Origin of the sequence: Pseudomonas sp. ATCC PTA-122608 (assembly GCF_001952855.1) — a bacterium.
Taxonomy (GTDB): Bacteria; Pseudomonadota; Gammaproteobacteria; order Pseudomonadales; family Pseudomonadaceae; genus Aquipseudomonas.
Window position 1 is genome coordinate 225,599 of sequence record NZ_LPNO01000001.1, and the last position, 57,671, is coordinate 283,269.

Sequence of the window (57,671 nt, forward strand, 5' to 3'; positions counted from 1 at the left end):
GCTGGTGGACAGCCCCGAGCTGGCGGAGCACGTGCGCAACCTGGCACTGGAGGGCATGGCGCCCCCGTTGAGCTATCAGGCGAAACTGCAGGACGGCCAGGTGGTGTGGGTGACCGAAGACAACGGCCAACTGCACACCCTGACCCGTGAACCCGGCAGTTGGTGGCGCCGGTTCAATGCCTGGTTTGCTACCAGCGTCGGCCTGGAGCGCATGTTGTAGGAGCAAGCTTGCTCGCGAAAAACCCGAGAGCACCGCGTTCTTTCAGGCAGCAAACGTTATCGTTGACGACCATCGCGGGCAAGCTTGCTCCTACACGGGCTGTGTCGCGCCGAATGCACCTTGGCGAAGCAGCAGAATCACCAATCCCAGCGCTCCCGCCGCCATCAACAGCGGCAACGCATGCCCGCTGATCCACTGGCTGCCGGCACCGGCCACCAGTGGGCCGATCAAGCAGCCAATGCCCCACAGCTGCGCGATATGCGCATTGGCGCGCACCAGCGCGTCGTCGCGGTAGCGCTCGCCAATCAGGATCAGTGACAGGGTGAACAACCCACCGGCACTGGCCCCGAACAGCACCCACACCGGCCAGATCATCAGCGTATCGAGCAACAGCGGAATCGCCAGGCTCGTCACCAGCAGCATCAGCGCGCAGCCGAGAAACAGCGTGCGCCGAGGCAGGTAGTCCGCCAGCGCACCAATCGGCAGTTGCAGCAACGCATCACCGACCACCACGGTGCTGACCATTGCCAAGGCAATCTCGGCGGTGAAGCCCTGTTGCAGGCAGTACACCGGCAACAGCGTAAGAATCATCGCCTCGAACGCGGCGAATAACGCCACCGCCCAGGCAATCGCCGGCAAGCCCTGGCAAAAGCGCAGCAAGTCGCCGAAGGTCACGCTGAAGGACTCGGCAGTCGGCGCACCGGAACGGCCCAGCAGGAGGATCGGCGAGAACGTCAGCAGACCAACGCCCACCCAGAAGCCAATGTCGTTATCCGTACCCAGCGCGCCCAGCAGCAACGGGCCTGACAGTTGGCTCAACGCATAGCTGCAGCCATACAGCGCCACCAGACGGCCGCGCCAGCGCTCGATTACCAGTTGGTTGATCCAGCTTTCGCCGAGGATAAACACGATGGTCAGGATCACCCCGATCATCAGCCGCAGCACCAGCCACACCGGGTAGCTGGGCAATACCGCCAGCAAACCGATGGAAATCGCCCCGGCCCACAGGCACAGGCGCATCAGGTTCGCCGTGCCCAGGCGCGAAGCCAGGCCGCTGGAGACCTTGGCACCAAGCAGCACACCGAAGGCCGGCATCGCCGCCATGACGCCGATGGCGAAGCTGCCGTAGCCCCAGCTTTCCAGGCGCAGGGACACCAGCGGCATGCTCACGCCCAAGGCTAGGCCCACGCTCAAGACCGACGCCAACACGGCGAAATAGGTCGCCCAACGCATTTCCACGCTCCTGTGGATCATTATTTTTCAGGGCCGCAAACGAACTGTAGGAGCGAGCTAGCTCGCGAAAAACTTGAGAGCACCGCGTGCATTCAGAATGCCCGCGTCATCGTTCAAGTCCTTCGCGAGCAAGCTCGCTCCTACAGGGAGTCGCCGGGATTACTTACAACTTGATCCAGGTCGCCTTCAGCTCGGTGTACTTGTCGAACGCGTGCAGCGACTTGTCGCGGCCGTTACCCGATTGCTTGAAACCACCGAACGGTGCAGTCATGTCGCCGCCATCGTACTGGTTGACCCAAACGCTACCGGCACGCAGTGCCTTGGCGGTCAGGTGCGCCTTGGAGATGTTCGACGTCCACACCGCAGCGGCCAGGCCGTATTGGGTGTCGTTGGCGATCGCAATGGCTTCTTCCACGCTGTCGAAGGCAATCACCGACAGCACGGGGCCGAAGATTTCTTCCTGGGCGATCTTCATGGCGTTGGTCACGCCGTCGAAGATCGTTGGCTCGACATAGGTGCCACCGCTTTCCTGCAGCGTGCGCTTGCCGCCGGCCACCAGCTTGGCGCCATCGGCATGCCCGGCTTCGATGTACGACAGCACAGTGTTCATCTGCTGGGTATCCACCAGCGCGCCGACCGTGGTGGCCGGGTCCAGCGGGTTGCCCGGCTTCCAGGCCTTGAGGGCCTCGATCACCAGCGGCAGGAATTTATCCTTGATCGAACGCTCCACCAGCAGGCGCGAACCGGCGGTGCACACTTCGCCCTGGTTGAAGGCGATGGCGCCGGCGGCGGATTCGGCAGCGGCTTGCAGATCCGGAGCATCGGCGAACACGATGTTCGGGCTCTTGCCGCCAGCTTCCAGCCAGACGCGCTTCATGTTCGACTCACCGGAACGAATCAGCAGTTGCTTGGCGATCTTGGTGGAACCGGTGAACACCAGGGTGTCGACGTCCATGTGCAGCGCCAGGGCGTTACCCACGGTGTGTCCATAGCCCGGCAGCACGTTGAACACGCCTTTCGGGATACCGGCTTCAACCGCCAGCTCGGCGATGCGGATGGCGGTCAGCGGCGACTTTTCAGACGGCTTGAGGATCACCGAGTTACCGGTGGACAGCGCCGGCCCGAGTTTCCAGCAGGCCATCATCAGCGGGAAGTTCCACGGCACGATAGCCGCGACAACGCCCACTGGCTCGCGGGTCACCAGGCCCAGTTGGTCGTGGGGCGTGGCAGCGACTTCATCGTAGATCTTGTCGATGGCCTCACCGCTCCAGCTCAGGGCTTGCGCCGCGCCTGGAACGTCGATGTTCAGGGAGTCACTGATCGGTTTGCCCATGTCCAGGGTTTCAAGCAGTGCCAACTCTTCGGCGTTGGCCTTGAGCAAGCCGGCGAAACGGATCATGGTGGCTTTGCGCTTGGCCGGCGCCAGGCGTGACCAGGCACCGGAATTGAAGGTGGCGCGGGCGTTTTCAACAGCGCGCTGGGCGTCGGCGACGTCACAGCTGGCAACGGTGGCCAGCAGACGGCCATCGACCGGGCTGAGGCATTCGAACGTGTCGCCGGAAACCGCGGCGGTGTATTCGCCATTGATGTAGGCGCGGCCTTCGATCTTCAGATCCTTGGCGCGTTGTTCCCAGTCGGCACGGGTCAGGGTGGTCATGCGAGTGTCCTCCTCTTATTGAATACAAGGGCCGGGCGATGTACCCAGGCACCTTCGAAGAATGCTTGCCCGGCCAGCCAGCTGTTCGGCTCAAGGCAGCTGCCACCCTAAACCAGCGGCGATGGATGTTTCAATATATTTGACATAACGGCAGCAAACGCCCTTGCGATGTTCATTTTAATAAACATAGACTTTGAGCTCTCCAACCGCAGGCCAGACGGGACACGCCCATGAACATCCAGAATATCGTCGACTTCAGCCAGGCCAGGACCGAGCCTGACCGCTACCGTCCGGCTGCGGAGAAAATCCTCAAGGGTGACCCTGAGCAAACCGTCTACAACCATTACAACAGTCCATGCGGCCAGATGAGCGCCGGGGTCTGGGAAGGTGAAGTCGGGCAGTGGAAGGTCAACTACACCGAGCATGAATACTGCGAGATCGTGCAGGGCGTCTCTGTATTGCGCGACGCCGATGGCAACGCCAAGACCTTGCGCGCCGGTGACCGCTTCGTCATTCCGGCCGGTTTCAGCGGCACCTGGGAAGTGCTGGAACCCTGCCGCAAGATCTACGTGGTGTTCGAAGAAAAGGCCTGATCAATTTTTCAGGCACAAAAAAAAGCCCGCATCGTGAGATACGGGCTTTTTTTCACAAGGAAGAAAACCAATTACTTGATTTTGCCTTCTTTGTAGATCACGTGCTTGCGAACGCGCGGGTCGAACATTTTCTTTTCGAGCTTGTCCGGGGTAGTACGCTTGTTCTTGTCGGTAGTGTAGAAGTGACCAGTACCGGCGCTAGAGATCATTCGAATCAATTCACGCATGATTTAGCTCCTTAGATTTTGCCGTCGCGGCGCAGTTCGGCCAGCACGACAGTGATGCCACGCTTGTCGATAACACGCATGCCTTTGGCAGATACGCGCAGACGGACAAAACGTTTCTCTTCTTCAACCCAAAAGCGATGATGCTGCAGGTTTGGCAGGAAACGACGACGGGTTTTGTTGTTTGCGTGGGAAATGTTATTCCCAGTCACCGGACCCTTACCGGTAACTTGACAGACTCTCGACATGCCTCAGCCCTCTAAAACCACATGCCCAACCCGGCATGGGTTGGCCGCTTAATCTCTCAGTCATTTGGCGCCAGGCGCCGCGTTTCTTTAGGGTCTTACCGGCTACACCTACTAGCGAAGGAACCGGGCCCCTAGAAAAGAGCGCTGCTTTATACCAGAAAGACCCCAGTGCAACAACAGGCCGTGTGTTTTTACACGCGTAAATCCAGGCTATGGACGCCTGAACCGTTGCCAGGGTGGGCCGCTATAGAAGCTAACCGCTCGTCGCACAGAATGATTTACAGCGCCCGCGCGCACTGCAAAGTGCCCGGCAAAACGACCTGAGGCGCCATCAAAACAGTATTTGAGGCAAAAGCACAGGCAAAAATGGGCTAGTCATTTGTCAATCAGCCCACTACGGTAGGACTTTTCCAGACTGCACTCGCAGATGGGCCTTCGATCTGCAAAGGAAACTGAATATGCGCCTCGCTGCCCTACCGCTATTGCTAGCCCCTCTTTTTATTGCTGCACACGCCCAGGCGGCCACCACCTTGAGCGTCTGCACCGAAGCCAGCCCCGAAGGCTTCGACGTGGTCCAATACAACTCGCTGACCACCACCAATGCCTCGGCAGACGTATTGATGAACCGCCTGGTGGACTTCGACGCCACCAGCGGCAAGCTGGTCCCGAGCCTGGCAGACAGCTGGGACGTATCGCCGGACGGCCTGACCTACACCTTCAAGCTGCACCCGGACGTTAAATTCCATCGCACCGAATACTTCACTCCAAGCCGTACCCTGACCGCCGAAGACGTGCGCTTCAGCTTCGAGCGCATGCTCGACCCGGCCAACCCGTGGCACAAGATTGCCCAGAGTGGCTTCCCCCACGCCCAATCGCTGCAGCTGCCAACGCTGATCAAGAAGATCGACGCCCTCGATCCGCTGACCGTGCGCTTTACCCTGGACCACGCCGATTCGACCTTCCTCGCCGCATTGAGCATGGGCTTCGCCTCGATCTACCCGGCGGAATACGCCGACAAACTGCTCAAGGCCGGCACACCCGAAAAACTCAACAGCCAGCCTATCGGTACCGGGCCGTTCATTTTCGGGCGCTTCCAGAAGGATGCAACGATTCGCTACAAGGCCAACCCGGACTACTTCGCCGGCAAGCCTGCGGTGGATAACCTGATCTTTGCGATCACCCCGGACGCCAACGTGCGCCTGCAAAGGTTGCGTCGCGATGAGTGCCAGATCGCCCTGTCGCCCAAGCCCCTGGATATCGATGCTGCGCAGAAAGACGCCGACTTGAAGATCGAGAAAACAGCGGCCTTCATGACCGCGTTTGTCGCCATCAACAGCCAGCATCCGCCGCTGGACAAGCCGGAAGTTCGCCAGGCAATCAACCTGGCCTTCGACAAGGCCAGCTACCTCAAGGCGGTATTCGAAGGCACCGCCGAAGCCGCCAATGGCCCATACCCGCCCAATACCTGGAGCTACGCCAAGGACTTGCCGGGCTACCCGCAGGACATTGCCAAGGCCAAGCAGCTACTGGATCGTGCCGGGCTCAAGGATGGCTTCAAGACCACCATCTGGACCCGACCGTCGGGCAGCCTGCTGAACCCCAACCCAAGCCTCGGCGCACAACTGCTGCAAGCGGACCTGGCCAAGGTCGGCATCCAGGCTGAAATCCGCGTGATCGAATGGGGCGAACTGATCCGTCGCGCCAAGGCCGGCGAGCACGACCTGCTGTTCATGGGCTGGGCCGGCGATAACGGTGACCCGGATAACTTCCTGACGCCGCAGTTCTCCTGCGCGGCCGTAAAGTCCGGGACCAACTTCGCCCGCTATTGCGACCCTGCGCTGGACAAGCTGATCAGCGCCGGCAAGACCACCAGCGAACAAGGCGTGCGCAGCAAGCTGTACCAGCAGGCCCAGGCGCAGATCCAGCAACAGGCGTTGTGGCTGCCACTGGCGCACCCGACGGCGTTTGCGCTGACGCGCAAAAATGTCGAGGGGTATCAGGTGAGCCCGTTCGGGCGCCAGGATTACTCCAAGGTCAGCGTCAAGCCATAAGCCAGGCCCCCCTGTAGGAGCGAGCTTGCTCGCGAAGGTCGTCAACGATAACGCGGGAAACCTGACACCCAACGGTGCCCTCAGGTTTTTCGCGAGCAAGCTCACTCCTACAGAGCCTACATCCACCCAAATTCCGCCATCGACAGCGGATCACCCTCCCCCACAATGATGTGGTCCAGCACACGCACGTCCACCATCTCCAACGCCTTTTGCAGCACTCTGGTCAGTTTTCGATCAGCGATGCTGGGCTCGGCGCTGCCGGAAGGATGGTTGTGGCACAGGATCAGCGCCGCGGCGTTGTAGTCCAGGGCGCGCTTGACCACTTGCCGGGGATAAACCGTGGCGTTGTCGATGGTGCCTTGAAACAGCTTCTCGAAGCCCAGCACCCGATGCTTGGAGTCGAGAAACAGGCAGCCGAATATCTCGTGAGGCTCATGGCGCAGCAGCGCCTTGAGGTAGTCGCGCACGGCCTCCGGACTTTCCAGCACCGAATCGCTGCGCAAGCGCTCGGCCAAATGACGGCGGGCCATTTCCAGTACGGCTTGAAGCTGGGCGAACTTCGCCGGCCCCAGGCCCAGGTGCTGGCTGAACACCGTCTGCCGGGCCTCCATCAGCGCGCGCAGGCTGCCAAATTGCGCCAGCAGATGCCGCGCCAGGTCCACGGCACTCTTACCGGACACCCCGGTGCGCAGGAAAATCGCCAGCAATTCAGCGTCGGAAAGGTTCTCCGCGCCCAGTTCCAACAGCTTCTCCCGCGGACGCTCTGCCGCAGGCCAATCGCGAATACTCATGGCACCTCCGTGTGCATGTGCGCCGCTGTTGCATGGCGGACGCTGTGGTATCTTAGGCCATCTTTTTGCGTGCGATTTCACCTGGGGAGGGGGCATCGCAACGCCATCACTGAACTGGAAAGGCAAGCCAATGCAGCGTCTGTATCGGAAACGCATCGTTCTCGGCGTCGGCGGCGGCATTGCCGCCTACAAGAGCGCAGAGCTGGTTCGCAGGCTCCTCGACCAAGGCGCCGAAGTGCGCGTGGTGATGACCCGTGGCGGCAGTGAATTCATTACCCCACTGACCATGCAGGCACTGTCCGGTCACCCGGTTCACCTCGACCTGCTGGACCCCGCGGCCGAAGCCGCCATGGGCCACATCGAGCTGGCCAAGTGGGCCGACCTGGTGCTGATCGCCCCGGCCACCGCCGACCTGATCGCCCGCCTCGCCCAAGGCATTGCCGACGACCTGCTGACTACCCTGGTGCTGGCCACCGACGCCACCGTCGCGATCGCCCCGGCCATGAACCAGGCCATGTGGCGCGACCCCGCCACCCAGGCCAACACCCAACTCTTGCAAAGCCGCGGCCTCAAGGTCTTCGGGCCGGCCTCCGGCAGCCAGGCCTGCGGCGACGTGGGCATGGGCCGCATGCTCGAAGCCACCGACCTCGCCCAATGCGCCGCCGACTGCTTCCAGCACCTGGCCCTGACCGGCAAGCACGTGCTGATTACCGCCGGCCCGACCCAGGAAAACATCGACCCGGTGCGCTACATCACCAACCATAGCTCAGGAAAAATGGGCTTTGCCCTGGCTGAAGCGGCGGTCGAGGCAGGCGCCCGTGTGACGTTGATCACCGGCCCGGTGCATTTGCCGACCCCGGATCGTGTCACCCGAATCGACGTAGTCAGCGCCCGCGACATGCTGGCGGCCTGTGAAGCGGCGATTCCCTGCGACCTGTTTATCGCCTCGGCAGCGGTCGCGGACTACCGCCCCGAAGTAGTTGCACCGCAGAAACTCAAGAAAGACCCTACAAGCGGCGACGGCCTGCTCCTGCAAATGGTCCGTAACCCGGACATTCTGGCGACCATAGCCACCCGCGAGGACCGCCCGTTCAGCGTCGGCTTCGCTGCCGAAACCGAGCATTTGCTGGACTACGCCGCACGCAAATTGAAAGACAAGAACCTCGACCTGATTGTCGCCAACGATGTCGCCAACCCGAGCATCGGCTTCAACAGCGAGGAAAATGCCATCAGCGTGATCGACCGCGAGTTGCACGCTACCGTTTTCGCCCAGACCAGCAAGGGCAAGATTGCCCGCCAACTGATCTCTTTTATCGCCCTACGGCTGAACCAGGTTTAATTTCCATGCACGCTTTGCAAGCCAAGATCCTCGACCCCCGCATCGGCAACGAATTCCCGCTGCCGGCCTACGCCACTCCAGGCTCCGCCGGCCTCGACCTGCGCGCCATGCTCAAGCAGGACACCGTGCTTGAGCCGGGCCAGACCATTCTGATTCCGACCGGCCTGTCGATCTACGTGGGCGACCCTGGCCTCGCGGCGCTGATCCTGCCGCGCTCCGGCCTGGGTCACAAACACGGGATCGTCCTCGGTAACTTGGTAGGCCTGATCGATTCGGACTACCAGGGCGAATTGATGGTGTCCTGCTGGAACCGTGGCCAGACCGCGTTCAACATCGCCGTCGGCGAGCGCATTGCCCAACTTGTGCTTGTGCCGGTGGTGCAGGCGCACTTCGAACTGGTCGAAGAGTTCGACGAAACCCAGCGTGGTGCAGGCGGCTTCGGACATTCCGGCAGCCACTGACTAAGCTGAACTGACTTAGCCGGACAAGCCGGGTGCCTCACCCGGCCTGACGCCAACGCATGGCCTTTCAGGATGAAGAATGCGCGGAACTTATCAGCAAGATTTCCCCAGTGAAATCAGGACATTAGGCGGGCGAAAGAGCGGTGCTCCGGCGCCGATGGCACTTTTGCACCACGAACTCTATGCCAAAAACGCCGTCTTACCCTTCAGTTTGAGCCTGCCGGTCAGCACCCCTGAGGCCAGCCCCGCCCCTTTCAGATGGAGTTCCCCCCCGCAATGAGCAACGCAGCCCGAGTCGCCCCGACGTTTCCCGACAGCATTTTCCGCGCCTATGACATCCGTGGCGTGGTCCCCAAGACCCTGACCGCCGAAACCGCCTACTGGATCGGCCGTGCCATTGGCTCCCAGAGCCTGGCCCAGGGCGAGCCCAATGTTTCCGTTGGCCGTGATGGCCGCCTCTCCGGCCCCGAGCTGGTGGAGCAACTGATCCAGGGCCTGGCCGACAGCGGCTGCCATGTCAGCGACGTCGGCCTGGTGCCAACGCCTGCGCTGTACTACGCGGCCAACGTACTGGCCGGCAAGTCGGGCGTGATGCTCACCGGCAGCCACAACCCGTCGGACTACAACGGCTTCAAGATCGTCATCGCCGGCGATACCCTGGCCAACGAACAGATCCAGGCCCTGCACACCCGCCTGAAGACCAACGACCTGACCAGCGGCACCGGCAGCATTACCAAGGTTGAGATTCTCGATCGCTACTCGGACGAAATCACCCGCGACGTCAAACTCGCCCGCCGCCTGAAAGTGGTGGTGGACTGCGGCAACGGCGCGGCTGGCGTGATCGCCCCGCAACTGATCGAAGCCCTGAATTGCGAAGTGATCCCGCTGTTCTGCGAGGTCGACGGCAACTTCCCTAACCACCACCCGGACCCGGGCAAGCCTGAGAACCTGGTGGACCTGATCGCCAAGGTCAAGGAAACCGGCGCCGACCTCGGCCTGGCTTTCGACGGCGACGGCGACCGCGTCGGCGTAGTGACCAACACCGGCAATATCGTGTTCCCGGACCGCCTGCTGATGCTGTTTGCCCGCGACGTCGTGGCGCGCAACCCGGGCGCCGAGATCATCTTCGACGTCAAATGCACCCGCCGCCTGACGCCGCTGATCAAGGAATACGGTGGTCGTCCGCTAATGTGGAAGACCGGTCACTCGTTGATCAAAAAGAAAATGAAGGAAACCGGTGCGCTGTTGGCCGGTGAAATGAGCGGCCACGTGTTCTTCAAGGAGCGCTGGTTCGGTTTTGACGACGGCATTTACAGCGCCGCCCGTCTGCTGGAGATCCTCAGCAAGGAAAAATCCACCGCGGAAGACCTGTTTGAGACCTTCCCGAATGATATTTCTACGCCAGAGATCAATATCCATGTGACCGAAGAGAGCAAATTCAGCATCATTGACGCACTGCACGATGCGCAATGGGGCGAAGGCGCCAACCTGACCACCATTGACGGCGTGCGGGTCGATTACGCCAAAGGCTGGGGCCTGGTTCGCGCATCCAACACCACACCGGTGCTGGTGCTGCGTTTCGAGGCGGATTCCGAGGCTGAGTTGCAGCGCATCAAGGACGTGTTCCACGCCCAGTTGAAACGTGTTGCCCCTGATCTCCAATTACCGTTCTGATTTTTTGTACCGGAGCCCTGAATGACCCTCGAACGCGAAGCCGCCGCCAATACCGCCAAGGTCCTTTCCGAAGCGTTGCCTTACATTCGACGCTACGTCGGCAAGACGCTGGTGATCAAGTACGGCGGCAATGCCATGGAAAGCGACGAGCTGAAAACCGGCTTTGCCCGCGACATCGTGTTGATGAAAGCCGTCGGGATCAACCCGGTGGTGGTACACGGTGGCGGCCCGCAAATCGGTGACCTGCTCAAACGCCTGTCCATCGAGAGTCACTTCATCGACGGCATGCGTGTCACCGACGCCCAGACCATGGACGTGGTGGAGATGGTCCTGGGCGGCCAGGTGAACAAAGACATCGTCAACCTGATCAACCGCCATGGCGGCAGCGCCATCGGCCTGACCGGCAAGGACGCCGAGCTGATCCGGGCGAAGAAGCTTACCGTGACCCGCAAGACCCCGGAGATGACTCAGCCGGAAATCATCGACATCGGCCAGGTGGGCGAAGTGATCGGCATCAACACCGATCTGCTGAACCTGCTGGTGAAGGGCGATTTCATTCCGGTGATCGCGCCAATCGGCGTCGGTGCCAACGGTGAGTCCTACAACATCAATGCCGACCTGGTGGCCGGCAAGGTGGCCGAGGCGCTGAAGGCCGAGAAGCTGATGCTGCTCACCAACATCGCCGGCTTGATGGACAAGGAAGGCAAGGTCTTGACCGGCCTGACGACCCAGCAAGTGGACGACCTGATCGCCGACGGCACCATCTACGGCGGCATGCTGCCGAAGATCCGCTGCGCACTGGAAGCGGTGCAAGGTGGTGTCGGCAGCTCGTTGATCCTGGATGGCCGGGTTCCGAATGCGATCCTGCTGGAAATCTTCACCGACACCGGTGTGGGTACGCTGATCAGCAATCGCAAGCGCCCCTAAGCGCTGGCAAACAAAAAGGCCCCGTTCAATTCGATTGAACGGGGCCTTTTTATTGGTCGGCGATTATTGAACGCCGAACTGCTCGCGGTAGGCCTTGACCGCTGGCAAGTGCTGCTTGAGCTGCGGGTCATCTTCCAGGAACTGCAACACCTGGTTCAGCGACACGATGCTCACCACCGGAATCGCGAAATCACGTTCCACTTCCTGGATCGCCGACAATTCACCGTTGCCGCGCTCCTGGCGGTTCAGCGCGATCAGCACACCGGCTGCCTTGGCGCCGTCCTGGGAAGCGATGATCTGCATCACTTCGCGAATCGCCGTACCGGCAGTGATCACGTCGTCGATGATCAGCACGTCGCCCTTGAGCGGCGCGCCCACCAGGCTACCGCCTTCGCCATGGGCTTTGGCTTCCTTGCGGTTGAAGCACCAAGGCAAATCCAGCCCGTGATGTTCAGCCAACGCCACGGCGGTCGCGGCGGCCAGGGGAATGCCCTTGTAGGCCGGGCCGAACAGCACGTCGAAGGAAATACCGCTTTCAACGATGGCGGCCGCATAGAAACGACCCAACTGCGCCAGGGCAGAACCCGAGTTGAAAAGGCCGGCATTGAAGAAGTAAGGGCTGGTGCGCCCGGACTTCAGGGTGAACTCACCGAAGCGCAATACGCCGCGATCGATGGCAAAACGAATGAAATCGCGTTGATACGCCTGCATGAAAAAAGCCTCAGATACCACGGATTTAGCTAATTAGGTAGACGGCGTGTATCATACACGCACGCGATTTTTGGGGCCATTTATGCGGATCATCAGTGTGAACGTCAATGGTATTCAGGCTGCAGTCGAGCGTGGTTTGCTCAGTTGGCTGCAAGCCCAGAATGCCGACGTCATCTGCCTGCAGGACACCCGCGCCTCCGCCTTTGAACTGGACGACCCAGCCTTCCAACTGGATGGCTACTTCCTTTATGCCTGTGATGCCGAAGTTCCCGCCCAAGGCGGCGTGGCTTTGTATTCGCGGTTGCAACCCAAGGCGGTCATCAGCGGCCTCGGCTTCGAGACAGCCGACCGCTACGGGCGCTACCTGCAAGCCGATTTCGATAAGGTCAGCATCGCGACCTTGCTGCTTCCATCAGGGCAGAATGGCGATGAAGACTTGAACCAGAAGTTCAAGCTAATGGACGACTTCGCCCGTTATCTGGATAAACAGCGGCGCAAACGTCGCGAGTACATTTACTGTGGCTCGCTGTACGTCGCGCAACAGAAGCTGGATATCAAGAACTGGCGCGACAGCCAGCAATCACCGGGCTTCCTGGCGCCGGAACGGGCCTGGATGGACGAGATTGTCGGCAATATGGGCTATGTCGATGCCCTGCGTGAAGTCAGCCGCGAAGGCGACCAGTACAGCTGGTGGCCGGATAACGAACAGGCCGAGATGCTCAACCTCGGCTGGCGTTTTGACTACCAGCTGCTGACGCCAGGCCTGCGCCGTTTCGTGCGCAGCGCACGCCTGCCACGCCAGCCGCGCTTCTCGCAGCACGCGCCGCTGATCGTGGACTACGACTGGACCTTGACCATCTAAGGTCTTTCTCCAGGCACAAAAAAACCGACATCGCTGTCGGTTTTTTTGTGGGCGGTGGTTATTTGATCAACCGCAACGTCCACGGATAACGATAAGCCACACCCTTGTTGGCCTTGATGCCCCCAATGATCGTCATCACCACCGCGCCGATCACCAGGACGGTCATCAACACGAAGCCGATCACGATAAAACCCAGCAGGAAGCAGACCGCCCAGGCTATGCCCACGGTGATCTGGAAATTCAGCGCTTCCTTGCCCTGATCATCAATGAACGGGTCCGTGTCCTTCTTCACCTGCCAGAGAATCAAAGGCCCCAGCAGGCTGCCGAACGGGAACATCAAGCCGAAAAACGCCGCGAAGTGACAGAGCATCGCCCACTGGCGAACTTCCTTGGACGGTGTCGGCAGCGGAAGTTGACTGTCACTCATGGCGTAGCTCCTTGGGGATGAATCAGTCGGCCAGTGCGGCGTTCTGCAGTTCGAAGATCTCGGTCATGCCTTTCTGGGCCAATGCCAGCATTGCATTCAGGTCCGCCGGCTGGAATGGCGCGCCTTCGGCGGTACCCTGCACTTCGATGAAACCACCAGTGCTGGTCATCACCACGTTCAGGTCGGTCTCGGCAGCCGAATCTTCAAGATAGTCCAGATCCAGCACTGGCTCGCCTTGATACATGCCTACCGATACAGCCGCGATCATCTGCTTGAGCGGATCGCCGCCTTTCAGGCCGCCACGCTTCTTGATGACTTTGAGCGCATCGACCAGGGCAACCATGGCGCCGGTGATGGATGCAGTGCGGGTGCCGCCGTCGGCCTGGATCACGTCGCAGTCGACGTACAGGGTCACGTCGCCCAGCTTGGACATGTCCAGCGCAGCGCGCAGGGAACGACCGATCAGGCGCTGGATTTCCAGGGTGCGGCCGCCTTGCTTGCCACGGCTGGCTTCACGCTGGTTACGCTCGCCGGTGGCGCGCGGCAGCATGCCGTATTCGGCGGTCAACCAACCCTGGCCCTGGCCCTTGAGGAAACGCGGCACGCCGTTTTCGACGCTAACGGTGCAGATAACCTTGGTATCGCCAAACTCGACCAGTACAGATCCCTCGGCGTGTTTGGTGTAGTTGCGGGTGATGCGGATCGAGCGGAGCTGATCGGCAGCGCGACCACTTGGACGTTTCATAGGGGATACCTGTACGGAGGACGAAAAACTGCCGAGCATTATAGAGCCGCCAGCCCTGATCGGCACTTCTAAAAAATCCTGTTACAAACCCGGGGCCCGAAGCCACTGTTTGGGGCCACCCGTCCCGTTGAGCTACAATCCTGCGCCTTCGCAGCCTGTCGGCTCCAATCTACCCATCAGCCCGCCTGTTTGCGGGACTGCATCGCGAGGTACCTCCATGGTGCACAGCATGACCGCCTTCGCCCGCGTCGAAAAAGCCGGCGTCCAAGGCACCCTGAGCTGGGAATTGCGCTCGGTCAACAGCCGCTACCTGGAGCCGCACCTGCGCCTGCCGGAATCGTTTCGCGACCTCGAAGGCGCGGTCCGTGAAGCACTGCGCCAGGGCATCTCCCGCGGCAAGCTGGAATGCACCCTGCGCTTCACCGAGGAAACCACCGGCAAGCCATTGCAGGTGGATCGCGAGCGCGCCGCCCAATTGGTCGCCGCCGCCGAAACCATCGCCAGCCTTATCAAACACCCTGCCGCCATCAATCCGCTGGAAGTCCTGGCCTGGCCTGGCGTGCTGGTGGCCGACGCCACTGACCCGCAGGCGCTGAACGCCGAGGCCCTGGCACTGTTCAACCAAGGCTTGAAAGAACTCAAGGCCGGCCGCGAGCGCGAAGGCGCCGAACTGGCCCGCCTGATCAGCGACCGCCTGACCTCCATCGAAGAAGACGTGGTCACCCTGCGCGAACTGGTGCCGCAGATGCTTGCTACCCAGCGCCAGAAGGTCCTGGATCGCTTCGCCGACATGCAGGCCGAGCTGGACCCGGTGCGCCTGGAGCAAGAGATGGTGCTGCTGGCACAAAAGAGCGACGTCGCCGAAGAGCTCGACCGCCTGAGCACCCACATCCTGGAAGTGCGCCGCGTGCTCAAGTCTGCCGGTGCCGCCGGTCGGCGCCTGGACTTCTTGATGCAGGAACTCAACCGCGAAGCCAATACACTGGGCTCCAAAGCCTTTGATCCGCGCAGCACCCAGGCTGCGGTCAACCTCAAAGTGTTGATCGAGCAAATGCGCGAACAAGTACAGAATATCGAGTAAGGCACCCTGACATGACCCACAGCACCGGCACCCTTTACATCATTTCTGCCCCATCGGGCGCGGGCAAAAGCAGCCTGGTCAAAGCCCTGACCGACGCTGACGAGCAGATCCGCATCTCGGTGTCCCACACCACCCGCGCCATGCGCCCGGGTGAAGTGAACGGCGTGCACTACCACTTCGTCGAGCGCACCGAGTTCGTCAAGATGATCGAGCACGGTGATTTCCTCGAGCGCGCCGAAGTCTTCGGCAACCTCTACGGCACCTCCCAAAGCCACCTGCAGCAGACCCTGGACGAAGGCCACGACCTGATCCTGGAAATCGACTGGCAGGGCGCCGAGCAAGTGCGCCAACTGATGCCCAAAGCCCGCTCGATCTTCATCCTGCCGCCGTCTTTGGAAGCGTTGCACCAGCGCCTGACCAATCGCGGCCAGGACAGCGACGAGATCATCGAAGGCCGCATGCGCGAAGCCGTCAGTGAAATGAGCCACTACGTCGATTACGACTACCTGATCATCAACGACGATTTCGCTCACGCACTGGACGATCTGAAGGCGATTTTCCGCGCCAATCAGCTCCAGCAAAAGCGTCAGCAGCAGCGTTTCGGCAAATTGTTGGCCGAACTGCTCGGCTGATTGGCTCTTCCCAAAACCGCTGCAAGGGCTTTACATTGGCACTTGTAGCGCGTTTGCGATGGCCTGCGAAAAATCAGCGCTTCCCTAAACGCTGGTGATTTTTTAAACTGTTCAGTCCGCTCGCCCAACCGGGCAGCGCGCATATTGCATTCGCTCCGAGGAATACCATGGCCCGCGTAACCGTTGAAGACTGCCTAGAACACGTGGATAACCGCTTTGAGCTGGTCATGCTCTCTACCAAGCGTGCCCGTCAACTGGCTACTGGCGGCAAAGAGCCTCTGGTCCAGTGGGAAAACGACAAGCCTACCGTTGTAGCCCTGCGTGAAATCGCTGAAGGCCTGATGAGCTACGAGTTCATCGCCAACGCCGAAATCGTTGAAGACGAACCGCTGTTTGCAGCGTTCGAGGACGAGTCCAACGAGGCCGTCTAAGCCTATGCCTGGTCGACGTAGCACGGCGCGGGGTCACAGCCAACGGCAGGAGTTAATACTTTGCCGAGCATAGACGCCCTCGCCGATCGCTTATCGACCTACCTCGGCCCAGACCAGGTCAACCTGGTCCGCCGAGCGTATTTCTACGCCGAACAAGCCCACGACGGCCAACGCCGCCGCAGTGGCGAGGCGTATGTCACGCATCCTCTTGCCGTGGCAAACATTCTTGCCGACATGCACATGGACCATCAGAGTTTGATGGCCGCGATGCTGCATGACGTGATCGAAGACACCGGCATTGCCAAGGAAGCGCTCAGCGCGCAATTTGGCGAAACCGTGGCCGAACTGGTCGACGGGGTCAGCAAACTGACCCAGATGAACTTCGAAACCAAGGCTGAAGCCCAGGCGGAAAACTTCCAGAAGATGGCCATGGCCATGGCCCGGGACATCCGCGTGATCCTGGTAAAGCTGGCCGACCGGCTGCACAACATGCGCACGCTGGAAGTGCTCTCCGGCGAAAAACGCCGGCGCATCGCCAAGGAAACCCTGGAAATCTACGCGCCCATCGCCAACCGGCTGGGCATGCACGCCATTCGTATCGAATTCGAAGACCTCGGCTTCAAAGCCATGCACCCGATGCGTTCCGCGCGCATTTATCAGGCGGTGAAACGCGCCCGGGGCAATCGCAAGGAAATCGTCAACAAGATCGAAGAATCCCTGAGCCATTGCCTGGCGATCGATGAGATCGAGGGCGAAGTCAGCGGCCGGCAGAAACACATCTACGGCATCTACAAGAAGATGCGCGGCAAGCGTCGGGCCTTCAACGAGATCATGGACGTGTACGCGTTCCGGATCATCGTCGACAAGGTCGATACCTGCTACCGCGTGCTGGGCGCTGTGCATAATTTGTACAAACCCCTGCCGGGGCGCTTCAAGGACTACATCGCGATTCCCAAGGCCAACGGCTATCAGTCGCTGCATACCACGCTGTTCGGTATGCACGGGGTGCCGATCGAGATCCAGATCCGCACCCGCGAAATGGAAGAGATGGCCAACAACGGCATCGCCGCCCATTGGCTGTACAAATCCAGCGGCGACGAGCAGCCGAAAGGTACGCATGCCCGCGCCCGCCAGTGGGTCAAGGGCGTGCTGGAAATGCAGCAACGTGCCGGCAACTCCCTGGAATTTATCGAAAGCGTGAAGATCGACCTGTTCCCGGACGAGGTCTACGTGTTCACGCCCAAAGGCCGGATCATGGAGCTGCCCAAAGGCTCCACCGCGGTCGACTTTGCCTACGCGGTGCACACCGACGTGGGTAACAGCTGCATAGCCTGTCGGATCAATCGTCGACTGGCCCCGCTGTCGGAACCGCTGCAAAGCGGCTCCACGGTGGAGATCGTCAGCGCACCGGGCGCACGCCCGAACCCGGCCTGGCTCAACTTTGTGGTCACCGGCAAGGCCCGCACCCACATCCGTCACGCCCTGAAACTGCAGCGCCGCTCCGAGTCCATCAGCCTGGGCGAACGCCTGCTGAACAAGGTACTCAACGGCTTCGACAGCTCCCTGGACAAGATCCCGACCGAGCGCGTGCAGGCGATGCTCCACGAGTACCGCCAGGAACTGATCGAAGACTTGCTGGAAGACATCGGCCTGGGCAACCGCATGGCCTATGTGGTCGCCCGCCGCCTGCTGGGCGAAGGCGAACAGTTGCCAAGCCCCGAAGGCCCGCTGGCGATTCGCGGCACCGAAGGCCTGGTGCTCAGCTACGCCAAGTGCTGCACGCCGATCCCGGGTGACCCGATTGTCGGCCATTTGTCCGCCGGCAAAGGCATGGTGGTGCACCTGGACAACTGCCGCAATATCAGTGAAATCCGCCATAACCCCGAGAAATGCATCCAGCTTTCGTGGGCCAAGGATGTCACCGGCGAATTCAACGTCGAGCTGCGGGTCGAGCTGGAACACCAGCGCGGCCTGATCGCCCTGCTGGCCAGCAGCGTCAATGCGGCCGACGGCAATATCGAGAAAATCAGCATGGACGAACGCGATGGTCGCATCAGCGTGGTCCAACTGGTGGTCAGCGTGCACGACCGCGTGCACCTGGCCCGCGTGATCAAGAAACTGCGCGCCCTGACCGGGGTCATCCGCATCACCCGCATGCGCGCCTAGCCCATTCATTACAAGGAGTCATTCATGACCAAGACTGTTATCACCAGCGACAAGGCACCAGCAGCAATCGGTACTTACTCCCAGGCGATCAAGGCGGGCAATACCGTCTACATGTCCGGCCAGATTCCACTGGACCCAAAAACCATGGAGCTGGTTGAAGGCTTTGAAGCCCAGACCATCCAGGTCTTCGAAAACCTGAAGTCGGTTGCCGAAGCTGCAGGCGGTTCGTTCAAGGACATCGTCAAACTGAACATCTTCCTCACCGACCTGAGCCACTTCGCCAAGGTCAACGAGATCATGGGCAAGTACTTCGAACAGCCGTACCCAGCACGCGCCGCCATCGGCGTTGCCGCCCTGCCAAAGGGCGCGCAGGTTGAGATGGACGCCATTCTGGTCATCGAATAAAACATCCGGCGCAGCGCTTCCACGGGAAGGCTGCGCCGAATTGGTTTTTGGAAGGATTTCGTAATGCGCAAAGCGCTCGTTGCCTCTTCGTTGCTCGCCCTGTTGCTCGGCGGCTGCGCCAGCAATCCCGCCGACCTGGATGTGAGCGGCACCTGGATCAACCAGGCCGCCATCGACGCAGCAGCCAAGGGCGGCCCTTTGCGTGAAGCCCTGCAGAGCTACGGTCCGAACCTCGAATGGGAGGTGAACACCAAAGCGTCTCAGGCACGCTACTACAACGGTTTTGAAGTAGCTGAAGGCAAGTTGCTGGGTGAAAAATCCGGCGCCTGGAGCGTCGATTTCTACGGCAGCTCCGCCACTGAACTCAAGCGTAAAGGCAAACAACTGCTGCAAGGGGCCAATGACAACGAGCCCGAGCAGCTATTTGCCCGTGCCAAGGACCCAGCTCCCGAAGGCGCGCCGCTCGGTGCTAACTTCGAGCGCACCCTGTACGCAGCCTATATGGGCGGCACCTGGAAAATCAGCAGCGGTAATGGCGAAGGCGCGACCGTGCAGTTCCAGGCCAATGGCCAGGTAACCGGCTTGCCCGGCGCTGATCAGTACTCGCTGTGCCTGGCGGGCGATTGCGCCTCCATGAGTGGCGGCTACGACAGCATCTGGCTGCAACTGAACGGCCAGGGCAACCCGTGGATCTTTGCGCGCAAGGGCAAGCAACTGGAGATCTTCCAGGCGATCAACACCGCCCAGGCCGACGAAGTACCCTCGTTTACCCCCGGGCCGCGACAGTGGTTGCTGGAAAAACAGTGATACAGAAACAGGCTCCTGCTTTCTGTAGGCGCTGGCTTGCTCGCGAAGGACGTCCACGGTAACGGTGGCATCCTGAATTAACGCGGTGTCTTTGCGTTTTTCGCGAGCAAGCTCGCTCCTACATTGGGCCCCATTGTTTTTACCGTCCAGGGATTGCCCCATGCGCACATTACTTGTCCTTAGCCTGATTCTGCTGGGCGGCTGCACCCATGCGCCGCAGCCAACCGACATCAGCGGACTATGGATCAATCAGGCAGCCATCGATTCGGCTGCCCAAGGCAGGCCCTTGCTGCGAGCCATTGATGCGCATGGCTTAAATCTGGAATGGAACATCGACACCCGCAGCAACAAGGCGCAAGTCAGCAATGCGTTCGAACTGGGCGAAGGGCAATTGCAGCAAACGGCGCCGGGTGTATGGACCGTCGACTACAACGGTCATGGCACCGATGAACTGCAATTGGATGGCAACCAACTGATTCAGCAGACCACAAAAAATTACGCAGCCCAACGCTTCACCCGCCCCGCCCAACCCGCCGCAGTGGACGCCCAGTGGGGTACGACGTTCAGACGTGCGTTGAACTCGGCCTATGTGGGTGGCCAGTGGAAAATCATTGAAGGCCAGGGCACCGGGAACATCGTAGTGTTCAACGCTGACGGCAGCGTATCCGGCCTGGCGCAAAACAACCGGTACGAGTTATGCCTGGGAGGCGATTGTGCTACTCAAGGGGCTGGCAATGACACCCTCTACCTGGGCAAGGGCGATGTGGGACACAGCTGGATTTTTGTCCGCTACGGCAAACAACTGGAGATTCTCCAGGCGATCAATCAGTCGCAACCGGATGAAATCCCACAGCTCACTCCAGGCCCACGCCAATGGCTGCTGGAAAAACAGTGACGCAAAAAAAGGAGCCCTTGGGCTCCTTTTTCTTTAGGTCGCGATCAACCTTCAAGAATCGCTGCGTACCCTTCGCGATAACTCGGATACTTCGGCCCCCAGCCCAACGCCTTCGCCCGGGCGTTACTGCACCGCTTGCTGCCGGCCCGTCGCACGCTGGCGTCTGCGGCCCATTCGGTTACGCCGAGGTACTCACGCAGCCAGTCCACCACCTCGGCCAATGGTGCGGGAGCATCGTCGACGCCGATGTAGCAGTTGTCCAGTGCGCCACCCTGCTCCACATGAAGCAACAAAAACGCCAGCAGGCCTGCTGCATCGTCAACGTGAATCCGGTTGCCATATAAAGGTGGGTCAATCGTCACGCGATAGCCTTCACGCACCTGGGTCGACAACCGTTCACGGCCCGGCCCATAGATACCGGTAAGGCGCACGACACTGGCGGGAATCCCGCTATCCAACGCCACTTGCTCGGCTTCCAGCATCACTTGTCCGGAATAACCGCCCGCCTGGGTCGCGGAGCTTTCGTCGACCCACTCACCGTTCTGCTGCCCATACACACTGCTACTGGACACAAACAGCAAGTGCTTAGGTTCTTGGCCGTAGTCGTTCAACCATTCCAGCACATGCTGCAACCCTTGCACGTACGCGGCGCGATAGCCTGCTTCGTCGTGATCGGTGGCCGCCGCGCAATACACCAGGTAATCCACCCCGCCCACCGGCCAGGTGTCGGGGCAATCTTCTTTGAACAGGTCGCCGGCAATCCCGATCACGCCCCCGGGAAGGCGCGAGACATCCCGCCGCAGGCCATGAACCTCCCAGCCCTTGGCCAGCAATTGGGTGGCCAGACGGCTACCGACATCGCCGCAACCGGCAATCACCACAGAAGGCGCAGACATCACAAAACTCCATTCTTAAAGGTCAAGATTAGCCCCCACAGATGACCAGCGGCCAGCAAAACGACAAATAAAGTATCCGTATTGCTTCTGTTAACAAGAATTACTTGCAATAATAACCGCCCTTTTGTCCTCGACCCGATACGGTCTGGAAGGACACCCACTCATTCTTTCTCTCAGGTCCGGCCAGCATGACACGCAATAAATTCCCCGCTTCGCCAACCAAGCCTCACAGCCCATCCCGCGCCTGGCGTGCGATAGCTGCAGTGCTGTTCAGCGTTCTGCTGGCTCCGACCGCCGCGTTCGCCGATAACACCGCACCAGCCACCCCGCCTGCTGCCACTGCGCCAGCCCCCGAGCAAAATGCTCCTGCGCCAGCCGCCGCACCCGCTGCCACCGACCCGGCCCTGGCCGCCGAAGGCGCACCGGCTGACGATTCCGGCGTCGTGCTGGAAGAAGACAACAGCCTGGGCATGGCCCACGACCTGTCGCCCTGGGGCATGTACCAGAACGCTGACATCATCGTGAAGATCGTGATGATCGGCCTGGCCATCGCCTCGATCATCACCTGGACCATCTGGATCGCCAAGGGCTTCGAGCTGCTGGGCGCCAAGCGTCGCCTGCGCACTGAAATCGTCCACCTGAAAAAAGCCACCACCCTTAAAGAAGCCAGCGAAAGCGCGGCGAAGAAGGGTACCCTGGCACACCTGCTGGTTCACGACGCACTCGAAGAGATGCGCCTGTCCGCCAACACACGTGAAAAAGAAGGCATCAAGGAACGCGTCAGCTTCCGTCTTGAGCGCCTGGTTGCCGCCTGCGGTCGCAACATGAGCAACGGCACCGGCGTGCTGGCCACCATCGGTTCCACCGCGCCCTTCGTCGGCCTGTTCGGTACCGTGTGGGGCATCATGAACAGCTTCATCGGCATCGCCAAAACCCAGACCACCAACCTCGCCGTCGTGGCTCCCGGCATCGCCGAAGCCCTGCTGGCAACGGCACTGGGCCTGGTTGCCGCGATTCCTGCGGTAGTCATCTACAACGTCTTCGCCCGTTCGATCGCCGGCTACAAGGCCCAGGTATCAGACGCTTCGGCAGAAGTCCTGTTGCTGGTCAGCCGTGACCTCGATCACCTGCCTACCGAGCGCAGCTCGCAACCGCATATGGTGAAAGTGGGGTAATCGGCCATGGGCCTGCATTTGAATCAAGGCGACGACGAGCTCGTCGAGAACCACGAAATCAACGTCACGCCGTTTATCGACGTGATGCTGGTGCTGCTGATCATCTTCATGGTGGCCGCACCACTGGCCACTGTGGACATCAAGGTCGACCTGCCCGCCTCCAGCGCGAAACCTGCGCCGCGGCCGGAGAAACCGATATTCCTCAGCGTCAAGGCGGACCAACGTCTGTTCCTGGGCGAAGAAGAAGTCAAATCCGAAACCCTGGGCGCGGTGCTCGACGCCAAGACCCAGGGCAAGAAAGACACGACGATCTTCTTCCAGGCCGACAAGGGCGTGGACTACGGCGACCTGATGAGCGTGATGGATGCCCTGCGGGCAGCCGGCTACCTCAAGGTAGGCCTGGTCGGACTTGAGACGGCAGCCAAGAAATGATCACGACGCGCCACAAACTGACGCGTTATGGCACCAGCCTCGCCGTCGTGCTGGGCGTCCACGCCGTCGCGATCATCATCGCGCTCCAGTGGTCGGCGCCACATATGGTCCAGCTGCCTCCGGCGGCCATGGTTATCGACCTGGCACCGATGCCGGCGCCTCCACCTCCGGCCCCGCCGAAGGTGGTAACGCCGCCGCAACCGCCCGCGCCGGTGGAAGAGCTGCCATTGCCGAAACTGGCCGAGGCACCGAAGCCGACGATCCAGGTGCCAAAGCCGGTCAAACCCAAGCCAAAACCACAGCCGCCCAAGCCTGTGGAGAAGAAGCCCGATCCGCCCAAGGAGAAACCTTCCGAGGAGCCACCGAGCGAAACTCCGCAGAACAACGCGCCTACGGAGAAGTCCGCTCAGCCACAACCGGGCCCTTCACCGCAGCAGATCGCGGCCAAGGCCACCTGGGAAAGTACCCTGCTGGGCCACCTGCAGAAGTACAAGAAGTACCCGCCGGGCGCCCAGGCGCGTGGCAAGGAAGGTCTGAACCGCCTGCGTTTCGTGGTAGATGCCGACGGTAACGTACTGTCCTATGAACTGGTGGGCCGCTCTGGCAACGCCGATCTGGACCGCGCCACCCTCGACATGATTCGTCGCGCCCAGCCGCTGCCCAAGCCGCCGGCCGACATGTTGAAAGGCGGCAGCATCGAGATCGTTGCGCCGTTCGTTTACAACATCGAAAAACGTCGCCGGTAATCCTCTCCGTGGGCACTCTCGGGTGCCCACGGCTGCTACGTCTCCCTGCCTATCGCCGCAAGCTGAACCCCAGTTGAACAGGCCTCAACCTAACTTTATCTTCACTTGTAACATTTAAAGACAAAGCCAATCATCCGCGAATCGTTCTCATTAGCGGACATTCGGCATGCCCAACCTTGCCCGGCTGGCTCTTCTCCTACTGGCTTTTCCCGTCGCAGCGCAAGCGGATCAGTTGGTCACCCTAGTCATTCAAAACCACACCTTCAGCCCCTCGACGTTCGAGGTGCCGGCCGGGGAACGCTTTCGTATTCAACTCACCAGCCATGACGAAAGCGTCGATGAGTTCGAAAGCTATGACATGAAATTCGAAAAAATCATCGTCCCCGGCAACACCGTTACGGTGTTCGCCGGCCCGCTGCATCCCGGCACCTACACCTTCTTCGATGACTACCACCCGGACCAGGCCAAAGGCACGGTCACTGCGGTCGCGGCCAAGGAGTAAGCCATGCTGGCCTGTCTGTTGATCGTGTTTCGAGAAGTACTGGAAGCCGGGATCGTGGTGGGGATTGTGATGGCCGCCACCCAAGGCCTGGCCAGACGCGGGCTGTTCATTGGTGGAGGAATCGCGGCCGGCGTACTCGGTGCCGGCGTCCTCGCGCTCTTTACCGGCGCAATCACCCAGGCGCTGCAAGGCTTCGGCCAAGAAATTTTCAACGCGGCCATTCTGGTGGTCGCCGTGGTGATGCTGGGCTGGCACAACCTGTGGATGGCCAGCCACGGTCGCGAGCTGGCGACCCAACTGCGCAGCGCCGGCAATGCCGTACTCAACGGCGAAAAATCACTCTGGGCCCTGGCCGTAGTGATTACCGTCGCCGTACTGCGCGAAGGCTCGGAAATCGTGCTGTTCCTTTACGGCATCGCCGCGTCGAGCCAGGCAGACCCGCTCTCGATGCTGACCGGCGGCGTGCTCGGCATCGCTGCCGGGGCCGCGTTGTCCTGGCTGATGTACCGCGGCCTGGTCGCCATCAGCCTCAAGCGCCTGTTCTCGATTACCGGCTGGATGATCGCCTTGCTCGCCGCCGGCATGGCCGGCCGGGCCGCCGCGATCCTTGCCGGTATCGACCTGATTCCCGCCTGGGGCTACCAGCTCTGGGACACCTCCTGGCTGGTCTCCGATGGCAGCCTCACAGGCCGGGCACTGACCGCGCTGGTGGGCTACACCGACCGGCCACTGGGCGTCCAGTTGGTTGCCTGGTCCGTCACCCTCGCGCTCCTGGTGCTGGGTAACCGCTTACTGCATTCACGCGCGACACAATCACCTTAACCGCCCCAGGAGCCCCACCATGAAACCTCTGCGCAATCCCTTGGCCGCCGCACTGCTGCTTGTCAGCGCCGTGGCCGCTTCCTCCCTCGCCCAGGCCCGCGAATACCCGATCGGCGGGCCAGTCCAGATCAACGATATGGAAATCGCCTCCTCCTATCTGGTGGGCATCGAAATGGCGCCGATGCCGCCGGGCATGGTGATGAGCAAGGACTCGGTGCACCTTGAAACGGACGTGCACGCCACCGCCGACAACAAGTACGGCCTGTCCAACGGCGAGTGGGTGCCCTACCTGACCATCAGCTACTCGCTGGTCAAGCAAGGTTCGCCCGACTACAAGGAAATCGGTACGTTGCTGCCGATGGTGGCCAAAGACGGCGCCCACTACGCGAACAACGTGAAGATGGACGGCCCCGGCACCTACACCGTGGTATTGCGCTATGAAAGCCCGCAAATCAAAGGTTTCTTCCACCATGTGGACAAGGAAACCGGCGTGCCTGACTGGTGGGCTCCCTTCACCGAAACCTTCACCTTCAAGTACCCGCAGAAGTGAAATACCGGGCCGTGATACTCGATTAACCAGTGTCGTGGCCCCTACGCTGTCTGATAACGTGCGTCTATCGATTGCAGCCGGTATGCTTGGCCCGCAACCTCATGGACGCCCGCTATGACTCTTACAGAATTACGCTACATCGTTACCCTCGCCCAAGAGCAGCACTTCGGCCACGCGGCCGAGCGTTGCCACGTCAGCCAGCCGACGCTGTCGGTGGGTGTGAAGAAGCTTGAAGACGAACTCGGTGTGCTGATTTTCGAGCGCAGCAAAAGCGCCGTGCGCCTCACGCCCGTCGGCGAAGGCATCGTCGCCCAGGCCCAGAAGGTTCTGGAACAGGCCCAAAGCATTCGCGAGCTGGCCCAGGCTGGCAAGAACCAGCTGACCGCCCCGCTGAAAGTCGGCGCCATCTACACCGTCGGCCCGTACCTGTTCCCCCACTTGATTCCGCAACTGCACCGCGTCGCGCCGCAGATGCCGCTGTATATCGAAGAAAACTTCACCCACGTGCTGCGCGACAAACTGCGTAACGGCGAACTGGACGCGATCATCATCGCCCTGCCGTTCAACGAGGCAGACGTGCTGACCCTGCCGCTCTACGATGAGCCGTTCTACGTGCTGATGCCGGCGTCCCACCCGTGGACGCAAAAAGAAACCATCGACGCCGCCCTGCTCAATGACAAGAGCCTGCTGTTGCTGGGCGAAGGCCACTGCTTCCGCGACCAGGTGCTGGAAGCCTGCCCGACCCTGACCAAGGGCAATGACGGCGCCAAGCACACCACCGTGGAATCCAGCTCCCTGGAAACCATTCGCCACATGGTCGCCTCCGGCCTGGGCATTTCGATCCTGCCGCTGTCGGCGGTGGACAGCCATCACTACGCCCCCGGCGTGATCGCCGTGCGCCCACTGACGCCGCCGGTGCCGTTCCGTACCGTGGCGATCGCCTGGCGCGCCAGCTTCCCGCGGCCGAAAGCGATTGAAATCCTCGCCGACTCGATCCGCCTGTGTTCGGTGGCCAAACCGCCTGCTGCGAGCTAAGTAACGGTATGACTGAGCTGTCGCAGGTGTCGGTGACGGCACTCAAGGGTGTCGGGGAAGCCATGGCCGAGAAATTGGCCAAGGTCGGCCTGGAAAATCTCCAGGACGTGTTGTTCCACCTGCCCCTGCGTTACCAGGACCGCACCCGCGTAGTGCCCATCGGCCAACTGCGCCCGGGGCAGGACGCGGTGGTTGAAGGCACCGTCAGCGGCGCCGATGTGGTGATGGGCAAGCGCCGCAGCTTGGTCGTGCGCCTGCAAGACGGCACCGGCGGCCTGAGCCTGCGCTTCTACCATTTCAGCAACGCCCAGAAGGAAGGCCTCAAGCGTGGCACCCGCGTGCGTTGCTACGGCGAAGCCCGGCCCGGCGCTTCGGGGCTGGAAATCTACCACCCGGAATACCGCGCCATTACCGGCGACGAACCGCCGCCAGTGGACACTACCCTCACACCGATCTACCCGCTCACCGAAGGCCTGACCCAACAGCGCCTGCGCCAGTTGTGCATGCAAACCCTGACGATGCTCGGGCCAAAAAGCCTGCCCGACTGGCTGCCTCAGGAACTGGCGCGCGACTATCAACTCGCACCGCTGGATGATGCGATTCGCTACCTGCATCACCCACCTGCCGACGCCGATGTCGACGAGCTGGCCCTCGGTCATCACTGGGCCCAGCATCGCCTGGCATTCGAAGAACTGCTGACCCACCAACTGTCCCAGCAACGCCTGCGCGAGAGCATGCGTTCCCTGCGCGCGCCGGCGATGCCCAAGGCCACACGTCTTCCGGCTCAATATCTGGCCAACCTGGGGTTTGCACCGACGGGCGCCCAGCAAAGGGTCGGCAATGAAATCGCCTACGACCTGAGCCAGAAAGAACCCATGCTGCGGCTGATCCAGGGCGACGTAGGCGCGGGTAAAACCGTGGTCGCCGCACTCGCCGCGTTGCAGGCCCTCGAAGCGGGTTATCAGGTTGCACTGATGGCGCCTACCGAGATTCTTGCCGAACAGCACTTCATCACCTTCAAGCGCTGGCTCGAACCACTGGGCCTGGAAGTCGCGTGGCTGGCCGGCAAGCTCAAGGGCAAGAACCGCGTATCGGCCCTGGAACAAATCGCCGCCGGCGCCCCGATGGTGGTGGGCACCCACGCGCTGTTCCAGGACGAAGTGAAGTTCAAGAACCTCGCGCTGGTGATCATCGACGAACAGCACCGCTTCGGCGTGCAGCAGCGCCTGGCCCTGCGCCAGAAAGGCGTGGGCGGCCGCATGAGCCCGCACCAGTTGATCATGACCGCCACACCGATCCCGCGCACCCTGGCCATGAGCGCCTACGCTGACCTCGACACTTCGATCCTCGACGAACTGCCGCCGGGCCGAACGCCGGTCAACACGGTGCTGGTCACCGACACTCGCCGGGTCGAAGTGATCGAACGGGTGCGCGGTGCCTGTGCCGAAGGCCGTCAGGCGTATTGGGTGTGCACGCTGATCGAAGAGTCCGAAGAACTGACCTGCCAGGCTGCCGAAACCACCTATGAAGACCTCACCAGCGCCTTGGGCGAACTCAAGGTCGGGCTGATCCACGGCCGCATGAAGCCGGTGGAAAAGGCCGCGGTGATGGCCGAGTTCAAGGCCGGCAATTTGCAATTGCTGGTGGCGACCACCGTCATCGAAGTCGGCGTCGACGTGCCCAACGCCAGCCTGATGATCATCGAGAACCCCGAGCGCCTTGGCCTGGCCCAACTGCACCAATTACGTGGCCGCGTCGGCCGGGGCAGCGCTGCCAGCCATTGTGTGCTGCTGTACCACCCGCCACTGTCGCAGGTGGGCCGCCAGCGCCTGGGCATCATGCGTGAGACCAACGACGGTTTCGTGATCGCCGAAAAAGACCTCGAACTGCGCGGCCCCGGCGAAATGCTCGGCACCCGCCAGACCGGCCTGCTGCAATTCAAGGTCGCCGACCTGATGCGCGACGCCGACCTGTTGCCCGCCGTGCGCGATGCCGCCCAGGCGTTGATCGAGCGCTGGCCGGAGCATGTCAGCCCGTTACTGGATCGCTGGCTCAGGCATGGGCAGCAATACGGCCAAGTGTGACGCTGACCCACCGTAGGAGCGAGCTTGCTCGCGAAAAACCTGAGGGCGCCGCGTTGAATCAGGATGCCCGCATCATCGTTAACGACCTTCGCGAGCAAGCTCGCGCCTACACAGGCCTGCAATAGCCGACAGTGTCACAAACCGCACTTAGACGACCCTCACTTGTATCAAGCTGGTTATACTCCAATGACTGTAGGAAATTGGATTCAGGCCATGTCAGAAGTTGCCCTCGCCACAGCCCCGCCGACCGCACCCTCGGTGATTCGGACGCTGCTTGCAAAGCTCGCTATCAGCTACACGGAAGTTGCCGAACGCCCTGGCCTGAACCCGGCACAAAAGGTTCAGGCAGTGTTGCTCGATGATGCCGTGGGTGCACTCATGGTGCTGTTTCCACAGAGTCAGCTGCTGGACCTCAATCGCCTGGCCGAACTTACCGGCCGCCGCCTCACGGCCGTGTCGCCGGAGCGCCTCGAGCGCATGCTCGGCAAACACAGCCTGAGCCTGCTGCCTGGCCTGCCGCCGCTCACCAGCTCGCCGTGCCTGTACGAAGAAAGCCTGTTGCGTGAGCCAACCGTGCTGGTGCACTCGGGCGAGGCCGGGCTGCTGCTGGAGATTTCCAGCGACGCCTTCAAGAGCATGCTGACCAAGGCCAGTGCCGCGCATTTCGGCGAGCCGCTGAGCAGCATCCGGCCGAACCTGGATCGCCCCAACGACGACCGCGAGGAAATCACCCAGGCAATGCAGGCGTTCACCGCCCGCCGTATCCAGCAGCGCCTGGAAGCGACCATCGAGATTCCACCGCTGGCCGACACGGCGCAGAAGATCATCAAGCTGCGGGTCGACCCCAACGCCACCATCGACGACATCACCGGCGTGGTGGAAACCGACCCGGCCCTGGCCGCCCAAGTGGTGAGCTGGGCTGCATCGCCCTACTACGCCTCGCCGGGCAAGATCCGCTCGGTGGAAGACGCCATCGTGCGCGTGCTGGGCTTTGACCTGGTGATCAACCTTGCGCTGGGCCTGGCCCTGGGCAAGACCTTGAGCCTGCCCAAGGACCACCCGCAACAGGCCACGCCGTACTGGCACCAGTCGATCTACACCGCCGCGGTGATCGAAGGCCTGACCCGCGCCATGCCCCGCGCCCAGCGCCCGGAAGCCGGCCTGACCTACCTGGCCGGCCTGCTGCACAACTTCGGCTACCTGTTGCTGGCCCACGTCTTCCCGCCGCATTTCTCGCTGATCTGCCGGCACCTGGAGGTCAACCCGCACCTGTGCCACAGCTACATCGAACAGCACCTGCTGGGTATCAGCCGCGAGCAGATTGGTGCGTGGTTGATGCGTTACTGGGACATGCCGGACGAACTGTCCACGGCCCTGCGCTTCCAGCACGACCCGACCTACGACGGGCAATATGCGGAATACCCGAACCTGGTGTGCCTGGCCGTACGTTTGTTGCGCAGCCGGGGGATCGGCTCCGGGCCGGATGAAGACATCCCGGACGAACTGCTTGAGCGCCTGGGGCTGACCCGGGACAAGGCAGAGGATGTGGTGGCCAAAGTGCTGGATGCGGAAACGTTGCTGCGCGAACTGGCGTCGCAGTTCAGCCAAGGCTAAAACCTCAGCAGATCAATGTGGCGAGGGAGCTTGCTCCCSCTGGRGTGCGCAGCGCTCCCAAAAAARCCGGGGGCCGCTTCGCAGCCCAGCGGGAGCAAGCTCCCTCGCCACAACAAGCATTTTCACCGCATAAGTTGTGGTGCAGCCATCAAGCCTTCGGCTTTTTCTTCGGCTTCAAATACTTGGTCAACCCCTGGAACCAGATCACCAGCGCCGGGTTGCCCTTGATCTGGATCGACTTGTCCTGAATCCCCGTCATGAACGCCAGTTGTTTGTTCTTCGCCTGCATCGTGGCGAAGCCGTAGGCGGCGTCCTTGAAGGCAATAGCAAACGCAGGCGCGGGATGAACACCCGAACGGCTGGTGATGCGCTGGTCTTTGACGATGAAGTGACGAGCAACCTTGCCGTCGAGGGTCTGCAGCTGGAACGCCAGGTCCTTGTCACCCAACTGCTGCTGGAACGCAGGGTTGGTGCGGCTGGCTTTGCCCATCAACAGGCCAAGCATCCAGAGAAGAAAACGAAATTTCATGCACACGGCCTCAGTGTAATTATTGGGTGGCCGCAGCAGTTTAACGATTTGCGCAAATAACGCTACCGATCTCCCGTTTTAGCAGGAGATCGGCTGGCGTTTACCGCTTATAGCAACAACTTTGCTTAGACGTTAGGGCAAGGAACCGGTGCCCAATCCGCCAGGTTTGGATCGCGGCAAGTGCCTTCGATCTGCGCTTTACCGGCGCTGGCAACCTGCTTGCTTTCAGCTTGCTTGGTCTGGGCGGTCTGGATGGTTTTCTCGGTCGCTACGGCTTCTTTCGGCACGGTTGGCAGCACCGGCTTCTTCGCGACTTTTACCGGCTTCTTGCCTTTGGCTGGCGTCACCACCGGCGTGGTATCGGCAGTCGCAACAGTAACGACGTCGGCACGTTGTACGCCCACTTGTTGCAGATCCTGCTCGTACGCCTGGGTGTAGTTGTTCAGGTCTTCGCTGGCCTTGCCGTTTACCGCGACGATCAGGTCGTTGGACTCTTTCAGGCCCGAGACGATTTCTGCCAGGCGCTTGCGGCCTTCGGTGTCGTTAACGGTCTTGGCCTTGCGGTCAGCCACCAGCTTGGTGAATGCGCTCTGATAGCACTGCTGGGACGCCTTGGCATACGCGGTGCTGCGATCAATGTCGGAAGCGCGCTTGTTGACGTCAGTGGCGTAGGAGGCGATGCGCTGGTTGTCATCGGTGATCTGCTTCTGGCGCTCGGTGTAGTAACCCGCTGCACCACCGGCCAGGGCGCCGCCCGCTGCGCCGATCGCGGCGTTGCGGCCACGCTTGTCGGAGTCGCCGGTCAGGGCGCCCAGCAAAGCACCACCGGCCGCACCGATTGCAGCGCCGGTGACTACCGACTTGGTCAGGTCCGAATCGGTAGCGCGCAGGTGCTGCACCGGCTCGTAGCAGTTCGGGTAGTACTCGACCTTGGTGGTCGAGGAGACCTTGTTGGTCGGCGACGTTGCGCAACCAGTCAGCACGGTGCTGAAACCAGCTGCGATCAACAGCAGATGACGCTTGGAAACCGCCTTACGGGAAAAAATCATCGTTGTGTTCTCTTTTAAGTTTGACTTGCCCAGCACGGCCCACCGCCGCCTGAGTCCTTTCCAAGCTCGCCATACAACCAACGGTCAAGACCGCTGACCGCTCGCTGCGAGCAATTCCTTCAAAATCGTCGCCGGGTCGGCCCGCTGTTGCTTGCGGTAGTTGCCTACATGGCGAACGAATAACGTCGCGCGCGTCACCAGGCTCTTGCCCAGTACCGGCTTGCGATCCAACTCTTCCTTGATCCGTTGAAACTGCGCCTGGATCACGGCATCGGTGTAGCGCGTGCCGGTGGCCAGGTTGTCGATATAGATCGCGACCGCGCCATCCAGCGCGCTGCGCCCATTGGTGATGGCCGTGGCGAACAGCTGCGCGCTGGCTTCATCCTTGGCGTCGATGGCCTGCTGGCGGCTCTTCTGCAAATTGATCAGGCGGATGTTGTAGTTGTTGATGGTCTCGGCCACCAGGGCTGCAGACTGAATCAGGTTACCGGCCGCTTCTTCGCGCTGCTGGGCGATCAGCGAGACGTTGCGCTTGAGCTCTTCGTTGACCAACCCAAGTTCGGCTTGCAGGCGCGGGTCGACGCTCGCGGCGATGATGCTGTCCAGGCGCTTGGTCGGGTCCTGGGCGTCGTCGATGGCGTCGGTCAGCGAGGCCAGGCGGCCTTCTTTCTGCCACTGGGCGAACAGTTCCTTGTAGCGCGAGCGCGGTGCCGACAAGGCGCCAATCGCTACGCGAAAGCCGGTGGTCTCGTTGCTTTGTTCGGTGCCGTCAGCGGCGAACAACGGGTACTCGCGGCGCATGCCGGTGAACAGCGTGCCCTCGCCTTCCAGGTAGTTGCCGCCCTTGACCACGAACCCGCCATAGGTGCCCTGACGACGCCCGGCGTGCACCAGTTGAAAGGATTCCTGGACCATTTCCGCCGCGTTGCCGATCACATCGAACATGCCGATCGGGTTGGGCAACTTGGTGCCGATGGGCATCAAGCGTGCGGCCTGGCCGGTGCCACCGGCGACCTGATTGAACACCGCATAATCGGCGAGGGGGCCGTCGCTTTCGCTGCCCTCGGTGCGCCGTGGGAACAGCCGGCCTTCCAGGTCCTGACGGCTGACCGCCTGGCCGCCGCGTGCGGCAAACTCCCACTCCACCTCGGTAGGCAGGCGCACAAAACCCAGGCCGCCGTCATCCGCCGAAGCACCGCGACCACTCACCGGCAATAGCTCGCGGTGGTACTTCATCAGCCACGCGCTGTACACCGCCGAGAAGCGTTCCGCTTCAAAGCGCGACAGCTTGACCTTGGGCAGGCGCGCCGCCATGCCGGTGGGTACGTCGCACGCCGGGGCCGGCTCGCCACTGGCCAGGGACTGCGCCTGGGACATGACCTGCGCGTATTGCCGTGCGGTGACTTCGTACTTGCCGATGAAGTACAGCATCGGCTTGAGCGGGGTCTTGGCGTCGGTCTTGGGCATCAGCGGCGCGATGACGTTGTTCCAGTCCTTGGGCAGGTCCTTGAGGGTGAACTGGCCGTTGATGAAGTCCCGGCGATAACCGGAAATGAACGACTGCTGGTAGCCCGCCTCGCCCTCGCTGAACGGGTAGCCGAGGCTGATCTCGCGGTCATCCAGGGTGCCCTGGGCCAGCACATAGGCGTAGCGGAACACCATGTTGCCTTCGCAGGGCAGCGGCAGGCTGACGTCGTCCGGCAACGGCTTGGGGTTGTCCAGCTTGTCGCTCGCCTCATCGGCCCAGGCCACGCAGGACAGGGTCAGCGCCACGGCGGCGCCCAGTAACTTATACATCTCTGATTCCTTCAGAAGCCTGGATCCGCGCCACACGCCAACCGCCACAGGCCGCCGCCACGGCGCTGACGCCAAGGACAGCGGCCAAGGCCAGGCCGTAGTGACGCGCCAGCAGGTGACTGGCGTACTCGCCCGGCACCTGCACGAATAATTGGTTCAGGCCGGACTGCGCCAGGCCATACAACACGCCACTCAATACAGCGGAAAACCCGGCGCTGTAGAGCGCCTGCAACACCACGAACAGCAACAGCCCTGCGGTGGAAAACCCCAACAGCCGCAACACCGACAACTCCCGACGCTTGCGTTCTACCGCTGCCAGCGCTCCGGCAAAGATCGCGGCAAACGCGCCCGCCAACGCCAGCCCGGCGATGATCCAGAACACGATCGACAGGTTGCGGCTCAACGACTGCACCTGGGCGATGGTCTGGGCCTGGGTCGACACCAGCAGATTCTGCCCGACGAAATACACCCGCAGCGGTTCCACATCCACCAGGCGCCGCGCATACAAGCGGAACGCCGGGTATACCCGCTGCTCGCTGACGCCCACCGCATCGCCGTCCCAGCCAAACGCCGGCACCGCGCGGCCATCGCGATAATCTTCCGCCGCTTCCAGCAAGCCCAAGGGCGCAAACAGTCCATCCCGGGCGAAGGCTTCCAGCGGCAATACGTGCAGCACTTGAACCCGAGTGCGCTGCGACTCGACCCGCCCCGCCACTTGGCGACCAAAACTGGCCTCCAGCCAATCACCGGCCTTCGCCCCGAGCTTCTCGGCGGCGGTCTGGCTCAGCACGATCTGATCCAGGCCCTTGGGCATCGGCATGCCGGCCAGCAATGGATCGTTGTCGGCGGTCGGCAGCATCTCCACCGTCACGGCGCCCAACTGCGCCGTCGCTGCAATCTGCCGGGTGCGCGGCAAGGCAAACGCCACGTCATTGCGCTGGCGCAGTTGCTCGACAAATTCACTGCTGAATCGACCACCACCCAACGGAATAATTTCCCGGGTGGCCGGGTCGTTTTCCAAACGTTCGGTCAAACTGCTAACTAGTCCATATTTCAGGCCGAATAACACCAACAGCGGTGCGATCACCGCCACCAGCGCGAGCACCGAACACACCGACAGCCACGCGTCGTTGCGGTAATCCTGCCAGGCCAGGGAAGCCACCAGTGCGATACGCATCAGCAGGCCTCCCCGAGGGTCGCGGTGACGCCGCCGTCGGTGTCGCGACGGCAACTGATGCGCCGCACCTGCAAGCCACTGGCCCGGGCCAGGGGTTCATCATGGGTAGCGATCACGCAGCACGCGCCGTTATTCCGGGCCTGGGCCAACAGTGCCTGCATCACCCGCTCGGCGTTCAACGGGTCAAGCGCAGCGGTGGGCTCATCCGCTAGCAACAGCTGCGGACCGTGAGCCAGTGCCCTCGCACAGCTGACCCGCTGACGCTGGCCGACGGACAACGCCGCCGGTTTCTTATCCAGTTGATCAGTGATCTCCAACTGCTCGGCCAGCCGCGCCACACTGCCGTCATCCTTTAACCCCAGCAGTTGCCGCGACAACGCAATGTTGCCGCGCACATCGAGAAAACCCAGCAGGCCGCCGGTTTGCAGTACATAACCCAGGTGCCGACTGCGCAGGTCCGCCAGCGTGCTTTGCTGGTCGCCGCGCCAGAGCCCGGCGATGTCGACGCGGTTGAAATCGAACTGCCCGACCTGATCCGGTGCCAGCACCAACGCCAGCAAATCCAGCAAGGTGCTCTTGCCACAGCCGCTCGGCCCAACCACCGCCAACTGTTCACCCGCACGCAGTTGCAGGCCCGGAATCACCAGGCTGTAGCGCTGGGCACCAACGCCCCGGCTCTTGTGCACTGCGCTCAAGTTCAGCATTACGGCAGCGTCGACAGCGGCACGCGGTACAACGCATCACCCGGCTCGGCATCGCCGAAACGGACCCAGTTCGCCACGTCGTTGTGGAAGGTTTCGTAGAGGCGGATCTTCGAGTCCAGCTCGTCGATAAAGTCTTCCTGCTCGGCCACGCTCAACGACAGCCACAAATCCTGGGTCATGTTCAGCGACTTGCTGCGGTACGGCAGGCCTTCGAGGTATTCACCAAGGATGCCGCCGTCCGCCAGGTTGCCGCCTTTTTTCAAGGCCTGTGGATCGCGGCTCATGTAGGCCGAGGCGCTGGCGATTTCCTGGAAGAAATCCTTCGGTGAGGTCTGGGTTTTACGCGCCGCGTCGACGATCAGTTTCAGCGACTGCTGCAAGTCGTTGAGCTGCAATTTGGTCAACATCACGCACACCTGGAAGGCCGGCAGTGCGGTGTTGGTCAGGTCGCGGTCGGCGGTCCAGGCACTCACCAGTTGCGGCGCCTGGCTCGCGGTTTTGCGGCCGAGAAAATCCATGTGCATCGCATAACCGACGGCGGCGGATTTGTCCGCCAGGGTCGGCGCGGTGCTGAGCAGCGGCACCGGCTGCGGCGTGTTGCTGCGCACCTGATGCACCAGATTGGCGAACACCGTACCGATTTCGTCGACCCGCTCGCCGAACTTGCGCACATCGCCACCGGGCACCGGCGTGTACAGGTCGCCGATCTGCGGGTTGGCGTCGGCGGTGAGTGTGCGGTACTGGGTTTCGGCGCCGCTGTGGGTTTTCTTGCCGGCGTCGGTGCGCAGGTGCAAAGCGTAGATCTTGATCTGCTTGCCCAATGCAGCCTGGCGTACTTCGGCTTCGTTCATCTGGGTGGTGGCGAACCGGTCGTTCTTGCGCAGCGCACCGGCGTCGGTCACCAGCAGGATCAGGCGCCCGCCGTAGCCGGACCAGTCCATGCCTTCCACCGCCTGCATCACACCGGCGAACGCATCTTCGTTGAACGAGTGGCTGGACACAGTGGACGCCTTCACCTGCCGCGCCATGTCGAGGAAGCGTTGCGGGTCGCGGCCCTGGTCGAGGGTGATCAGGGTCTTGGCCACGTATTCCAGGCCCGGGGTTTTCTTGATGCTGTTGCGAAAACCCACCAGGCCGAAGCTCACGCTGTCCAACTCACCACGTTCGGCAATACGGGTTTGCAGTTCGTGGACCACGTCGCGAACCTGGTCGATATACGGCTGCATGGACACGGTGGTGTCGACCACCAGCACCACGGCCGTACGGAAGGCATCGGCGTGGGCGTCGGTCACCGGGGTTCGGCCGACGGCCTTGGCAATGGTGTTCGGTGTGCTGCCGGGGTCGATGGAGGCGACGTTGAGCAACTGCACCGGCTGGCCGTTTTCGTCGAAGCTCTCTTTGGAGTCGAAGATCGGCAGCAAGTAGAACTGGTTCTGCGGGACGGCGCTGGCGGTGGGTTCCAGGGCCAGCACTTGCTGGTTGTCCTCGCTGTTTTTCTGCACCTTGAGCAGCAGGTTTTTCGCCGCCGCCGGATCAGCCAGCAGTTTTTCCACTTCTGCGGATTGGCGCAGGAACATCACCGGCGCCCGGCCCGATCGCTCGGTGAACTTGAGCACCAGGCTCTGCTTCCAGTCGCTGACTTGCGCCGCCGGCAACCAGCCGTCGCTGCGCCCGTCGGTGGCAGCGCCAACCCGCAGCCACGGGCTGCCGTCGACGTCCTTGCGCTGGTAGACGTAGAGCACCGAAAACGCCGGCAAACCTTCGCCTGCCGTGCCGCCCGCGTTACTCGACAATTTTGCACCGGGCTTGCTCAGTACCCGCTGAAACAGGTTTTTTTTGCCAGCCATCAGCAACGGCCGTTGGCCGCCGTCGGCCTGCGCTGCCACCGGTTGCGCGGCAGGCGGCGTGGCAGGCGGCGTGACGGCCTTGACCGCGTCGGCAACCGGCGGCGCGGCGGGTGCGTCATCTTTCAACCACCAGTAACTCGCGCCACCCATCGCCAGCGCGACCGCTACGGCAACCGCTGCCAACGCCATCATCGGCCCACGGTTCTGTTCGGACACGGCGGAGTGTTGCGTCGGTGTTACCACCGGCTGGCGCACGGGTTGTGGCTGCGGCTTTTCAGTCGGAATTTCGATTGATACCGGCGTCAGTCCGGCCAGGTCATTCGTGACCGAAAGCGGAATCGGCAAAGGCCGAATCAACGTCGCCTCGACCTGCTCTTCCTTCGGCAACTGATCCAACGCCCGCAACAACGCCGCCGCATCCGGAAAACGTTCCGCCGGGTCTTTGGCCAGCAGCTTGCGCAGCACCTCCTGATAACGCCCGTGATGCACCGGTAATTCCGGCAGGGGTTCAGTCAAGTGTGCCAGCGCAGTGGAAAGCGCATCGGTACCGTTATAAGGCAGCTTGCCCACCAGAATTTCGTAGAGCACCACGCCCAGCGCATACAGGTCGGCGCGGCCATCAATCTCCTGGCCCCGCGCCTGCTCCGGGCTCATGTAGCTCGGCGTGCCAACGGCAAATCCGGCCTGGGTGAACTGCGTGCGGTCATCCAGGGATTTGGCGATACCAAAGTCCGACAACACGGCCGTGCCATCCGCGCGGAACAGAATGTTCGCCGGCTTCACGTCACGGTGGACCAACCCCTGGGCGTGGGCATAGCCCAGCGCCGACGCGATCTGGCGGATATACGTCAGCCCCTGCTCCGGCGTCAGGCCAGCGGCGATGCGCTCCTTGAGCGTGCCATTGGGCAGGTATTCCATGGCCATGTAATACAGCTCACCGACATTGCCGATGTCATGGATGGTCACGGTATGCGGGTGGGACAGGCGCGCCAGGGTCTTGCCTTCGCGCAGGAAGCGTTCGCAGAAGCTCGGGTCGGCCGCCAGCGCCGCCGCCATGATCTTCAGCGCCACCTTGCGCTCCAGGGACCGCTGGGTCGCCAGGTACACGCTGGCCATGGCGCCAACGCCAATTTCGCCTTCGATGTCGTAGCCGGGAATGACGATGTTCATGTCGACACCTTCACAACGATGGCGGTGATGTTGTCCGGCGCGCCGCGATTGAGCCCCAGGTGCACCAGGCTGCGGACGATTTCGTCGGGCTCGGCATGGCTCAACACTTCGCGAATCTCGTGGTCTTCGACGGTCTTGTTCAGGCCGTCGCTGCACAGCAGGTAACTGTCGCCGGGGGCGATCAACAGATCGACCGACGACAACGCCAACTGCGCTTCCACGCCAATCGCACGGGTGACGATATTCGCCCGTGGATGCACCCGGGCGTCGGCTTCGCTGAGCAGGCCGCTGTCCTGCAAGTCCTGCACGTAGCTGTGGTCGCGGGAAATGCCTTCCAGCACGCCATCCCGCAGGCGGTACAGGCGGCTGTCGCCGGCCCACAGACACACGCCGCGCAAGCCTCGGGTGGCGAGCAACACCACGGTGCTGCCCATCATGCTCACGCCACGGTGGGCGGTTTCTTCGCGCACCGCGCCGTTGACCCGCAACAGGTCGCTGCGCAACGCCGCCGTGTATTCCTCAAGGGAACGGCCGACGGGAATGCTGCGCAGGCTATCGACGATCAAGCTGCTGACGTAGTCCCCTGCCGCATGCCCGCCCATGCCGTCGGCCACCACCCACAGGCCGTTTTCCGGCAGGTCGAGGCAGGCGTCTTCATTGACTTGGCGAACCATGCCGACATGGCTTTTGCTGGCGGATTTGAACGTGGACCGCATCTACACAACACCTTCTTGGCCAAGCAAAAATTGCGCAAAATCGTCGGCGGCAGGCAGGCCCTGACACCGCAATAAACCGGGGGAAATCTGTTGCGAACCACGGCCCCACCACAGGCTCGCGCCTTCGCAGGCCTGTTCGGCAAGCGCAGTCATCCGCGCTTGCGGGTCTGTGGCAGCGACGCGTTGCAGGCCGGCAAAGCGGCTACCCAAGGTGCGTGGTTGGCAGGCTGGAGCGCCGAGGGATTCGATCCCGTCGCTGAAACCTTCGAAGGTGGCGCCGGCATCCAGCGTGCTCAGCAGCAGTTCTTCCACCTGTTCAAACCAAGCGTCCGGGCCGCTGACGACGGAGGCTGGGTCGCTGTCGTGATCCAACAGCGCTGCCACGGTCAGCGGGAAATAGCGCCCCACCCGGTCGATGCTCGGCATCACCACGCCCACCGCCGCGTCCGGCCCGCACACACCGGGTGCCAACACGAAACGCCACAGCGGGCTGACCAGGTAAGCGTTCAACCAGTCAGCCCCAAGGCGGGTCTGGCTGGCGAGCAGCCCGGACGCCAGCCAACTGTCCCAAGGACCGATAAAGCTCTGCGGCAGCGCGCGACTGACAAAGTCGCCGCGGCTGGCCAACTTGCCGTAGAAACCCAGCGTGGTCATAGCCGCTCCGGTAGGCTGAAGCCGTTAAGCACGCGGCTCTTGAACGGGTTGAAGGCGCTGTTGGCCCGCAACTCGTAGGAGATGCTCGCACCGTCGACCCGCAGGCGGAGGTTGAAACGGTCCGGCGAATTGCCGGCGGTCAGGTCTGACTGTTCCAGCAACCGGAACCACGCCCACGGGCCATCCAGCGTCACACCGGAGCGCCCACTGGCCGACGGCGGCATGATGGAGATGCGCACCACGCCAATGCTGCCGGGGTTCGGCCACTGCATCGCGACCGGGCGGCTCGGGCCGTGGTCGTAGCTCAGTTGCTGGCCGTCCAGGTCCAACAGGAACTGGGTGATGGTCGCGTCCATCGCCACCGGCTTGAGTTCAAAGCGCACGATCGGCTGAGTGCCACCGGCGCGGAAAAACGCGTCACGAATGGTTGCCGCGCGCTGGAAGGTTTGCAGCACGCCCGGCGCGATGCCGAGCTTCTGCGCCGCGCCCGGCTGCCAGCGCCAGGTTTGCGTGGAGGTGTCGACGTAAGGTTGCAGGTACTTGCGGAAGTAGTTGTCCATCACCCCGCCCACCCCAAAGAACTGCCCGAAGTCATCCAGGGTCGCGTCCCGCGCACTGCCAGGCGACATCGGATAACGCCCGGCCAGGGACTGGCGATACACGTTCACCACTTCACTGACCCACGCCGCATTCAACTGGTTACGCACTCCGCCCATCATGCTGTTGGTGGTGGAGTTGACCACTGACTTGACCATGCCCTGCACCAGCGGCGGCTGGCGTTCGGCATTCAGGCTGACCCGCGTGGCCGCAGCCGCTGCCTGGTTTTTCGCTTCGCCGAGCAACGCATCGCCGCTGGCCCCGACCATGGCGCTGACCTGCACATACAACGCATTCATGTCCGACAGCAGGCCATCAATGGCCGCCGGTTCGCCTTCGTTCTTGCTGACGATGCTGTTGAGTTCGGCGAAGTGCGCGGTCACCGGATCTTCACTGGCCGCTGGTGCATTCGCAGTTGGTTGGTCCTGGCCGAGCAGGCTGCCGAGGCGCTCCTTGAGCTTGTCCACGCCACCCTCCACCGGCGCACCCTTGGCGGCCAGCAGGCGTTCTTCCGCCTGCAAGTCGGTCTCCTTGGACACCGCCACCAGCAGCTTCTTCAGCGGCGAGGTCGGCCCGGAAATCACCCGCAAAACGTCGGCCGCCTGGGCCACGCTGGTGATCGGCACAAAGTCGATGTCAGCCAGCAAGGCGTCCCACTGGCGTTGATAGTCCTGGAAGTACAGGCGACGCACGTCGGCCGCGAGGCTGACCACGTTCTGTTGATCCGCCGGCTCGCGGCCCAGCACCCATTGCTCTTCAGCGAGGGTGCCGGTTTGGTTCAGGCTGGTCAGCAGGAAGCCCTGGCGATAACCCTTGGCGGTGAAGAAGCCGCTCAACGGCTCGCCCAACGGCTTGCCACTTTTGCGACTGAACACCAGCGCGGCGTCGCGGCCCGCCGCTTCGTTGATGCGAAAGTCCGGCACGCCTTCCGGCAGTTTCTGGCGCTTGATGCGGTCGTAGACGCGCTGGGCCACCGGCAGTTGCTGCAGTTGCCGACGCAGGTCGTCGATCAAGCGCGGGTCAAGCCGGGCGCTGGGCGGATGCCGCTCGAACAAGGCCTGCAAGTGCCCGATCAGTGCCTGGCGTTGGTCCGCCGGCAGGTCGCGCGGCAGGTTGCGGTCCCAGTCCAGGGCGATCCAGGCCTTGATGAAGTCCGGGTCGTAATGCTCACTGTCAGCGAGCATCAGGTAGGCCTTCAAGCCTTCATAGAGGAAGTCGGAATTGCCGCCGCCGTGCAGTTGCTCTTCGATGCGCGTCACCAAACGGGGCGCGAACACGGCGATCAACAGCTTGCGGTAGACGCTGGCGGATTCGGCTTCGAGCATGTCGCCCTGATACAGGCCCAAGCCTTCGGACCAGCTCGGCGAGTCACCCGCCAGATTCTTCACGGCGTTAAGCAGGGGTAGCACCGCGAGTACTTCGCGTTGCGCCGGGCTCAGGTTCTGCACGGTCTGGCCCAGCGGTGCGACCTTCTGGTCAACCTGGGCGATGTAGGCCTGGTTGGCGCGATAACTCACCCACCACAGGGTACTGACGACCAGCACCAACGCCACGGTTGCGGCCAGCACGCCACGGGCAATCCACTTGCGGCGGCGCTCGACCTTCGGGTTGACGCCCACCAGGCCACGCTCGGCAAACGCCACGGCGGTGAACAGTTTTTCGATGAAATAGCTGCGCCCGGTGCCGGTCTGGCGCGCCAGGTGCTGGCGGTCCAGGTTCATGCTCTGGGCCATGGCGCCGATCAAGCGGTCAATCGGGCTGCCTTCCTGGGTGCCGCTGGTGAAGTACACGCCGCGCAGCAAGACGCGCTCTTCAAAGGCGTTGGGCTTGAACACGCCTTCGAGGAAGCCTTGCAGGCAATCCTTCAACGCGCCGAACTGCTGCGGGAAGCCGTAGATCAGGTCGCGCCGCGCCGGGTCGCGTTCCTGTTGCAGGCGTTCCACCAGGCGCTCGTTGAGCCGCTGTTCCAGGCCGGCGAATTCGCTTTGCAAATGAGCCAACGGGCTGTCGCTGTTCTTGCCGTCGTCCAGGGCGAAGGTCATGCCCCACACCTGGGCGCGTTCTTCCTTGCTCAGGTTGTCGAAGAACTCCATGAAGCCCGGCACCAGGTCGAGCTTGGTCAGCATCAGGTAGATCGGGAAGCGCACGCCCAGTTGGGTGTACAGCTCCTGGATGCGCAGGCGGATCGCGGCAGCATGGGCGGCGCGCTCGGCGTCGCTGCCCAGCAGCAGGTCCGAGAGGCTGATGGCGATAAATGCGCCGTCAATCGGGCGCCGGGAACGCTGCTTTTTCAACAGATCGAGAAAGCCCAGCCAGGCGGCTTTATCTACAGTGGAGTTGCTGTCCTGGGTGGTGTAGCGGCCAGCGGTGTCGAGCAATACGGCTTGGTCGGTAAACCACCAATCGCAATTGCGCGTACCGCCCACGCCCCGTACCGCACCGGCACCCAACTGCGCAGCCAAGGGAAAGTGCAGGCCGGAATTGACCAGCGCGGTGGTCTTGCCCGAACCCGGCGGGCCGATGATCACGTACCACGGCAGCTCATACAGGTTGCGGCGCTCGTCACCGCCCAGCTTGGCCTTTTTCAACAGGGCCAGAGCTTCGTCCATGCGCTGGCGCAGGGTCGCCAGCTCTTCGGCGGTGGCAACGCTGGCCGGGTCTGGCGGGGTTTCTGCGGCAAGGCTGCGCATCACTTCGGCGGCCTGGCGGCGGGCCTGGATAATCCGGAACACGCGGTAGGCAATCCACACCGCGAACACCAGGATGATCAGCGCCCAGCGGCGCCCTTCCGGCACCAGCACATCGAGCAATGGCCCCACAAACCAGATGATCAGGCTTAAGGCGATCAGACCCAACAACGGGATCACCCAGCGAATCAAAAAACTGAAAAACGCCTTCACTCGACCCCCTCCGCCAATACGGTGATTTCTACCCGGCGATTGCGCGCACGGCCTTCAGCAGTGGCGTTGGTCGCCACCGGCTCGGTGTCGCTACGGCCCTCGGCGCTGAAGCGTTCCGCCTGGCCGGTCTTGGCCGCGAGAATTTCCAGCACCGACTTGGCCCGCGCCTCGGACAGCGCCCAGTTGGACGGGAAACGCAGGGTCGCAATCGGACGGTTATCGCTGTGGCCGGTGACGCGCACCTGGCCCTTGACCTTGCGGATGGCGTCGGCAATACGCAGCATCAGTGGCTGGAAGTCATCGACGATGCTGGAGCTGGCCGAGGCGAACAGTTCATCGCCACGGATGGTTACCACGGAGCGGTCGACGGCATCTTCCACAGCCACGCGACCGGCCTTGATGTCTTCCACCAGGAAGCCCGCCAGGCGTGGTCGCTCAATGATTTTCGGCTGGGCGACCGGACGGTCGATGGCCTGCACCGGGATCTCGCCCAGGGCATGAATATTCTTGAACACCGGCTCGGCATCCGACGCCAGTTTCATCCGCAACCCGAACAGTAACGCCAGCAACAGCGCCACGCCGATCGCCACGGCGATCCACGGCGGCATGAATTGCGCCAGGCGATCACGGGCCACGGTGACGCCGCGCCAATGGGGCGACAGCTCGCGCTCATGCTCGCCACGGGCACTGCGAATCGCCGCCGCGGTACGCTCGCGCAAGGCTTCCAGCTGGCTGCGGCCGTCGTTCATCACGCGGTAGCGACCTTCGAAACCCAGGCACAGGCACAAGTACAGCAGTTCCAGCAGGTACAGGCGTTCCCGCGGGCTTTGCAGGCAGTGATCCAGCAACTGGAAGACCTTTTCGCCGCCCCAGGCTTCGTTGTGCACGGTGATCAGCAGGCTCTGCTTGCCCCAGTCACTGGCACTGCCCCACGGCGTACTCAGCACGGCTTCATCGAGGGCGGTGCACAGCGCGTAACGCGCCAGCAGCACGTCATTGCGGGCGACGCCGGCGGCCTCGGCACGTTCTTCAAACTGGCGCAGGTAGGCCAGCAATTGCGCGCGCAGGCTCGACGGCGCCGGGTGGGAAATGGTGTTGCGCAGGCGTGTCAGCAGCGACAGCAGCGGGCCGGCGGCGCTTTCCAGTGGGTTCAGGCCTTGGGCCTTGCCGGTCAGGATCGGCGCGGCAGGCATCGACAGCGGCGCCGTCTCTGCGCGAACCGGCTCCGGTGCGCGGCCACCCGGGCGCGGCATGAACTGGGTGCGGTCATCGTCATTGGGATGCATCGCGGATTATCCTCGGATGGCCCAGAAAGCCAGGTTCAACCCCGGGAACTGGCCGGCGATGTGGAACGCAAAACCGCCGGAATTACTCAGTTGCTGCCAGTGCTCGCTGCCCCGGTCCAGCTCGTAATAGGTGCTGCCTGCGTGGTACGGAATCTGCCGTGGCGCCACCGGCAGCGGCAGCAGGCCGATGCCCGGCAGTTGCAGGTTGACCAGGTCGCGGATGTGTTCCACCGAGCCGACCTTGCTTTGCTGGCCGAAACGCGCGCGCAGGGTTTCGCCCGGCACATCGGCACGCACCACCAGGATGAAACTGGCGCTGTCGATCAAAGTTTTGTCGGCCAGCATCGCCACGTGCACGCCGTAGGCTTTCTCGACAATCGGGATCGGCGTGGCCTTGCTGTCGATCAGCATCGACAGTGCTTCGCGCAGCGCCTGCATCACCGGGGTGAAGCTCAGGGCCAGGTCGTCATGCTGGTATTGCGGGTATTCCTGGGGGCGGCGGCCAGTGGTGGAGAAGGTCGAGAACTCGCCGGCCAGGCTCACCAGCTCACTGAAGAAACGCTCTGGGTGCAGCGGGCTCAACTGGCTCAGGTGCTGGATCAGCGGCTGGGCACGGTTGACCAGTTGCAACAGCATGAAGTCGGCGATTTCCGAAGCGCCACCGGCGCCCGAAGCCACTACGCGCCCGGCCAACGCTTCGCCGCGCTGGTGCAGCAGGCCCAGCAGTTCGCTGCGAAACGCGGTCAGCGGTTTGCTGGCAGCCACGTCGAGTACCGGCGGGATGTAGCTGTCGTCCAGCACCAGGGCGCGGTCGGCGCGTTTTTCCTTGATGCGCACCAGGCCGATGGCTGCGTAATCGCTGATGCCATCCTGGGCAGTCAACAGCCGCAGGGCACGGGAACCGACCGCCACCGGCGCACGGTTTTCAAAGGGGGCGTTGTCGTCGCGCACTTCGCGCACCTGGCTGACGTAGCGCGCCGCTTCCAGGGCTTCGCCTTCGTCGACGGTGTCGCGGGCGCCGGCACGCTTGAGGGGCAGCGCCAGGTAGACCAGGCCATCGCGCAGGTGGTCGTCGATGTTCAACGGGCTCGGCGCCAGGTCGTCCTGGGGGATATTGAACGGCGTACCGTCGGGCAACAAACCGCGTGCCGAGACAATCGCCAGCTTGCCCTGGGCCAACAGGCCCTGGTCGATCAACAATTCGGAGAAGCCCCAGGCCCCTGCCGACAACGGACGGCTGCGCGCATCGATCAGGTTTTCCAGGTAACGGTCATGCTGCTGGAAGTGCTGCGTTCCGATGAACATGCCTTCCGACCAGACCACGCGATTGTTCCAGGACATGGGGGCTCCGATTCTTATTGGGCAGGGCTGGATGGGGGAACCACGACGTCGGCACGCACCGCATGCACATCGAGGCTGATCTGGTATTCGGTGTATTGGCGCGCCGGCACGTTAAGCACGGTGCGCCACACGGCGCGGTCCAGTTCGCGATAGCCCACCAGCAGGCCGATCTGGCGGGTGGACGGGTCGAGGTCGCGCTGAATGCTCAATTGCTGGCCGGGCTGGATCACCACTTCGTCCTGGTCGAGCAGGTCGAGGCCGAGGGTCGACTGGGCGCGATCGGCCAAGGCGAAGTAGTCGGAACGGCTGAAGGTGGCGGCGTTTTTCAGTTCGAAAATCCGCACCCGTACCGGGGCTGCCTGGCCATTGGCGCCGGGGTTGAGCCCGGTGATGGCGTGGAAATGCAGCTCGACGGCGGCGGTGTCTGCCTCAGCCTCGGGGGCTTCGGGCTTGGCCGCATCCTTGGCACACGCCGTCAGCAGAAGCGCGGTGGCGGCTGCGAGTAAAAACCTGGGAATCATCCTGCGTCCTCAATGACGTACTTAGCTATCCGTTGTTCCATGTACTGCGTTGTTAGTGACGCTGTCGGCTGCTGTGCTCTTCGTAGGCACGGCTGAATTCACGCCCGAACAAGTCCTGGAAATCTTCCTGGGCCTCGCGGGAAATATTGCTGTAGAGCTCGGTGAACTGCTGCCAGTACTGGGCCTGGCGCGAACCGTTGAAAATGCTCGACAGCCCGCCGGGCTTGCCCATGCGCTCTTCGAGCTGCGCCGGTTCAAAGCGCGTCAGCAGGTGCTTGATGGCGGCTTCGACCCCGGCCATTACCGCCAATTGGTGTGCACGCAGATCGTCGAAACTGTCGCGAACCGCCACGTCCGGCGCCATAAACGCCTGGTTGCTGTGACGTAGGAGCAGCAGTAACGCTTCATCGGCGTTGGGGGCGAATTTCAACGGGTTGTTTTCCACCGGCTGAATCACCGTCTGCTGCATGCGGAACTCACCCTTGAGGCTGCTGCGGGCACGCAATACGTCGATCAGGCCTTCGACCATCAGCCGGTAACTGCGACCGATACTTTCCATCTGGGCTTCGGCTTGGGCCTTGTCCAGCCGCAACTGATCGAGGCCGGCACCGCGCAGGAAGGCTTGCAGCAAATCGGGTGGGTTGGCGTCGACCACCGGGAGCGGTTGCTCAACCTTGGGTGGCTCGATAATCGGTGTTGGAGGAGGTAGTGGCGGCGGCGCAACAGGCTTGGGTGCCGGGGCATCGCCAAACAAATCCCAGTCGTCGGGAATGATTGAGCCCGAGACCACCGGCGCAGGCGGCTCAGCCACGGGCAGCGGTGTTGGCGGGCGGAAATCGTGTTGCTCGGCCGGTACGTGGTCGTGCACGGTGGCCGGCGGCACGCTGTTGGGCGCCAGGAAGTCGAACAGGTCCGGCAGGGTGTCCATCGACGAGGCGCCCTGGAACTGCGGCGCGATGACCGGGTGCGGCGTCGGGGTGCTCACGGCGGCGCCCATCAGGGCTTCGAAGCTGTTGGAGGCGTCACCGGTGAAAGACGGGGTATCTGTCACTTTCAGGTTGAAATCGATACGCGCCTGGATTTCGTAATCACCGATGCGGATCAGCTCACCGTCTTGCAATGGCTCGCTGTTTCCCCGGCGCAAACGGATACCGGCGTTGACTAGCTCAACACCGTTAGTGCTGTTATCAGTTAGATAATAACGACCATCTTTGTATTGAATAACGCAATGCTGCGTGGAAACCAGGCGCTCCGGGTCAGGCAGTATCCAGTCATTTTCGGAACCGCGGCCAATAGCCATCGCTCCCTGATCCATGGACTTTTCAGGGCACTGGCCAGGGGTAATCTTGTGATAACTAGTGATAGTCAAACACAGCGACATCATGCCTCCTTGCTGATACTTCGCGCGCGGCCGTTCCCTGGGAGAAATGCTCCCGAGTGATCCACGACAGATCCTTTCAAAACCTTGAAAGCCTGCTTCAACCCGCGTAATAGCTGATCTTAACCGGCCTGTATGACAAAAATCCTGCCTCGGCACCTGCTTCGACTGATCGGTCGCGCAGGATGTTAAGCACCGCACATCTGTCATAGAGGGCGAATAGCTTACCTTGACAAGGCATAAGTACTACACCAAAAATGCACAACTTCTTGAACACCAATGATGGCACTTTGAAATCAGCATGATGTCAAAGCGCTAAATATGACCAAGAAAACATGCAAAGTTCCTCGCGCAACTAATGCATGAGTTGCCCGTCATCTAACGGGCTGATAGGGAGATCGAATTTAGTGGATGTGCCTCTGCTGCTCGCCGCCGTTTCCGCGACTTCGCCTTGTGGCGAAGACTTGGAATATGACGCCGATTATTTGCATCTTGAGCGTGCCGCACAGGGTCAACCCGAGCGCAGCATGGGCGACTCGATCCTGCCCGCCGAACCTCCGGAATGGCGCAGCATCCAGCAGCAAAGCCTCGACCTCCTGCAACGCAGCAAAGACCTGCGCATCACCCATTTCCTGTTGCAAAGCGCCCTCGCCCTCCAGGGCATCGCGGGGCTTGCCGACGCGCTCACGCTGATCAACGCGCTGCTGCGCGAATACTGGGCCGACCTGCATCCGCGCCTGGATGCCGATGACGACAACGACCCCACCGTGCGCATCAACGCCCTCAGCGGCGTGACCAGCGACGCGAACATCCGCCTGCTGCGCGAAGCCATTCTGACCCGTTCGCGCACCTTCGGCCCCGTCAGCCTGCGCGCCGCGCTGAATGCCAGCGGGCTGCAGAGTTTCCCCGGCGAAAGCCTCGGCGCAGAACAGCTCAACGGCGCGTTCCTCGACAGCGATGCCGAGCAACTGCAAGCCACCCGCGACGCGCTGAACGCCGCCCGCGCCGCCTGTGATGCCATCGAACAATACGTCAGCGACCAGGTCGGTTCCGCCCAGGGCGTAGACCTCGGCCCCTTGAAGCAACTGCTCAAGCAGGCCGTGCAGATACTCAACCAATATGCCCCACACAGCGGCGCCGCCAGCGAGCCCGAGGTTGTCAGTGACGACAATGCCCCCTCGGTTGAATACGCCGCCGCGCCCGTTGCAGCACGCCCAACCGGCGACATCGCGAGCCGCGATGAAGTGCTGCGCAGCCTCGACAAAATACTTGCGTACTACACCCGCCACGAGCCTTCGAGCCCGCTGCCGGTGCTGTTGAACCGAGCGAAGAATCTGGTGCACGCCGACTTTGCGGCCATCGTGCGCAACCTGATTCCCGACGGCATGTCCCAATTTGAAAATCTGCGCGGGCCGGACAGCGAATAAGCGTACGGATCGCGCAGTTACAACACCGTCGCTCAAGCGACCAGGAGCAGCAACGTGGCGAAGCAAAGTTCTCAGAAATTCATCGCGCGCAACCGTGCGCCTCGGGTGCAGATCGAGTACGACGTCGAGCTCTACGGCGCCGAGAAAAAGGTCCAGCTGCCCTTCGTCATGGGTGTGATGGCCGATCTCGCCGGCAAGCCCGCCGAGCCTCTGGCGCCGGTGGCCGACCGCAAGTTCCTTGAAGTGGACGTCGACAACTTCGACTCGCGCCTCAAGGCCATGCAGCCACGCGTCGCGTTCCATGTGCCCAATGAGCTGACCGGCGAAGGCAACCTGAGCCTGGACATCACCTTTGAAAGCATGGACGACTTCAGCCCCGCCGCTGTGGCGCGCAAGGTCGACTCGCTGAACAAGCTGCTCGAAGCCCGCACGCAGCTGGCCAACCTGCTGACCTACATGGACGGCAAGACCGGCGCTGAAGAAATCATCATGAAAGCGATCAAGGACCCGGCATTGCTGCAGGCCCTTGCGAGCGCGCCGAAGCCGGCAGGGGACCAGTAATCATGACCGAGAATACCGCCCGCGAAGGCGCCCAGAACCTGGGCGCTACCGAAGAAACCAGCGAGTTCGCGTCGCTGCTGCTGCAAGAATTCAAACCCAAGACCGAGCGTGCTCGCGAAGCCGTGGAAACCGCCGTGCGCACCCTGGCCGAGCAGGCACTGGCCCAGACGGACCTGGTGTCCAACGACGCGATCAAGTCGATCGAATCGATCATCGCCGCCATCGACGCCAAGCTCACCGCCCAGGTCAACCAGATCATCCATCACCAGGATTTCCAGCAACTGGAAAGCGCCTGGCGTGGCCTGCACTACCTGGTGAACAACACCGAGAGCGATGAGCAGCTGAAGATTCGCGTGCTCAATATCTCCAAGCCGGACCTGCACAAGACCCTGAAGAAATTCAAGGGCACCGCGTGGGACCAGAGCCCGATCTTCAAGAAGATGTACGAAGAAGAATACGGCCAGTTCGGTGGCGAACCTTACGGTTGCCTGGTGGGCGACTACTACTTCGACCAGTCGCCTCCCGACGTGGAGCTGCTGGGCGAGCTGTCGAAAGTCTGCGCCGCGATGCACGCGCCGTTCATTGCCGCGGCTTCGCCGACTGTGATGGGCATGGGCTCGTGGCAGGAACTGTCGAACCCGCGCGACCTGACCAAGATCTTCACCACCCCGGAATACGCCGGCTGGCGATCCCTGCGTGAATCGGAAGACTCACGCTACATCGGCCTGACCATGCCGCGCTTCCTCGCGCGCCTGCCGTACGGCGCCAAGACCGACCCGGTAGAAGCCTTCGCCTTCGAAGAAAACACCGACGGTGCCGACAGCTCCAAGTACACCTGGGCCAACGCGGCCTACGCGATGGCGGTGAACATCAACCGTTCGTTCAAACACTTCGGCTGGTGCTCGCGCATCCGTGGCGTGGAGTCTGGCGGTGAAGTCGAGAACCTGCCGGCCCACACCTTCCCGACGGATGACGGCGGTGTGGACATGAAGTGCCCGACCGAAATCGCCATCAGCGACCGCCGTGAAGCGGAACTGGCGAAGAACGGTTTCATGCCGCTGCTGCACAAGAAAAACACCGACTTTGCCGCCTTCATCGGCGCCCAGTCGTTGCAGAAGCCGGCCGAATACGATGACCCGGACGCCACCGCCAACGCCAACCTGGCCGCGCGCCTGCCGTACCTGTTCGCCACCTGCCGTTTCGCTCACTACTTGAAGTGCATCGTGCGCGACAAGATCGGTTCCTTCAAAGAGAAGGACGAGATGCAGCGCTGGTTGCAGGACTGGATCCTCAACTACGTGGACGGCGACCCGGCGCACTCCACCGAAACCACCAAGGCCCAGCACCCATTGGCGGCTGCCGAAGTGATCGTGGAAGACGTTGAAGGCAACCCGGGGTACTACAACTCCCGGTTCTACCTGCGCCCGCACTACCAGCTTGAAGGGCTGACCGTGTCGCTGCGCCTGGTATCGAAACTGCCTTCGGCGAAAGGCGCGTAATAAAGATCCGCCGGGATCGGGCTTTTGTGGGAGCCGGGCTTGCCCGCGATGCAGGCGACGCGGTCTGTCAGTCAGACCGCAGTGATGCCATCGCGGGCAAGCCCGGCTCCCACAGAAAAGCACCGCCCTTGGGTTAACCAAATATCGTGGCTGAGTCCACACAGGGAGAAAACATGGCTGTTGATATTTTCATCAAGATCGGCGACATCAAGGGCGAGTCCATGGACAAGGCCCACAAGGACGAAATCGACGTATTGAACTGGAGCTGGGGCATGGCCCAGTCCGGCAACATGCACGTTGGCGGTGGCGGCGGCGCGGGCAAGGTGAACATCCAGGACCTGTCGCTGACCAAGTACGTCGACAAGGCCTCGCCTAACCTGATGATGCACTGCGCCAGCGGCAAGCACATCGACAAGGTCACGCTGACCGTGCGCAAGGCCGGCGGTGAAAGCCAGGTCGAGTACATGATCATCAACCTGGAAGAAGTGCTGGTTACCTCCCTGAGCACCGGCGGTTCGGGCAGCGATGACCGCCTGACCGAAAACGTGACCCTGAACTTTGCCCAGGTGATGGTGGACTACCAGCCACAGAAAGCCGACGGCACCAAAGACGGCGGCGCGATCAAGTTTGGCTGGAACATTCGCTCCAACACCAAACGCTGATTGCCCCTGTAGCCGCCACCCCAAGTGGCGGCTGCAAGCCCCCTGTTCCTCTCGCAACCCGTCCGTGGAGCTGCTTTGGTGGTAACTGAAATTGCTTCCCGCGATCGCCTGCAACCGTCCCTGCTGGACCGGTTGACCGACGATGACCCGACCAATCCCAAGGAAAGCGCCGACAAACGCGTGCTGTCCCTGAGCCAATTGAAAGCCTCGGTGCTGCGTGACCTGACGTGGCTGCTCAACACCACTTCACTGCTCAACGCCGATGCCACGCTGCACACGCCGGCCGGTACGTCGGTGGTCAATTACGGGCTGCCTGCCCTGGCGGGCAACAGTGTCTCCAGTGTCGACGTCAGTGCCCTGGAAGCCTTGATTCGACAAGCTATCGCCACCTTCGAGCCGCGTATCCTGCGTCATACCCTGCGGGTCAAGGCGCGCGTCGGCCATGGCGAGATGAACCATAACGCCCTGAGTTTCGAGATCGAGGGCGACCTGTGGGCGCAGCCGGTGCCATTGCGCTTGTTGCTGCAAACCGACCTGGACCTGGAATCCGGCCATGTGCGTATGGTCAACGCCGACCAGCGGAGACGCCCATGAACCCGCGCCTGCTGGAGCTGTACAACCAGGAACTGCACCACGTGCGCGAAAGCGCCGCCGAGTTCGCCAAGGAATACCCGAAGATCGCCAGTCGGCTGACCCTGTCCGGCATGGACTGCGCCGACCCGTACGTCGAGCGTTTGCTCGAAGGCTTTGCGTATCTCACGGCCCGGGTCCAGCTCAAACTCGACGCCGAGTACCCGACCTTCACCAACAACCTGCTGGAGATCGCCTACCCGCACTACCTGGCGCCGACCCCGTCGATGACCGTGGTGCAGTTGCAGGCCGATCCCGATGAAGGCTCCCTGGCCAGTGGTTTTCCACTGCCCCGCGACACCGTTTTGCGCGCCGCCTTGGGCCGCGAAACCCAGACCTGCTGCGAGTACCGCACCGCGCACCCGGTGACACTGTGGCCGTTGCAGGTCGCCCAGGCCGAGTACTTCGGCAACCCGTCCACGGTACTCGGGCGTTTGGCCGCCAGCGAACCCAAGGCCAAGGCCGGCCTTCGCCTGACCTTGCGTACCGGCGCCGAGCTGCCGTTCAACAGCCTCGCCCTGGATAATTTGCCGCTGTACCTCAGCGGTGCCGACGAACAACCGTTCCGCCTCTACGAACAACTGCTGGGCAATGCCTGTGCGGTGTTCGCGCGCAAGCCCGGCGGTGATTGGGTGGAACGCCTGCCGCCGGATGCCTTGCGCTCCCGGGGTTTCGACGACGCCGATGCGGCAATGCCGGTGGTGCCTCGGGCATTCCAGGGCTATCGCTTGCTCCAGGAGTACTTCGCCCTGCCCCACCGTTTTCTATTCGTTGAATTCGCTGAGCTGAGCCGCGCCGTCAAGCGCTGTGACGGCCAGGAGCTGGAGCTGATCGTGCTGTTCGACCGCCACGATCCGAGCCTGGAAGGCAGCATCGGCAAGGCGCAATTCGTGCCGTTCTGCACCCCGGCGATCAACCTGTTTCCCAAGCGCGTGGACCGGATCCACTTGTCCGAGCGGGTCAACGAACACCATGTGATCGCCGACCGCACGCGGCCGATGGATTTCGAGATTCACTCCTTGAGTGGCATCACGGGCCACGGCACCGGACCGGAGCAACCGTTCTTGCCGTTCTACGCAGTACGCGATCCGTCGCGCTATGGCCGTGACCAGGCTTACTACACGGTGCGCCGCGAACCCCGCGTGTTGTCCAGCGACCAGCGCCGCAACGGGCCGCGCTCCACCTATGTGGGCAGCGAAACCTTCGTCAGCCTGGTGGACACCCAGCAAGCGCCGTACCGCCATGACCTGCGCCAACTGGGCGTTACCGCGCTGTGCACCAACCGCGATTTGCCGTTGTTCATGAGTGTGGGCAACGGCAAGACCGACTTCACCCTGGCCGACAGTGCGCCGGTCTTGGCCGTGCGTTGCGTCGCCGGGCCAAGCCGCCCGCGCGCCAGCCATGCCCATGACGCCAAGGCCTGGCGCCTGATCAGCCAGTTGTCGTTGAACTACCTGTCGCTGAGCGAGCAAGGCCAGGGCGCCGCCGCGCTGCGTGAACTGCTGCGCCTGTATGGCGACAGCAACGACGCCGCCCTGCAATTGCAGATCGAAGGCCTGCGGGAAGTCAGCAGCAAAGCGGTGACCCGCCGCCTGCCGATGCCCGGCCCGATCGTGTTTGGCCGGGGCCTTGAGATCACCCTGGAATTTGATGAAAACGCGTTCCGCGGCACCGGCGTGTTCCTGCTCGGTGCGGTGTTTGAACGGTTCCTGGCACGCTATGTGTCGATCAACAGTTTTACCGAGACGGTGATCCGTACCACCGAACGCGGCGAGATCATGCGATGGAAAGCCAAGCCCGGACGCCGTCCGACCCTGTGAGTACCCTGGATGCTATGCATCAGGAGCCCTGGGAATATGACTTCTTCCAGGCGCTGCGTCGTATCGAGTGCGAATCGCCGGACCTGCCACGCCTGGGACATTCCCTGCGCCTGGCGGATGACCCGTTGCGTCTCGGGCAGCAGGCCGATTGCACCTTTGCACCGGCCACATTGGCCTCGGTCGAACCTGGGGCTGAAGGCCAGCCGGCACGGCTGGAGCAGTTCTTCTTCGGCCTCGGCGGCCCCAACGGCCCGCTGCCGCTGCACATCACCGAGTACGTGCGTGAGCGCCAGCGCAACAACGCCGACAGCACCAGCAAGCGCTTTCTGGATGTGTTCCACCACCGCCTGCTGACTCTGTTTTATCGCGCATGGGCCGAGGCACGGCCGACCGTCAGCCATGACCGTCCGGACGATGACTACTGGTCGGCGCGCCTCGCGGCACTGAGTGGTCGCGGTACACCGAGCCTGCTCAACCAAGGCCTGATCCCCGACACGGCGAAGCTGCATTACAGCGGCCACCTGTCGGCGCAAACCCGCTACCCGGATGGCCTGAAAGCGATTCTCGGCGAGTACTTCGGCCTGCCGGTGGAGATCGAAGAATACGTCGGCCAATGGCTGGAACTGCCCGAGCGCAGCCGCGTGAGTGTCAGCGCCAACCAGCTGGGCGTGGACTTTTGCCTGGGCAGCCACGTGTGGGACCGCCAGCACAAATTCCGTATCCGCCTCGGCCCCCTGAAGCTCGATGACTACATGGGCATGCTGCCTGGCAGCCAGCCGTTCAACGAGCTGGTGGCGTGGGTCGCGGAGTACCTGGGCCATGAACTGGACTGGGACCTGAACCTGATCCTGCAACAACCGCAAGTGCCGGCCCTGCAACTCAATGGCCAGTTCCGTCTCGGTTTCAACACCTGGCTCGGCCAACCCGAGCATGACGCCAACGACCTAATCCTGGCCCGGCATTACGCCGAACACGCCAACACCTCAAGGAATCCAGAGCATGGGTGAAATCAGTCGCGCCGCACTGTTCGGCAAACTCAACAGCGTGGCCTACAAGGCCATCGAAGCCGCCACCGTGTTCTGCAAGCTGCGGGGCAACCCGTATGTGGAACTGGCCCACTGGTTTCACCAGTTGCTGCAGCTGCAGGACTCGGACCTGCACCGCATCATCCGGCAGTTCAACGTCGAGCCGGCGCGCCTGGCCCGTGACCTGACCGAAGCCCTGGACCGCCTGCCCCGTGGTTCGACGTCGATCACCGACCTGTCGTCCCATGTGGAAGAAGCGGTCGAGCGTGGCTGGGTCTACGGCAGCCTGATGTTTGGCGAAACCCAGGTGCGCACCGGCTACCTGGTGCTGGGGATCCTCAAGACGCCAAGCCTGCGCCATGCGCTGCTGGGGTTGTCTGGAGAGTTCGACAAGATCAAGGCCGAAGCCCTGAGCGAACGCTTTGACGAGTACGTCGGCGACTCGCCCGAAAATGCACTGAGTGCCAGCGACGGTTTCAATGCCGGCGCCGTACCCGGCGAAGCCAGCGGCGCCATGGCCCCGAGCGCGATGGGCAAGCAGGAAGCCCTCAAGCGCTTCACCGTCGACCTGTCCGAACAAGCCCGTAGCGGCAAGCTCGACCCGATCGTCGGGCGTGACGAAGAGATCCGCCAACTGGTGGACATCCTAATGCGTCGCCGCCAGAACAACCCGATCCTTACCGGTGAAGCCGGCGTCGGCAAGACCGCCGTGGTCGAAGGCTTCGCCCTGCGCATCGTCGCCGGCGACGTGCCGCCAGCGCTGAAAGATGTGGAACTGCGCAGCCTGGATGTGGGCCTGCTGCAAGCCGGCGCCAGCATGAAAGGCGAGTTCGAACAGCGCCTGCGCCAGGTCATCGAAGACGTGCAGGCCTCGCCGAAACCGATCATCCTGTTTATCGACGAAGCCCACACCCTGGTAGGTGCCGGTGGCGCCGCCGGGACCGGTGACGCGGCCAACCTGCTTAAACCCGCCCTCGCCCGTGGCACCTTGCGTACCGTGGCCGCCACCACCTGGGCCGAGTACAAGAAGCACATCGAAAAAGACCCGGCCCTGACCCGCCGCTTCCAGGTGGTACAAGTGGCCGAGCCGTCGGAAGACAAGGCGCTGCTGATGATGCGCGGCGTGGCCTCGACCATGGAAAAACACCATCAGGTGCAGATCCTCGATGAAGCCTTGGAAGCGTCAGTGAAGCTGTCCCACCGCTACATTCCGGCGCGTCAATTGCCGGACAAATCCGTGAGCCTGCTGGACACCGCCTGCGCCCGCGTCGCCATCAGCCTGCACGCGGTGCCGGCGGAAGTCGACGACAGCCGCCGTCGAATCGAGGCACTGGAAACCGAGCTGCAAATCATCGCCCGCGAGCATGCGATCGGCATCGCCATCGGTGCGCGCCAGACCAACAGCGAAGCGCTGCTGGGTGCCGAACGCGAGCGCCTGGCCACCCTGGAAACCCGCTGGGCCGGAGAGAAAACCCTGGTGGATGAGTTGCTCGCCACCCGTGCGACGTTGCGTGAAAAAGCCGGTGTGGTTGACAGTGATGCGGGTAATAACGAGAGCGACGAGCTGCGTGCGCAACTGGTCGACCTGCAACAGCGCCTCTCCACACTGCAAGGCGAAACCCCGCTGATCCTGCCGACCGTGGATTACCAGGCGGTGGCCTCAGTGGTCGCCGACTGGACCGGCATCCCGGTGGGCCGCATGGCCCGCAACGAACTGGAGACGGTGCTCAACCTCGACCAGCACCTGAAGAAGCGCATCATCGGCCAGGACCACGCCTTGCAGATGATCGCCAAGCGCATCCAGACCTCCCGCGCCGGCCTCGACAACCCAAGCAAGCCGATTGGCGTGTTCATGCTCGCCGGCACCTCCGGCGTGGGCAAGACCGAAACCGCCCTGGCCCTGGCCGAAGCCATGTACGGCGGTGAGCAGAACGTCATCACCATC

The 57,671-nt window shown here is 62.3% G+C and carries 53 protein-coding genes and 2 pseudogenes (2 of these 55 running past the window's edge); 33 read left to right on the forward strand and 22 right to left on the reverse strand.

From position 1 onward, the window contains the following. On the forward strand, positions 1-220 hold the final stretch of the coding sequence (locus AU074_RS01110) for a phospholipase D family protein (protein WP_076013145.1). It extends 1,343 nt beyond the left edge of the window; 220 of the gene's 1,563 nt are visible here — the last part of the coding sequence; the start codon falls outside the window, past its left edge; the stop codon is at positions 218-220. A 90-nt stretch (positions 221-310) separates the two neighbouring features. Here the strand turns inward: AU074_RS01110 and AU074_RS01115 are convergent, their stop codons facing one another. Both AU074_RS01115 and AU074_RS01120 read right to left on the reverse strand, forming a co-directional pair. Further along, complete coding sequence (locus AU074_RS01115; RefSeq protein WP_076013146.1) at positions 311-1,453, reverse strand: MFS transporter; 1,143 nt, start codon at positions 1,451-1,453, stop codon at positions 311-313. Positions 1,454-1,616: 163 nt separating this feature from the next. Beyond that, positions 1,617-3,110 (reverse strand): aldehyde dehydrogenase, encoded by a 1,494-nt coding sequence (locus tag AU074_RS01120; RefSeq protein WP_017476698.1) that lies wholly within the window; start codon positions 3,108-3,110, stop codon positions 1,617-1,619. 230 nt (positions 3,111-3,340) lie between these two features. Here AU074_RS01120 and AU074_RS01125 point away from each other — a divergent pair, with 230 nt between their 5' ends. After that, on the forward strand, positions 3,341-3,703 hold the full coding sequence (locus AU074_RS01125) for a cupin domain-containing protein (protein ID WP_003213261.1): 363 nt from the start codon (positions 3,341-3,343) through the stop codon (positions 3,701-3,703). A gap of 71 nt (positions 3,704-3,774) precedes the next feature. Here AU074_RS01125 and rpmG read toward each other — a convergent pair whose 3' ends face one another. Continuing rightward, positions 3,775-3,930, reverse strand: coding sequence for a 50S ribosomal protein L33 (gene rpmG / locus AU074_RS01130; RefSeq protein ID WP_003176906.1), 156 nt, complete (start codon positions 3,928-3,930; stop codon positions 3,775-3,777). An 11-nt stretch (positions 3,931-3,941) separates the two neighbouring features. Then, the gene (gene rpmB / locus AU074_RS01135; protein ID WP_003213263.1) at positions 3,942-4,175 is read right to left on the reverse strand and encodes a 50S ribosomal protein L28; all 234 of its coding nucleotides are present in this window, start codon (positions 4,173-4,175) and stop codon (positions 3,942-3,944) included. Between the two features lie 458 nt (positions 4,176-4,633). Here rpmB and AU074_RS01140 point away from each other — a divergent pair, with 458 nt between their 5' ends. Then, the gene (locus AU074_RS01140) at positions 4,634-6,226 is read left to right on the forward strand and encodes an ABC transporter substrate-binding protein (RefSeq protein ID WP_063033851.1); all 1,593 of its coding nucleotides are present in this window, start codon (positions 4,634-4,636) and stop codon (positions 6,224-6,226) included. 25 nt (positions 6,227-6,251) lie between these two features. Next, positions 6,252-6,338, forward strand: a pseudogene (locus tag AU074_RS34305) (outer membrane lipoprotein carrier protein LolA); the annotation flags it as partial. Between the two features lie 4 nt (positions 6,339-6,342). Here the strand turns inward: AU074_RS34305 and radC are convergent. Next, positions 6,343-7,017, reverse strand: coding sequence for a DNA repair protein RadC (gene radC, locus AU074_RS01150; protein ID WP_076013148.1), 675 nt, complete (start codon positions 7,015-7,017; stop codon positions 6,343-6,345). A 130-nt stretch (positions 7,018-7,147) separates the two neighbouring features. On the opposite strand from radC, the gene coaBC reads away from it, so the two are divergent. The 4 genes and pseudogenes from coaBC (at position 7,148) to argB (ending at position 11,418) form a co-directional block, all read left to right on the forward strand. Then, positions 7,148-8,356 (forward strand): bifunctional phosphopantothenoylcysteine decarboxylase/phosphopantothenate--cysteine ligase CoaBC, encoded by a 1,209-nt coding sequence (coaBC, locus tag AU074_RS01155; RefSeq protein WP_010168193.1) that lies wholly within the window; start codon positions 7,148-7,150, stop codon positions 8,354-8,356. A gap of 5 nt (positions 8,357-8,361) precedes the next feature. After that, positions 8,362-8,817: a dUTP diphosphatase gene (dut, locus tag AU074_RS01160; protein ID WP_003213270.1), complete on the forward strand. Its 456-nt coding sequence runs from the start codon at positions 8,362-8,364 to the stop codon at positions 8,815-8,817. A 258-nt stretch (positions 8,818-9,075) separates the two neighbouring features. Further along, positions 9,076-10,491 (forward strand): annotated as a pseudogene (locus tag AU074_RS01170) (phosphomannomutase/phosphoglucomutase); the annotation flags it as partial. Between the two features lie 21 nt (positions 10,492-10,512). Beyond that, entirely contained in the window at positions 10,513-11,418 is a 906-nt protein-coding gene (gene argB, locus AU074_RS01175) for an acetylglutamate kinase (RefSeq protein WP_003213275.1), read from the forward strand. 63 nt (positions 11,419-11,481) lie between these two features. Here argB and pyrE read toward each other — a convergent pair whose 3' ends face one another. Next, positions 11,482-12,129, reverse strand: coding sequence for an orotate phosphoribosyltransferase (gene pyrE, locus AU074_RS01180; protein ID WP_076013151.1), 648 nt, complete (start codon positions 12,127-12,129; stop codon positions 11,482-11,484). Between the two features lie 82 nt (positions 12,130-12,211). Here pyrE and AU074_RS01185 point away from each other — a divergent pair, with 82 nt between their 5' ends. Next, on the forward strand, positions 12,212-12,991 hold the full coding sequence (locus AU074_RS01185) for an exodeoxyribonuclease III (protein ID WP_003176915.1): 780 nt from the start codon (positions 12,212-12,214) through the stop codon (positions 12,989-12,991). Between the two features lie 58 nt (positions 12,992-13,049). On the opposite strand, the gene AU074_RS01190 is transcribed toward AU074_RS01185, so the two are convergent. Together AU074_RS01190 and rph are read right to left on the reverse strand one after the other, a co-directional pair. Continuing rightward, a complete protein-coding gene (locus AU074_RS01190) occupies positions 13,050-13,418 on the reverse strand; it encodes a DUF4870 domain-containing protein (RefSeq protein ID WP_017476705.1) in 369 nt (122 codons plus the stop codon). Between the two features lie 22 nt (positions 13,419-13,440). Further along, positions 13,441-14,163 (reverse strand): ribonuclease PH, encoded by a 723-nt coding sequence (gene rph, locus AU074_RS01195; RefSeq protein ID WP_003213280.1) that lies wholly within the window; start codon positions 14,161-14,163, stop codon positions 13,441-13,443. 217 nt (positions 14,164-14,380) lie between these two features. On the opposite strand from rph, the gene AU074_RS01200 reads away from it, so the two are divergent. The 7 genes from AU074_RS01200 to AU074_RS01230 all read left to right on the forward strand — a co-directional run bounded on the left by AU074_RS01200 (position 14,381) and on the right by AU074_RS01230 (position 20,580). Beyond that, a complete protein-coding gene (locus AU074_RS01200) occupies positions 14,381-15,244 on the forward strand; it encodes a YicC/YloC family endoribonuclease (RefSeq protein ID WP_076013152.1) in 864 nt (287 codons plus the stop codon). Positions 15,245-15,255: 11 nt separating this feature from the next. Further along, complete coding sequence (gene gmk / locus AU074_RS01205) at positions 15,256-15,876, forward strand: guanylate kinase (RefSeq protein ID WP_003213284.1); 621 nt, start codon at positions 15,256-15,258, stop codon at positions 15,874-15,876. Positions 15,877-16,043: 167 nt separating this feature from the next. After that, on the forward strand, positions 16,044-16,307 hold the full coding sequence (gene rpoZ / locus AU074_RS01210; RefSeq protein ID WP_003176920.1) for a DNA-directed RNA polymerase subunit omega: 264 nt from the start codon (positions 16,044-16,046) through the stop codon (positions 16,305-16,307). A 60-nt stretch (positions 16,308-16,367) separates the two neighbouring features. Then, positions 16,368-18,473, forward strand: coding sequence for a bifunctional GTP diphosphokinase/guanosine-3',5'-bis pyrophosphate 3'-pyrophosphohydrolase (gene spoT / locus AU074_RS01215; RefSeq protein ID WP_076013153.1), 2,106 nt, complete (start codon positions 16,368-16,370; stop codon positions 18,471-18,473). 24 nt (positions 18,474-18,497) lie between these two features. Then, complete coding sequence (locus tag AU074_RS01220; RefSeq protein ID WP_003213288.1) at positions 18,498-18,878, forward strand: RidA family protein; 381 nt, start codon at positions 18,498-18,500, stop codon at positions 18,876-18,878. 63 nt (positions 18,879-18,941) lie between these two features. Next, entirely contained in the window at positions 18,942-19,685 is a 744-nt protein-coding gene (locus AU074_RS01225; protein ID WP_076013154.1) for a hypothetical protein, read from the forward strand. Positions 19,686-19,845: 160 nt separating this feature from the next. Further along, a complete protein-coding gene (locus AU074_RS01230; RefSeq protein ID WP_076013155.1) occupies positions 19,846-20,580 on the forward strand; it encodes a hypothetical protein in 735 nt (244 codons plus the stop codon). Between the two features lie 44 nt (positions 20,581-20,624). On the opposite strand, the gene AU074_RS01235 is transcribed toward AU074_RS01230, so the two are convergent. Continuing rightward, positions 20,625-21,476 (reverse strand): NAD-dependent epimerase/dehydratase family protein, encoded by an 852-nt coding sequence (locus tag AU074_RS01235; RefSeq protein ID WP_076013156.1) that lies wholly within the window; start codon positions 21,474-21,476, stop codon positions 20,625-20,627. Positions 21,477-21,664: 188 nt separating this feature from the next. Here AU074_RS01235 and exbB point away from each other — a divergent pair, with 188 nt between their 5' ends. The 9 genes from exbB (at position 21,665) to AU074_RS01280 (ending at position 30,436) form a co-directional block, all read left to right on the forward strand. Next, complete coding sequence (gene exbB, locus AU074_RS01240) at positions 21,665-22,651, forward strand: tonB-system energizer ExbB (RefSeq protein ID WP_076013157.1); 987 nt, start codon at positions 21,665-21,667, stop codon at positions 22,649-22,651. A 6-nt stretch (positions 22,652-22,657) separates the two neighbouring features. Continuing rightward, positions 22,658-23,083 (forward strand): TonB system transport protein ExbD, encoded by a 426-nt coding sequence (gene exbD, locus AU074_RS01245; RefSeq protein ID WP_017476711.1) that lies wholly within the window; start codon positions 22,658-22,660, stop codon positions 23,081-23,083. Continuing rightward, positions 23,080-23,829 (forward strand): energy transducer TonB, encoded by a 750-nt coding sequence (locus AU074_RS01250; protein ID WP_076013158.1) that lies wholly within the window; start codon positions 23,080-23,082, stop codon positions 23,827-23,829. Before exbD ends, AU074_RS01250 begins: the two co-directional genes overlap by 4 nt. A 166-nt stretch (positions 23,830-23,995) precedes the next feature. Further along, positions 23,996-24,331 (forward strand): cupredoxin domain-containing protein, encoded by a 336-nt coding sequence (locus tag AU074_RS01255; protein WP_076013159.1) that lies wholly within the window; start codon positions 23,996-23,998, stop codon positions 24,329-24,331. A gap of 3 nt (positions 24,332-24,334) precedes the next feature. Further along, complete coding sequence (locus AU074_RS01260) at positions 24,335-25,153, forward strand: FTR1 family protein (RefSeq protein WP_076013160.1); 819 nt, start codon at positions 24,335-24,337, stop codon at positions 25,151-25,153. A gap of 19 nt (positions 25,154-25,172) precedes the next feature. After that, a complete protein-coding gene (locus tag AU074_RS01265; RefSeq protein ID WP_076013161.1) occupies positions 25,173-25,703 on the forward strand; it encodes an iron transporter in 531 nt (176 codons plus the stop codon). Positions 25,704-25,817: 114 nt separating this feature from the next. Further along, on the forward strand, positions 25,818-26,738 hold the full coding sequence (locus tag AU074_RS01270) for a hydrogen peroxide-inducible genes activator (protein WP_017476716.1): 921 nt from the start codon (positions 25,818-25,820) through the stop codon (positions 26,736-26,738). A gap of 8 nt (positions 26,739-26,746) precedes the next feature. Continuing rightward, positions 26,747-28,822, forward strand: a complete 2,076-nt coding sequence (gene recG / locus AU074_RS01275; RefSeq protein ID WP_076013162.1) for an ATP-dependent DNA helicase RecG — start codon at positions 26,747-26,749, stop codon at positions 28,820-28,822. Between the two features lie 213 nt (positions 28,823-29,035). Continuing rightward, a complete protein-coding gene (locus AU074_RS01280; protein ID WP_076013163.1) occupies positions 29,036-30,436 on the forward strand; it encodes an aminoacyl-tRNA deacylase and HDOD domain-containing protein in 1,401 nt (466 codons plus the stop codon). Between the two features lie 148 nt (positions 30,437-30,584). On the opposite strand, the gene AU074_RS01285 is transcribed toward AU074_RS01280, so the two are convergent. The 13 genes from AU074_RS01285 to tagH all read right to left on the reverse strand — a co-directional run bounded on the left by AU074_RS01285 (position 30,585) and on the right by tagH (position 48,105). Next, positions 30,585-30,965 carry a hypothetical protein gene (locus tag AU074_RS01285; protein WP_010168229.1) on the reverse strand — a complete coding sequence of 127 codons (381 nt, stop codon included), beginning with the start codon at positions 30,963-30,965 and terminating at the stop codon, positions 30,585-30,587. A gap of 125 nt (positions 30,966-31,090) precedes the next feature. Further along, positions 31,091-32,014: a type VI secretion system-associated lipoprotein TagQ gene (gene tagQ / locus AU074_RS01290; RefSeq protein WP_076013164.1), complete on the reverse strand. Its 924-nt coding sequence runs from the start codon at positions 32,012-32,014 to the stop codon at positions 31,091-31,093. 84 nt (positions 32,015-32,098) lie between these two features. Further along, on the reverse strand, positions 32,099-33,811 hold the full coding sequence (locus AU074_RS01295) for an SUMF1/EgtB/PvdO family nonheme iron enzyme (protein ID WP_076013165.1): 1,713 nt from the start codon (positions 33,809-33,811) through the stop codon (positions 32,099-32,101). Beyond that, positions 33,804-34,988: an ABC transporter permease gene (locus AU074_RS01300; protein ID WP_076013166.1), complete on the reverse strand. Its 1,185-nt coding sequence runs from the start codon at positions 34,986-34,988 to the stop codon at positions 33,804-33,806. The genes AU074_RS01295 and AU074_RS01300 overlap by 8 nt, the downstream gene beginning before the upstream one ends. After that, positions 34,988-35,692 carry an ABC transporter ATP-binding protein gene (locus AU074_RS01305; RefSeq protein ID WP_076013167.1) on the reverse strand — a complete coding sequence of 235 codons (705 nt, stop codon included), beginning with the start codon at positions 35,690-35,692 and terminating at the stop codon, positions 34,988-34,990. The genes AU074_RS01300 and AU074_RS01305 overlap by 1 nt, the downstream gene beginning before the upstream one ends. Continuing rightward, on the reverse strand, positions 35,692-38,709 hold the full coding sequence (locus AU074_RS01310; protein WP_076013168.1) for a serine/threonine-protein kinase: 3,018 nt from the start codon (positions 38,707-38,709) through the stop codon (positions 35,692-35,694). Before AU074_RS01310 ends, AU074_RS01305 begins: the two co-directional genes overlap by 1 nt. Beyond that, complete coding sequence (locus tag AU074_RS01315) at positions 38,706-39,425, reverse strand: PP2C family serine/threonine-protein phosphatase (RefSeq protein WP_076013169.1); 720 nt, start codon at positions 39,423-39,425, stop codon at positions 38,706-38,708. Before AU074_RS01315 ends, AU074_RS01310 begins: the two co-directional genes overlap by 4 nt. After that, positions 39,426-40,079, reverse strand: a complete 654-nt coding sequence (gene tagF, locus AU074_RS01320; protein ID WP_076013170.1) for a type VI secretion system-associated protein TagF — start codon at positions 40,077-40,079, stop codon at positions 39,426-39,428. Continuing rightward, a complete protein-coding gene (gene tssM / locus AU074_RS01325; protein WP_076013171.1) occupies positions 40,076-43,576 on the reverse strand; it encodes a type VI secretion system membrane subunit TssM in 3,501 nt (1,166 codons plus the stop codon). The genes tagF and tssM overlap by 4 nt, the downstream gene beginning before the upstream one ends. Next, on the reverse strand, positions 43,573-44,862 hold the full coding sequence (locus AU074_RS01330) for a DotU family type VI secretion system protein (RefSeq protein ID WP_076013172.1): 1,290 nt from the start codon (positions 44,860-44,862) through the stop codon (positions 43,573-43,575). Before AU074_RS01330 ends, tssM begins: the two co-directional genes overlap by 4 nt. A gap of 6 nt (positions 44,863-44,868) precedes the next feature. Continuing rightward, positions 44,869-46,203 (reverse strand): type VI secretion system baseplate subunit TssK, encoded by a 1,335-nt coding sequence (tssK, locus tag AU074_RS01335; RefSeq protein WP_076013173.1) that lies wholly within the window; start codon positions 46,201-46,203, stop codon positions 44,869-44,871. A gap of 14 nt (positions 46,204-46,217) precedes the next feature. Then, positions 46,218-46,724: a type VI secretion system lipoprotein TssJ gene (gene tssJ, locus AU074_RS01340; RefSeq protein ID WP_076013174.1), complete on the reverse strand. Its 507-nt coding sequence runs from the start codon at positions 46,722-46,724 to the stop codon at positions 46,218-46,220. Positions 46,725-46,776: 52 nt separating this feature from the next. Beyond that, complete coding sequence (tagH, locus tag AU074_RS01345) at positions 46,777-48,105, reverse strand: type VI secretion system-associated FHA domain protein TagH (RefSeq protein WP_076013175.1); 1,329 nt, start codon at positions 48,103-48,105, stop codon at positions 46,777-46,779. Positions 48,106-48,509: 404 nt separating this feature from the next. On the opposite strand from tagH, the gene tssA reads away from it, so the two are divergent. From tssA to tssH, 8 genes are all read left to right on the forward strand, one after another. After that, on the forward strand, positions 48,510-49,529 hold the full coding sequence (gene tssA / locus AU074_RS01350; RefSeq protein WP_076013176.1) for a type VI secretion system protein TssA: 1,020 nt from the start codon (positions 48,510-48,512) through the stop codon (positions 49,527-49,529). Positions 49,530-49,583: 54 nt separating this feature from the next. Further along, entirely contained in the window at positions 49,584-50,090 is a 507-nt protein-coding gene (gene tssB, locus AU074_RS01355; RefSeq protein ID WP_010168268.1) for a type VI secretion system contractile sheath small subunit, read from the forward strand. A 2-nt stretch (positions 50,091-50,092) separates the two neighbouring features. Then, the gene (gene tssC, locus AU074_RS01360; RefSeq protein ID WP_017476732.1) at positions 50,093-51,589 is read left to right on the forward strand and encodes a type VI secretion system contractile sheath large subunit; all 1,497 of its coding nucleotides are present in this window, start codon (positions 50,093-50,095) and stop codon (positions 51,587-51,589) included. 173 nt (positions 51,590-51,762) lie between these two features. Beyond that, positions 51,763-52,251 (forward strand): type VI secretion system tube protein Hcp, encoded by a 489-nt coding sequence (locus AU074_RS01365; protein ID WP_003213345.1) that lies wholly within the window; start codon positions 51,763-51,765, stop codon positions 52,249-52,251. A 78-nt stretch (positions 52,252-52,329) separates the two neighbouring features. Then, positions 52,330-52,845: a type VI secretion system baseplate subunit TssE gene (gene tssE / locus AU074_RS01370; protein ID WP_076013356.1), complete on the forward strand. Its 516-nt coding sequence runs from the start codon at positions 52,330-52,332 to the stop codon at positions 52,843-52,845. After that, positions 52,842-54,701, forward strand: a complete 1,860-nt coding sequence (tssF, locus tag AU074_RS01375) for a type VI secretion system baseplate subunit TssF (protein WP_076013177.1) — start codon at positions 52,842-52,844, stop codon at positions 54,699-54,701. Before tssE ends, tssF begins: the two co-directional genes overlap by 4 nt. Then, positions 54,665-55,708, forward strand: coding sequence for a type VI secretion system baseplate subunit TssG (tssG, locus tag AU074_RS01380; RefSeq protein WP_076013178.1), 1,044 nt, complete (start codon positions 54,665-54,667; stop codon positions 55,706-55,708). Before tssF ends, tssG begins: the two co-directional genes overlap by 37 nt. Then, positions 55,701-57,671 carry the 5' portion of a type VI secretion system ATPase TssH gene (gene tssH, locus AU074_RS01385; protein ID WP_076013179.1) on the forward strand. The gene runs 708 nt beyond the window's last position, so only the first 1,971 of its 2,679 coding nucleotides appear in the window; its start codon is at positions 55,701-55,703; the stop codon falls past the right edge of the window. The genes tssG and tssH overlap by 8 nt, the downstream gene beginning before the upstream one ends.

Coding starts and splice junctions, on each gene's coding strand:
- AU074_RS01115 (WP_076013146.1), bottom strand. CDS start 1,453: ATGCGTTGGGCGACCTATTTCGCCGTGTTGGCGTCGGTCTTGAGCGTG.
- AU074_RS01120 (WP_017476698.1), bottom strand. CDS start 3,110: ATGACCACCCTGACCCGTGCCGACTGGGAACAACGCGCCAAGGATCTG.
- AU074_RS01125 (WP_003213261.1), top strand. CDS start 3,341: ATGAACATCCAGAATATCGTCGACTTCAGCCAGGCCAGGACCGAGCCT.
- rpmG (WP_003176906.1), bottom strand. CDS start 3,930: ATGCGTGAATTGATTCGAATGATCTCTAGCGCCGGTACTGGTCACTTC.
- rpmB (WP_003213263.1), bottom strand. CDS start 4,175: ATGTCGAGAGTCTGTCAAGTTACCGGTAAGGGTCCGGTGACTGGGAAT.
- AU074_RS01140 (WP_063033851.1), top strand. CDS start 4,634: ATGCGCCTCGCTGCCCTACCGCTATTGCTAGCCCCTCTTTTTATTGCT.
- radC (WP_076013148.1), bottom strand. CDS start 7,017: ATGAGTATTCGCGATTGGCCTGCGGCAGAGCGTCCGCGGGAGAAGCTG.
- coaBC (WP_010168193.1), top strand. CDS start 7,148: ATGCAGCGTCTGTATCGGAAACGCATCGTTCTCGGCGTCGGCGGCGGC.
- dut (WP_003213270.1), top strand. CDS start 8,362: ATGCACGCTTTGCAAGCCAAGATCCTCGACCCCCGCATCGGCAACGAA.
- argB (WP_003213275.1), top strand. CDS start 10,513: ATGACCCTCGAACGCGAAGCCGCCGCCAATACCGCCAAGGTCCTTTCC.
- pyrE (WP_076013151.1), bottom strand. CDS start 12,129: ATGCAGGCGTATCAACGCGATTTCATTCGTTTTGCCATCGATCGCGGC.
- AU074_RS01185 (WP_003176915.1), top strand. CDS start 12,212: ATGCGGATCATCAGTGTGAACGTCAATGGTATTCAGGCTGCAGTCGAG.
- AU074_RS01190 (WP_017476705.1), bottom strand. CDS start 13,418: ATGAGTGACAGTCAACTTCCGCTGCCGACACCGTCCAAGGAAGTTCGC.
- rph (WP_003213280.1), bottom strand. CDS start 14,163: ATGAAACGTCCAAGTGGTCGCGCTGCCGATCAGCTCCGCTCGATCCGC.
- AU074_RS01200 (WP_076013152.1), top strand. CDS start 14,381: ATGGTGCACAGCATGACCGCCTTCGCCCGCGTCGAAAAAGCCGGCGTC.
- gmk (WP_003213284.1), top strand. CDS start 15,256: ATGACCCACAGCACCGGCACCCTTTACATCATTTCTGCCCCATCGGGC.
- rpoZ (WP_003176920.1), top strand. CDS start 16,044: ATGGCCCGCGTAACCGTTGAAGACTGCCTAGAACACGTGGATAACCGC.
- AU074_RS01220 (WP_003213288.1), top strand. CDS start 18,498: ATGACCAAGACTGTTATCACCAGCGACAAGGCACCAGCAGCAATCGGT.
- AU074_RS01225 (WP_076013154.1), top strand. CDS start 18,942: ATGCGCAAAGCGCTCGTTGCCTCTTCGTTGCTCGCCCTGTTGCTCGGC.
- AU074_RS01230 (WP_076013155.1), top strand. CDS start 19,846: ATGCGCACATTACTTGTCCTTAGCCTGATTCTGCTGGGCGGCTGCACC.
- AU074_RS01235 (WP_076013156.1), bottom strand. CDS start 21,476: ATGTCTGCGCCTTCTGTGGTGATTGCCGGTTGCGGCGATGTCGGTAGC.
- exbB (WP_076013157.1), top strand. CDS start 21,665: ATGACACGCAATAAATTCCCCGCTTCGCCAACCAAGCCTCACAGCCCA.
- exbD (WP_017476711.1), top strand. CDS start 22,658: ATGGGCCTGCATTTGAATCAAGGCGACGACGAGCTCGTCGAGAACCAC.
- AU074_RS01250 (WP_076013158.1), top strand. CDS start 23,080: ATGATCACGACGCGCCACAAACTGACGCGTTATGGCACCAGCCTCGCC.
- AU074_RS01255 (WP_076013159.1), top strand. CDS start 23,996: ATGCCCAACCTTGCCCGGCTGGCTCTTCTCCTACTGGCTTTTCCCGTC.
- AU074_RS01260 (WP_076013160.1), top strand. CDS start 24,335: ATGCTGGCCTGTCTGTTGATCGTGTTTCGAGAAGTACTGGAAGCCGGG.
- AU074_RS01265 (WP_076013161.1), top strand. CDS start 25,173: ATGAAACCTCTGCGCAATCCCTTGGCCGCCGCACTGCTGCTTGTCAGC.
- AU074_RS01270 (WP_017476716.1), top strand. CDS start 25,818: ATGACTCTTACAGAATTACGCTACATCGTTACCCTCGCCCAAGAGCAG.
- recG (WP_076013162.1), top strand. CDS start 26,747: ATGACTGAGCTGTCGCAGGTGTCGGTGACGGCACTCAAGGGTGTCGGG.
- AU074_RS01280 (WP_076013163.1), top strand. CDS start 29,036: ATGTCAGAAGTTGCCCTCGCCACAGCCCCGCCGACCGCACCCTCGGTG.
- AU074_RS01285 (WP_010168229.1), bottom strand. CDS start 30,965: ATGAAATTTCGTTTTCTTCTCTGGATGCTTGGCCTGTTGATGGGCAAA.
- tagQ (WP_076013164.1), bottom strand. CDS start 32,014: ATGATTTTTTCCCGTAAGGCGGTTTCCAAGCGTCATCTGCTGTTGATC.
- AU074_RS01295 (WP_076013165.1), bottom strand. CDS start 33,811: ATGTATAAGTTACTGGGCGCCGCCGTGGCGCTGACCCTGTCCTGCGTG.
- AU074_RS01300 (WP_076013166.1), bottom strand. CDS start 34,988: ATGCGTATCGCACTGGTGGCTTCCCTGGCCTGGCAGGATTACCGCAAC.
- AU074_RS01305 (WP_076013167.1), bottom strand. CDS start 35,692: ATGCTGAACTTGAGCGCAGTGCACAAGAGCCGGGGCGTTGGTGCCCAG.
- AU074_RS01310 (WP_076013168.1), bottom strand. CDS start 38,709: ATGAACATCGTCATTCCCGGCTACGACATCGAAGGCGAAATTGGCGTT.
- AU074_RS01315 (WP_076013169.1), bottom strand. CDS start 39,425: ATGCGGTCCACGTTCAAATCCGCCAGCAAAAGCCATGTCGGCATGGTT.
- tagF (WP_076013170.1), bottom strand. CDS start 40,079: ATGACCACGCTGGGTTTCTACGGCAAGTTGGCCAGCCGCGGCGACTTT.
- AU074_RS01330 (WP_076013172.1), bottom strand. CDS start 44,862: ATGCATCCCAATGACGATGACCGCACCCAGTTCATGCCGCGCCCGGGT.
- tssK (WP_076013173.1), bottom strand. CDS start 46,203: ATGTCCTGGAACAATCGCGTGGTCTGGTCGGAAGGCATGTTCATCGGA.
- tssJ (WP_076013174.1), bottom strand. CDS start 46,724: ATGATTCCCAGGTTTTTACTCGCAGCCGCCACCGCGCTTCTGCTGACG.
- tagH (WP_076013175.1), bottom strand. CDS start 48,105: ATGTCGCTGTGTTTGACTATCACTAGTTATCACAAGATTACCCCTGGC.
- tssC (WP_017476732.1), top strand. CDS start 50,093: ATGACCGAGAATACCGCCCGCGAAGGCGCCCAGAACCTGGGCGCTACC.
- AU074_RS01365 (WP_003213345.1), top strand. CDS start 51,763: ATGGCTGTTGATATTTTCATCAAGATCGGCGACATCAAGGGCGAGTCC.
- tssF (WP_076013177.1), top strand. CDS start 52,842: ATGAACCCGCGCCTGCTGGAGCTGTACAACCAGGAACTGCACCACGTG.
- tssG (WP_076013178.1), top strand. CDS start 54,665: ATGGAAAGCCAAGCCCGGACGCCGTCCGACCCTGTGAGTACCCTGGAT.